This window comes from Parachlamydia sp. AcF125 (assembly GCF_018342475.1).
GTDB lineage: Bacteria > Chlamydiota > Chlamydiia > Chlamydiales > Parachlamydiaceae > Parachlamydia.
This window is the reverse complement of sequence record NZ_JAEMUD010000004.1, coordinates 57,672-115,342: the sequence shown is the minus strand read 5'-3', so window position 1 is coordinate 115,342 and position 57,671 is coordinate 57,672. Positions and strand designations below refer to the sequence as shown.

General features: G+C 41.1%; 34 protein-coding genes (2 of these 34 cut by a window edge). 18 read left to right on the top strand and 16 right to left on the bottom strand.

Features of this window, described 5'->3' with window-relative positions; genetic code table 11:
* The 4 genes in view from PARA125_RS08530 to sctU are tightly spaced (at most 43 nt apart) and all read right to left on the bottom strand, a layout consistent with a single transcriptional unit that may run on beyond the window.
* A protein-coding gene (locus tag PARA125_RS08530) for a CesT family type III secretion system chaperone (RefSeq protein ID WP_213158467.1) crosses the window boundary here: on the bottom strand, positions 1–143 show its 5' portion. The gene continues 328 nt to the left of window position 1, outside the view; only the first 143 of its 471 coding nucleotides appear in the window; its start codon is at positions 141–143; its stop codon lies off the left edge, out of view.
* 28 nt (positions 144–171) lie between these two features.
* The gene (locus tag PARA125_RS08525) at positions 172–1,356 is read right to left on the bottom strand and encodes an HrpJ domain-containing protein (protein ID WP_213158466.1); all 1,185 of its coding nucleotides are present in this window, start codon (positions 1,354–1,356) and stop codon (positions 172–174) included.
* 43 nt (positions 1,357–1,399) lie between these two features.
* On the bottom strand, positions 1,400–3,559 hold the full coding sequence (gene sctV / locus PARA125_RS08520; protein WP_213158518.1) for a type III secretion system export apparatus subunit SctV: 2,160 nt from the start codon (positions 3,557–3,559) through the stop codon (positions 1,400–1,402).
* A gap of 32 nt (positions 3,560–3,591) precedes the next feature.
* Positions 3,592–4,662, bottom strand: coding sequence for a type III secretion system export apparatus subunit SctU (gene sctU / locus PARA125_RS08515; protein ID WP_213158465.1), 1,071 nt, complete (start codon positions 4,660–4,662; stop codon positions 3,592–3,594).
* A gap of 275 nt (positions 4,663–4,937) precedes the next feature.
* Between sctU and ychF the strand changes: the two genes are divergently transcribed.
* The 5 genes from ychF to PARA125_RS08490 all read left to right on the top strand — a co-directional run bounded on the left by ychF (position 4,938) and on the right by PARA125_RS08490 (position 13,472).
* Positions 4,938–6,032: a redox-regulated ATPase YchF gene (gene ychF / locus PARA125_RS08510; protein WP_213158464.1), complete on the top strand. Its 1,095-nt coding sequence runs from the start codon at positions 4,938–4,940 to the stop codon at positions 6,030–6,032.
* 18 nt (positions 6,033–6,050) lie between these two features.
* Positions 6,051–7,202 (top strand): THUMP domain-containing class I SAM-dependent RNA methyltransferase, encoded by a 1,152-nt coding sequence (locus PARA125_RS08505; RefSeq protein ID WP_213158463.1) that lies wholly within the window; start codon positions 6,051–6,053, stop codon positions 7,200–7,202.
* A gap of 512 nt (positions 7,203–7,714) precedes the next feature.
* Positions 7,715–9,472, top strand: coding sequence for an ABC transporter ATP-binding protein (locus PARA125_RS08500; protein ID WP_213158462.1), 1,758 nt, complete (start codon positions 7,715–7,717; stop codon positions 9,470–9,472).
* Between the two features lie 450 nt (positions 9,473–9,922).
* Positions 9,923–11,398 carry an alpha/beta hydrolase gene (locus PARA125_RS08495; RefSeq protein WP_213158461.1) on the top strand — a complete coding sequence of 492 codons (1,476 nt, stop codon included), beginning with the start codon at positions 9,923–9,925 and terminating at the stop codon, positions 11,396–11,398.
* A 586-nt stretch (positions 11,399–11,984) separates the two neighbouring features.
* Positions 11,985–13,472, top strand: a complete 1,488-nt coding sequence (locus tag PARA125_RS08490) for a leucine-rich repeat domain-containing protein (protein ID WP_213158460.1) — start codon at positions 11,985–11,987, stop codon at positions 13,470–13,472.
* A gap of 73 nt (positions 13,473–13,545) precedes the next feature.
* Here PARA125_RS08490 and PARA125_RS08485 read toward each other — a convergent pair whose 3' ends face one another.
* Both PARA125_RS08485 and PARA125_RS08480 read right to left on the bottom strand, forming a co-directional pair.
* Positions 13,546–13,734, bottom strand: a complete 189-nt coding sequence (locus PARA125_RS08485; protein WP_213158459.1) for a hypothetical protein — start codon at positions 13,732–13,734, stop codon at positions 13,546–13,548.
* Between the two features lie 367 nt (positions 13,735–14,101).
* Positions 14,102–14,869, bottom strand: a complete 768-nt coding sequence (locus tag PARA125_RS08480) for a hypothetical protein (RefSeq protein ID WP_213158458.1) — start codon at positions 14,867–14,869, stop codon at positions 14,102–14,104.
* A 171-nt stretch (positions 14,870–15,040) separates the two neighbouring features.
* Here PARA125_RS08480 and PARA125_RS08475 point away from each other — a divergent pair, with 171 nt between their 5' ends.
* The 7 genes from PARA125_RS08475 to PARA125_RS08445 all read left to right on the top strand — a co-directional run bounded on the left by PARA125_RS08475 (position 15,041) and on the right by PARA125_RS08445 (position 23,756).
* On the top strand, positions 15,041–15,892 hold the full coding sequence (locus PARA125_RS08475; protein ID WP_213158457.1) for a ParB/RepB/Spo0J family partition protein: 852 nt from the start codon (positions 15,041–15,043) through the stop codon (positions 15,890–15,892).
* A gap of 89 nt (positions 15,893–15,981) precedes the next feature.
* Complete coding sequence (locus PARA125_RS08470) at positions 15,982–17,103, top strand: vWA domain-containing protein (RefSeq protein WP_213158456.1); 1,122 nt, start codon at positions 15,982–15,984, stop codon at positions 17,101–17,103.
* On the top strand, positions 17,100–18,188 hold the full coding sequence (locus tag PARA125_RS08465) for a VWA domain-containing protein (protein WP_213158455.1): 1,089 nt from the start codon (positions 17,100–17,102) through the stop codon (positions 18,186–18,188). The genes PARA125_RS08470 and PARA125_RS08465 overlap by 4 nt, the downstream gene beginning before the upstream one ends.
* The gene (locus PARA125_RS08460) at positions 18,185–19,909 is read left to right on the top strand and encodes a hypothetical protein (protein ID WP_213158454.1); all 1,725 of its coding nucleotides are present in this window, start codon (positions 18,185–18,187) and stop codon (positions 19,907–19,909) included. Before PARA125_RS08465 ends, PARA125_RS08460 begins: the two co-directional genes overlap by 4 nt.
* Positions 19,903–21,693: a hypothetical protein gene (locus PARA125_RS08455; protein WP_249274301.1), complete on the top strand. Its 1,791-nt coding sequence runs from the start codon at positions 19,903–19,905 to the stop codon at positions 21,691–21,693. Before PARA125_RS08460 ends, PARA125_RS08455 begins: the two co-directional genes overlap by 7 nt.
* Position 21,694: 1 nt before the next feature.
* Positions 21,695–22,513: a hypothetical protein gene (locus PARA125_RS08450; protein WP_249274300.1), complete on the top strand. Its 819-nt coding sequence runs from the start codon at positions 21,695–21,697 to the stop codon at positions 22,511–22,513.
* Positions 22,514–22,775: 262 nt separating this feature from the next.
* Positions 22,776–23,756, top strand: a complete 981-nt coding sequence (locus PARA125_RS08445) for a hypothetical protein (protein WP_213158453.1) — start codon at positions 22,776–22,778, stop codon at positions 23,754–23,756.
* A 255-nt stretch (positions 23,757–24,011) separates the two neighbouring features.
* Here the strand turns inward: PARA125_RS08445 and PARA125_RS08440 are convergent, their stop codons facing one another.
* The 3 genes from PARA125_RS08440 to miaB all read right to left on the bottom strand — a co-directional run bounded on the left by PARA125_RS08440 (position 24,012) and on the right by miaB (position 28,825).
* Positions 24,012–24,674, bottom strand: a complete 663-nt coding sequence (locus PARA125_RS08440; RefSeq protein WP_213158452.1) for a hypothetical protein — start codon at positions 24,672–24,674, stop codon at positions 24,012–24,014.
* Positions 24,675–25,319: 645 nt separating this feature from the next.
* Positions 25,320–27,332, bottom strand: a complete 2,013-nt coding sequence (nrdJ, locus tag PARA125_RS08435) for a ribonucleoside-triphosphate reductase, adenosylcobalamin-dependent (protein ID WP_213158451.1) — start codon at positions 27,330–27,332, stop codon at positions 25,320–25,322.
* Positions 27,333–27,511: 179 nt separating this feature from the next.
* The gene (gene miaB / locus PARA125_RS08430) at positions 27,512–28,825 is read right to left on the bottom strand and encodes a tRNA (N6-isopentenyl adenosine(37)-C2)-methylthiotransferase MiaB (protein WP_213158450.1); all 1,314 of its coding nucleotides are present in this window, start codon (positions 28,823–28,825) and stop codon (positions 27,512–27,514) included.
* 259 nt (positions 28,826–29,084) lie between these two features.
* Here miaB and rplM point away from each other — a divergent pair, with 259 nt between their 5' ends.
* From rplM to PARA125_RS08405, 5 genes are all read left to right on the top strand, one after another.
* Positions 29,085–29,528, top strand: a complete 444-nt coding sequence (gene rplM, locus PARA125_RS08425) for a 50S ribosomal protein L13 (RefSeq protein WP_213158449.1) — start codon at positions 29,085–29,087, stop codon at positions 29,526–29,528.
* 18 nt (positions 29,529–29,546) lie between these two features.
* Positions 29,547–29,933: a 30S ribosomal protein S9 gene (gene rpsI / locus PARA125_RS08420; protein ID WP_213158448.1), complete on the top strand. Its 387-nt coding sequence runs from the start codon at positions 29,547–29,549 to the stop codon at positions 29,931–29,933.
* Positions 29,934–30,102: 169 nt separating this feature from the next.
* Complete coding sequence (locus PARA125_RS08415) at positions 30,103–33,720, top strand: hypothetical protein (RefSeq protein ID WP_213158447.1); 3,618 nt, start codon at positions 30,103–30,105, stop codon at positions 33,718–33,720.
* 629 nt (positions 33,721–34,349) lie between these two features.
* Complete coding sequence (locus PARA125_RS08410; RefSeq protein ID WP_213158446.1) at positions 34,350–41,741, top strand: hypothetical protein; 7,392 nt, start codon at positions 34,350–34,352, stop codon at positions 41,739–41,741.
* A 72-nt stretch (positions 41,742–41,813) separates the two neighbouring features.
* Entirely contained in the window at positions 41,814–43,235 is a 1,422-nt protein-coding gene (locus tag PARA125_RS08405) for a phytoene desaturase family protein (RefSeq protein ID WP_213158445.1), read from the top strand.
* A gap of 343 nt (positions 43,236–43,578) precedes the next feature.
* Here the strand turns inward: PARA125_RS08405 and PARA125_RS08400 are convergent, their stop codons facing one another.
* Positions 43,579–43,767 (bottom strand): helix-turn-helix domain-containing protein, encoded by a 189-nt coding sequence (locus PARA125_RS08400; RefSeq protein ID WP_213158444.1) that lies wholly within the window; start codon positions 43,765–43,767, stop codon positions 43,579–43,581.
* 339 nt (positions 43,768–44,106) lie between these two features.
* Between PARA125_RS08400 and PARA125_RS08395 the strand changes: the two genes are divergently transcribed.
* Positions 44,107–49,779, top strand: coding sequence for an ankyrin repeat domain-containing protein (locus PARA125_RS08395; RefSeq protein WP_213158443.1), 5,673 nt, complete (start codon positions 44,107–44,109; stop codon positions 49,777–49,779).
* A 172-nt stretch (positions 49,780–49,951) separates the two neighbouring features.
* Here PARA125_RS08395 and PARA125_RS08390 read toward each other — a convergent pair whose 3' ends face one another.
* The 6 genes from PARA125_RS08390 to PARA125_RS08365 form a co-directional block, all read right to left on the bottom strand.
* Positions 49,952–50,521, bottom strand: coding sequence for a YqgE/AlgH family protein (locus PARA125_RS08390; protein WP_213158442.1), 570 nt, complete (start codon positions 50,519–50,521; stop codon positions 49,952–49,954).
* A 35-nt stretch (positions 50,522–50,556) separates the two neighbouring features.
* Positions 50,557–51,768: an MlaD family protein gene (locus PARA125_RS08385; protein WP_213158441.1), complete on the bottom strand. Its 1,212-nt coding sequence runs from the start codon at positions 51,766–51,768 to the stop codon at positions 50,557–50,559.
* 3 nt (positions 51,769–51,771) lie between these two features.
* Positions 51,772–52,542: an ABC transporter ATP-binding protein gene (locus PARA125_RS08380; protein ID WP_213158440.1), complete on the bottom strand. Its 771-nt coding sequence runs from the start codon at positions 52,540–52,542 to the stop codon at positions 51,772–51,774.
* Complete coding sequence (locus tag PARA125_RS08375; protein ID WP_249274299.1) at positions 52,543–53,334, bottom strand: MlaE family ABC transporter permease; 792 nt, start codon at positions 53,332–53,334, stop codon at positions 52,543–52,545.
* 108 nt (positions 53,335–53,442) lie between these two features.
* Positions 53,443–56,952 carry a translocation/assembly module TamB domain-containing protein gene (locus PARA125_RS08370; RefSeq protein ID WP_213158439.1) on the bottom strand — a complete coding sequence of 1,170 codons (3,510 nt, stop codon included), beginning with the start codon at positions 56,950–56,952 and terminating at the stop codon, positions 53,443–53,445.
* Positions 56,952–57,671, bottom strand: the end of a protein-coding gene (locus PARA125_RS08365) for an autotransporter assembly complex protein TamA (protein ID WP_213158438.1). It continues 1,080 nt past the right edge of the window; 720 of the gene's 1,800 nt are visible here — the last part of the coding sequence; its start codon lies beyond the right edge, outside the window; its stop codon occupies positions 56,952–56,954. Before PARA125_RS08365 ends, PARA125_RS08370 begins: the two co-directional genes overlap by 1 nt.

Genomic DNA, 57,671 nt, shown 5'->3' with positions numbered 1-57,671 from the left:
CCAGGTGCATCTCTTTCAATTTGGATAGAGACACCTTCTTTAAATTTAATCAGGCAAGAGTGGTTGCGATCGGCGTATAGATCGCCTATGTGCAGTTCTTTCCCCACTTCGGCAAGTAAAGCATCAAAAAGATCGGATACCATAACACACCTCAATAACCGTTGGAGTTTTTTATTGCTTATCCTCTTCTTCTTCTTTTTCTTCTTCCTCTTCTAACTCGTCTTCTAAGTCTTCTAAAGCCTCAATAATAGCTAAGAGGAGTTCATCGCGGTGTTGAAGCGATTTATAAATTTGGTGCATGGCAACTTCCCGAACTGCATCCCGAAATTGGCTGAAAGCAATAATTTTTGCTAAAATCCAATCTTCAATCCCCAATTTAACGGCCCTTTGTAAAACTTTATCCGCTGAGGGGTAACGTTCAGCAGCTAGCGACATGAATTGTTTGGCCATCATCTCGAAAGTCAACTGTTCGGGGAAGTCTAATCCCTCTTTGCTAAATAAACTATGCATAAGATGCATGCGGCCTTTGAAGAAGCGATAAACGCCTAAAATGGCTTGAAGAGAGCGGGTTTCCGTGATAAGTCGATGCAATTGCCCACGAGCAATTGAGGGGCCTTTAGATTTTAAATCACTTCCCAGGGAGTGTAATAAAAAAGAAACCACCTTTTTAAGTTCGTTGAAAGGATAACGTTGGGAGAGTTCTTGAAATAGGGTAGTAGAGTCTCGAGGCGTACCCGTAATATCTCGGTACATATCTCTTAAGGTTGTAGGGGTTCCTAAGCCTGCGTCTGCAGCTTGACGCGCTTGTGCGCTAATATTTCGTCCAGCAGCAATTTCACGCTCATTATCCTTATTAAACTGTTCTTTAAGCTCTTTGATTTTTTGGTAGAGCTCTCCGTCGGTTGTTTCAAGGAGGAATTCAAGCGCTTCGTCTGCCAAGGAAACGTCGGGATAAAATTCCAAAATCTTGCGTAAAATATCTTCTTTAGAATCATCCGGTTTAATTTGTTCTCTTAAGAGAACGAGGATCTGAGCTTTAAGCTCTGGATTTCTTCCCTGGAATTGCCCGGCGGTGTCTTTGATCGCTTGAAGGGGAAGCAACTTCTCTGCTTTTTCCCCCATTTTTCCCGACTTTTGTATACGGCCGCGTTGAGCGGCAAGAGGTTTCTCTTTTTTAGATAGGCGGGCGGCGAAAGGATTGGTAATTTCCTTTTGTGCTTCCTGAAACGCTAGGTTACTATCTGCCCGCTCTGCAGCAAGCTCTTGTTGCGTTTCTTGCTTGACATTTTCCATTGCCTTTAGCGTCACATTGATCCGGCTTTCAGAGAGTCCTTGCTGAATATTCCAATCGGCCATGCGAATCTCCAAGGTTCAAAAATAAGGGCTTAAAGCTGTCTCTTTATGTCAGTTGGATGCGTCCTAGGGGTTGAATACGGATTTCGGGTACAATTTCTTGATAGGAAACTACAGAAATATCGGTAAATTCCATTTCTATCAATTTTCTAACAAAGCGTCTAACGTCAATCGCTGTTAATAAAACAGGGGGTTGTCCTCCTGGAGGAGGAGGAGCAACTGTGGTGCGCACACCTTGCAAAATCAGCTGAACGGAGTCTGGATCTAGAGCAAGGTAAGACCCCGCGGAAGTTTGTTTAATTGCCCCCCGCACCATATCTTCAATTTCTGGATCTAAAATATAAACCGAAAGTACAGACTGCCCCTGGGAATATTTATAGCTAATATACCGCTTCAATGAGGAGCGCACATATTCAGTTAAAAGCACTGTATCCTTTTCTGTTTGGGCCCATTCACTTAAGGATTCGAGGATCGTTCTTAAGTCTTTGATGGAGACCTGTTCCTGAATGAGACGTTTGAAAATATCGGTCATTTTTTGCAAAGGGATTAAACGCGTAACTTCTTTAACAAGATCGGGGAACGATTTTTCCACAAACTCTAACATCGACTTGACTTCCTGAATTCCTACAAATTCATTGGCGTAATTGCGGAAAAAATAAGAAATATGCAGGATCATCACTTCTAAGGAATTCCAGTATTTAACACCCGCCTTATTCAACAATTCCATATGCTTATTTTCTACCCATAGGGAGGGAAGACCTAATGCACTTTTGTAGGCTGTGTAAGGAAGATTGTAGCGTTTGAGGTTCTCTTCGCTTTCGTTGGTTAAGACAAAACCTTCTAAAACTTTTCCTTTAACGATCGGGACTTCATTTAAATGGATAGAGTACTCATCTTTTTCTAAAATAGGGGAATCTGTTCTGACGTGCACCCCGGGAAATCTAACCCCTAGATCAGCGTACAAAGCTTGGCGCATTTTCGGGATCATTCGATCGATAAAGCTTTGCCCTTTTTGGGCTTTTTGGATTTCCAGACTTAGGCCAGCTCCGCATTCTAATACGACGGGTAAAGTTAAAGCATAGCTATCTATGCCTCCTCCGGAAATGACTTTATGTCCTTGCACTCCCACATCGACCGTCGAAGTGTTTGCTGCAGAAGAGATCGTAGCTCCACCGGCTCCTCCGCCCGATTCGATTTTTTGCTTCTCCGAAACCCACAAGGAATAACCTAAAAGCCCTAAGGCTGCCGCAAAAAACATAAAGGGGGGCTTGGGAAATCCAGGAATAGCAGCCATACCCATCAAGAAGGCAGCTGAGATGAGGAGGGCTTTGGGCTGTTTTAAGATCTGCCCAGTGATTTCACTACCCAGATTGCTTTCAGTTTTATCACTGGATACGCGCGTGGTGACAATACCCGCTGTAATGGAGATTAATAAGGCGGGAATTTGAGAAACGAGACCATCCCCAATCGAAAGGAGTGAATAAGTGGTAACAGCGTCCATAGCGGGCATCCCATTCAGGGTCATCCCAATGATCATACCGCCGATAATGTTAATGAGTGTGATCACGATACCCGCAATCGCATCTCCTTTAACGAACTTCATGGCGCCGTCCATCGCACCATACAATTGGCTTTCTTTCTGGATGGCTAAACGTTTTTCGCGGGCTTGATTTGAATCTAAGATACCTGCGCGCATATCGGCATCGATACTCATTTGTTTACCAGGCATCGCATCCAAGGTAAAGCGCGCAGCTACTTCGGCCACTCGCTCGGCACCCTTGGTGATCACGATAAATTGCACAAGGGTAATAATAAGAAAGATCACTCCACCGACCACAAAATTACCGCCCACGACGAACTGGCCGAACTGGAAAATAATATCCCCCGCGTTTGCATGCAGCAAGATCTGACGAGTGGAGGCAATATTTACCCCCAAGCGGTACAACGTTGTAATCAGCAGCAAAGAGGGGAAAATAGAGAGGTGGACGGCGCTGGGAATGTACAACGCCACCATCAAAAGAGCAACTGAAGCAGTTAAGTTTAAAGCGATTAAGAAGTCAATAATATGCGGATTAACGGGAATGATGATCATTGCCATAATAGAAATGATCAAAAGAGCTAAAGCAATGTCACTCGAGCGGGAAATGGTGTCTAGCGATCTTTCGCCTCCCAATCTGCTCGTTATACCGTCGAGAATTCTACGTATTAAATCCATTTTTTTTTGTATCTCCAGTATGGCTACTTTTCTGTATATTCGTACTGAGTATCTGTATTAAGAGCCGCAACCCAGCGTAAAATTTCAGCTATCAATTCATAGGTTTCTTCCGGGACAAACTCATTAACATCTGCCTCTTCCCACAAAGTACGGGCAAGTTTAATATTGCGAACTACAGGCACATTAAATTCCTTTGCATATTTGACAATTCGCTCTGCCATTATATCTTCCCCTTTAGCCATCACAAAAGGCGCAGCATCGAACTCTTTTTTATAACCAATTGCGATAGCTAAGTGTGTCGGATTAGTGACAACAGCTTGGGCACGCTTTACGGCTCCCCCAGGCCCTTCTTGATAGGCAATTTCTTGTGCAATTTGCCTTCGCTTACTTTTAATGTGAGGATCACCTTCAGAGTTTTTATACTCTTGTTTAACCTCAAATTTTTCCATTTTCATTTCGTTGGCGAAACTTTTCCTTTGGTAGATGAAGTCAGCGACGGCAATGATAATGAAAAATAACCCCACTTTAATGACCACTTCCATCAAAAAGGTGTAAAACACCATTAAAGAGGCGTCAATAGGCAATGACACGGCTCTTATCAAAACAGGCAAACTTTTCCACATCACATCGTACACAATGTAGCATGCGATTGAGATCTTGATGATAGACTTGAGAAGTTCAATCAGGGTTTTGAGTTTAAATTTCGCCTTTAAGTTGGAAATAGGGTCAAATTTCTTAATGTCAAATTTAAAAACTTCTAATGCAAACATCGGGCCAATTATCAAAAAATTGATTAAAACACCGATCACACTGACTATCCCGAGCACGGGAATAGAAGTGATAAAAATTTCTGTTAAGCCTTGGAAATAGAGATCGGGAATTGCTGTATCTAAGCTGCCTTTTGCAATTTGCTGAAACGCCATAACTGTAAAGCTGCCTAAATGATCAAATAGAAATTTACCGGCAGCTAAAGTGACCCAAATGGATACAATAAAAGTAAAAGCTGAAGGCAAATCCTGCGACTTTGCCACTTGCCCTTTATTGCGCGCATCGCGTAACTTTTTAGGCGTCGCCTTTTCGGTTTTTTCGCCCATAGTATGGCTCCCATTCTCAAAAAAATTAAGGATTATATATTTTTTTTGCAAATGTATGCAAAACTATCCATTCATAAGCAGGATTAAACTCTAATATAGTTTACTTTCAGAGGGGCGTCAAGGAAAAATTATAGGGATTACTATTAGATTGAATTATTATAATTCTTTGAGTATTATTAGCAAACTATTAACAACGGAAGAAGGAAAAAGTGCTTCTTGCGCCTCTGTCTGAATCCGGCTAGCTGTTAAATAAACTCCTTTAACTTGAGCGACTTATGGCTAATCTTTCCTGTGGAATTGTCGGTTTACCCAATGTAGGGAAATCCACCCTTTTTAACGCGTTAACTGCAAATAAAGCTGCAGCCTCTAATTATCCCTTTTGCACCATTGATCCAAACATTGGAATTGTGGAGGTTCATGATCCTCGTCTAAAAGTATTGGCTGAGCTCTCCCATAGTAAAAAGATCGTTCCAGCAAGCATGCAATTTGTGGACATTGCAGGTTTAGTGGCAGGCGCTTCTAAAGGGGAAGGTCTGGGCAATAAGTTTTTAGCAAACATTCGGGAAACTGATGCGATTGTGCATGTTGTGCGTTGTTTTGAATCGACCGACATTGTGCATGTTTCAGGAAGCGTAGATCCCATTCGAGATATTGAAGTGATTAATGTAGAATTAAGCCTAGCCGATTTGCAAATGGTTGAAAATGTGATAGGAAAAGTTGAAAAACAGGCTAAAAGCAATAAAGATTTTGTGCCTGTTTTGGCTTGCCTGAATCGTGTGAAAGAGCACTTAGATCAAGGGAAGTCTGTCAGAACGTTGGATTTAACCCAAGAAGAAGTTGAATGGTTGAAACCCTATCCTTTTTTAACGGCAAAAAAAGTTCTTTATGCAGCAAATATTGCCGAATCTGATTTAGAAACGATGAGCAATGCGTTTGTAGAAAGCGTTAAAAAATACGCAGAAGCGGAAGGAAATCGGGTCATTACCATCTGCGCGAATTTAGAAGAAGAAATTGCCCAGCTTCCTCCTTCAGAACAAGCGGAATTCCTTGAAAGCTTGGGTTTAAAGCAATCGGGATTGCAGCGCCTTGTAAAAGAGTCTTTTAGCATGTTGGGGCTGATTACCTTCTTAACGACAGGGGAGATGGAGACGCGCGCGTGGCCAATTGTGAAAGGGACTTTAGCGCCTGAAGCAGCCGGTAAAATTCACACCGATTTGCAAAAAGGATTTATACGGACGGAAGTTGTTACCTATGGCGACATGACCCATTACCAAGGGCGGGCAGGAGCTCGCGAAGCGGGCAAGGTTCGGGCAGAAGGAAAAGATTATATAATAGCGGATGGGGATGTTGTCATCTTCATGCATAATTAATGAGGAGAATGAGCAGCGATGGGTTATCAAAACCTTGACCCCACAGAATTGTTTGTCACATGTGCACAAGGCCTTGAAGCCCTTTTAATGGAAGAATTGCAAGAGCTTGGCTATGAACACACCCATCCTGGTTTTCGAGGAGTTTTTGTTAAAATCAGCGCCTTAAGTGATGTTTACCGGATTAATTACAATTCGCGCATAGCTAGCCGAGTATTATTTCCCATTGCCATCTTTAAATGTTATGACCAAAAAGCTCTTTATCGAGGAGCCTCGCAGTTTGATTGGACTTCTTTTTTTAGGAGAGGAAAAACTTTTGCCATTGATTCTAATGTGAATCATCGGTTGATTAGAAATAGTTTATTTGCCGCGCAGGTTGTTAAAGATGCAATTTGTGATCAGCTGCGAGAAAAATTGGGTGAGCGGCCAAATGTGGATGTCAAAAATCCCGACATTCAGCTCAATTTATTTATTCAAGGCAATGTGGCCACTTTAAGCTTAGATACTTCTGGAGTGCCTCTTCACAAAAGAGGTTACCGTTTAGATAGCGTAGAAGCGCCTATGCAGGAAAATTTAGCAGCGGCTATCTTGCGATTAGCCAAATATCGGAAAGAGGACATTTTATGCGATCCTTGCTGCGGATCCGGAACTTTGCTTATTGAGGCTGCTCTCATTGCCTCGCAAATCCCCCCTGGCTTTTTGCGTAAAGAGTGGGGTTTCATGCGATTTCCTGAATTTTCTGCTTCAGACTGGCTTAAAGTTAAAATGGAGGCCGATCAAAAACGGCAGCCTTTAGCAAAGGGGCATTTTTGGGGGAGGGAAATCAATAAAAATGCCTTACGTGTTTGCAAAACAAATATGCGTGCAGCAGGCTTTTTAAGTGAAATCGACATTTCTCAAGGAGATTTTAGAGAATGGACACCTCCTATTCTACCCAATTTGCTTATTACCAATCCCCCTCACGGAAAAAGGCTTGATTCTGCAGAAGTGCTGCGCCCGCTCTACCGTTCGATTGGTGATTTTATGAAACAAAAAATGGCTAAACCTGCTAGAGGTTTTGTTTTCACCGGAAATTTAGAATTAACTAAAGAGGTGGGCCTGGCGCCGAAACGGCGCCACGTCCTGCATAGTGGAGGGGTAGAGTCCCGGCTATTGGAATTTGATGTGTATTAAAGGCAGTAGAACAAGGATTCTTCCTATTAATCAACTCGTTCCGTAGTTTATAGAAAAAGGAAGGCAAACCTATACAGCTCTAATGGAACTTATCAGGCATTGCCCTTTAATCTCGCTCTCTCCTAACCTTTTTTACAAAGCTGCTTTGCTGCGAGGCCTGAGCCACCTCGCTTAATTCTAGCATCGTTGCTGTCCCAATGCTTCAGAAGCAAACTGTCCAAAGGCGGTCCCCTTAGATTTTAAAGGAATAGGGGCGTTTTGCTGCCAGAAGGAATGGTGAGCCTCTTAAAATTTTTCTAAAGGTTTGAATAGCTTGTATGGATATTGCCTTTAAACTTCTCCCTTGAAGTTAATGAAAAAATCCTGAAAATATTAAACCAATCGCTTTTTGCAAGTGGTTAGCGCGATAAATCAACGTGCTTACTACCGCCCACAAACTGGAAGCTAAATTCGCGCCTAAACCTCTCAAAAATTCAGAAAATAACAAAAAAAAGAAACCACAAAGAAAAAAAATGTCGTCGATCCCTAACACATTGCCCAAATTTTTATGGTATTTTGCTAGGAGGTATAAGCTTTGTCTCTCGGGTTTTGTCCTGGTGGCGATCTATTGGGCAAGTAGCCTTTCTCTCAAGCCCTATGCGATGAAATTAATTATTGATCGGGTTTCAAATTGCCAGAATCCAGAATCCTTATTTTCGGCTGTTATCTTTCCTGCTCTCCTCTATGTTGGCTTAAATCTCCTCATGGGATTGATTTTTCGTTTTTATGATTGGCTAGTCCTTAGCACATTTCCAGAAATGGAAATGAGGATTTCTGAAGAAATGTTTGGATACGTTGAAAAACACTCTTATAGCTATTTTCAGCAAAATTTCGCTGGAAGTCTTGGGAACAAAATCAATGATATTTCTAAGGGGACAGGAAAAGTGATTACCCATCTAATCGATCATTTCTTGGCTTGCACTTTAGGATTGATTATCGGGATGATTACCATGTTTCTTATACACCCCTATTTTGCCTATTTAATGTTTGCCTGGAGCGTTATCTTTATCTCCGTATCCCTCCTCCTCTCCAAAAAAGCCCAAAGCTATTCAAAAATGTTATCCGAAGCGCGCAGCACCGTGGTGGGAAAAATTGTCGATAGCATAGGAAATATATTGAATGTCAAGTTGTTTGCTCGGGAAGGATACGAAAATCAGTATTTGCATAACTATTTAGAAAAAACAGCGAAAATAGATCGTCAGGGACAATGGTACCTATTGAAAGTAAAGTTTTTTTATATCCTTTCTATTGCCTTTTTAACTGCTGCTATGGTGGGAATTTTAATTTACGAACGCTCCAAAAATAGCATTACGGTCGGTGACTTTGCCCTAATTTTAACCCTGAACATGTTTCTGATTGAACTAGTATTTTTTATCGCCAATCAGCTCGTCCCGTTTTCCGAGGTAGTAGGAACTTGCCAACAAGCCCTGTCCATTATCTCCACTAAACATGAAATCGTTGACATGCCTGGCGCGCGGCCTCTCCAAATCTCAAAAGGACAAATCGTTTTTGAGAAGGTGCATTTCCAGTACAGAAAGGGGCAAAGGATTTTTTCGGATAAGTCGATCATCATTCATCCAAGAGAAAGAGTTGGCTTAGTAGGATTTTCAGGGAGTGGAAAGAGCACTTTTGTAAACCTTATTCTCCGCTTTTTTGAAGTAGATTCTGGGAAAATATGGATTGATGGCCAAGATATCAAGAGTGTCACCCAAGAGTCCTTACGAAGCCAGATTGCCCTGATTCCTCAAGATCCCTTGCTTTTCCATCGTTCTCTTGCCGAAAATATCGGCTATGGTCGCCTTGGCGCAAGCATGGAAGAAATCGTGGAGGCTGCTAAAAAAGCGCATTGCCATCAATTTATTGAAGAACTCCAGGATGGATATCAAACGTTAGTTGGCGAGCGTGGAATCAAATTATCCGGAGGGCAAAGGCAAAGGATTGCTATTGCTCGAGCCATTCTAAAAAACGCCCCTATTCTGATCTTAGATGAGGCTACCTCCTCCTTAGATTCTATTACGGAGAATGACATCCAAGAAAGTCTCGCCCTTCTGATGCGAGAGAGGACGACCCTGGTCATTGCTCATCGCCTTTCTACGTTGTTTCATATGGATCGCATCCTGGTATTTAGCGAGGGAAAAGTGATAGAGGATGGGACGCATGCCGAATTACTAGGCTTAAATGGCCCTTACGCTAAGCTGTGGAGCATGCAGGCTTATAGCGGGACAATATAGCAGAGAAATGGGGGATAGAAAAAAGCCTCCATTGCCATTACAATCTGATAAGTTCACCTCAGTCGGGGTTCATTCCTTTAAAAAATTAAAAGCGGCTTGCCTGCAAGCTTCAAAGTCGTTATTATCTTTGGCCAATTCGGCTACTATTTAAGTGACATAGGTAAAGAATGGGCGATCTTAAGATCCATTAGGTTGAATTGTTTACCGCTCTGCTATTCAAGCTTAAATCCTACTGAGCGGCTATGAAAGAGCTTGCATTGAGTAGCGGGGGAATCAACGTTTTTTAAATTTGCTAAAGGATTTAAAGATAAAACTAAAATTATTTGTTGAATTTATTTAAAATTTTCACTATAATATTTTTGTATTAATAATAATTTTAATCCCATCAACTTAGCATCCTTCAAGTTGATTGGATATAGAGCGCTTATAACAACATATCAGGGGGCCTCCATGGAATGTTCTTCTTCTTTTTCTTATTCTTCTTCATATTCGGATACGGGAAATCCTCTTTTTCATAAAAACGAAGTAGAAGTGACTAATCCTATGTTTTCTGCGGTACCTTTTTGCCCTTCGGATCCAGATACGGGAAATGCTCTTTTTCATAAAAACGAAATAATGTGTACGGATTTTTGGAGGCTTCACAATCAGTTAGGTATGGGCTTTGCACAACCTTCTCTTCTAGATACACCTGATTCTGAAGTACCTCCTTCAGATACTGACTCCTCTTCCGATACTGATACAGATCCCGAACGAGAACTTTCTTCTGCAAGTGCTGAAGAGTCTCTTTCCGATACCGATACAGATCCCGAACGAGAACTTTCTTCAACAAGTGCTGAAGAGCCTCCTTCCGATACTGATACAGATCCCGAACAAGAGCTTTCTTCAACAAGCCAAAAGGAATTTCGTTATCCTTTAGATTATACTCTTGAGGATGATTCAAATTTCGCGCCCCAACTTTGGATGCTGAATGATCGTCGGGAGTCAACTAGCCCTACCCACTTTTCGGCTGGGACTCAAATAGCAAGAGTTAGCTTTTCTTTCTCTGTTGGCTTTAAACAAGGCTGCTTTGCTTTTTCTAGGAAAGCTAAGCCCATTATGAAAAAGTACAAGGAGTTTAGCAATTTTAAAATTGAAAAACTTTCTGATCGCAGAGTTTTAATTCTCATTCATGGTTTCACTGTACAGCATACGGGCGCGTTAAAAATGCTATGCAAAGTTGCTGATAAAGTTAAGCATAGTTATGACGTTGTCATTGGCTATTCCTATCCTGCCTATGCCAAATTTTATGAATACCTCCCAGCGGAAAGGAATGCGTTGCAAGCGGCTAAAGAGCGCTTACCAGCGATATTGGGCTCCATACAAAAGGTAGCTCGAGAGGTACACATTATTGCCCATAGCATGGGTACCATAGCCGCCATGCATGCATTAAATCAAGAATCCAGCCCAAAAATTAATAAATTATTCCTCTTAGGAGGGGCGGTTGAAGAAGCAAGCATTTTTGACTGTGAAGGGCAAGGGTGCACTACTATGAAGCGAGCATTAGAGAATGTCGAAAATATCTATGCACTTTATTCGTGCCACGATAAAGTTTTGCCATGGCGTAGTCTCTTTAATCCTTCTCGCACACTTGGGCTTCCTGATCAGGCCATACAGCAAAGGCCTATTGCTGAAAGAGTTCGCTTGATTGATACGACCCCCAGTGTAAAAGGTCATAGCGACTATTTCGCAAGCCCAGCAATTTTTAAATTTTTTAGACTCGCTAATGACGAAGAAGTTTCCATACAAGGGCGTTATTTTTCTCTTACTTCTACTCACTTATCTACTACAGTGAAACCCTTTGCGTGTTCCAAAGGGAAGGAGAAAGAGAGTGAGAAGGATATCAAGCCAAAATCACTTAAAAAAAGGGCTATCTTTAAATTCTCCTAGGATAATAGAGGAGGTTGCGAAGCAATCAGGAGGGGGTCTTTAGGACGTGCAAATTTTGTAGAAGATAGGCTTGCTCCCTGCAACATGCAGAATAGCCATCCGATGCGTCGAGCAAAGAGGCTTTTCTGCATATTGTGCAAGTATTCGGCTGGCCTTCGGCTATGGTACAATCTCGCCATTTCCATCCCTGTATATTGGGGGTGTTAGCCACTTAATTTTTTAGATCTAAGCAACTTAATCCTCAATTCTAGCATTCAAGGGTTGTGCTTCCTAGAAAAGCTACCCTAATCGCTTTACTGCTTGCTTTTCAAAAATTTGAGACTTTTCTTTGATTGATACCAACTGCAAAAGGTTTATAGACTCCTTTATGGCTCATTCCCTGCCGATATATTCAAATTTGGATTTAAACCCTTAGCAGCTAACAATAGAGTTTTTTTATTTGGCAAAATCCTGGGAAAGATGGGCTTTTCACCGATTGCTGTTTTATTTATAAGCTCTGACAAAAACGAATTTTTCTTAAAAACTATATTTGAATAAAAAATTCAGATGTCGCAAGCTGGCTTTTTTTGACAGCTTGTAGGTTTTTATGTTAATGCCGGCTTTTTTGCCTTCAGAACTGATGTACTTATCTTCCTTTGAAGAAGATGAACCTCTTTTTCAAAAAGTTAAAGAAAATTCTTACCTTTTTAATGCTTTTTTTATGGCTGCCATTGAAGACGAGGGATGGATCATTAGACATGAGGAGTTTATCCATTTAGCTTTAGAATGGGTGACAGAACAGTTTGCAGCAGACCGTCTCCCTTTTCAGCTCTCAAAAAACATCGGAGAAAAAATTCGGCAACATTTTTCCAGCTTAGAATTAAATATCCCTCTCGATTTGAGTTGCCAGGTAGGAGAGAGCCGCCTTGAGTTCAATAGCTTGTTGTTTGGGACAGCGAGCGATTTTTTGCATGACTTTTTTTTAAAAAAATGCCTAGGAAAGAAGCGTCCTTTAGAAATTGTCTTGCGGGGGATTGAGTGGGATATTTTGATCACCCTTTCGGAATGGATGAAATTTGGAGATATTCCTTCCCTTTGGAAAAAAGAGGAGAAATTTTTATGGAGTGTTTTAAAACAAGCCTCTACTTGGGAAATGACCGCTGTGGTAGAAATAACGCAAGAAATTTTAAAACGCTATCTAAATCGCGCGAACGTTTTTGATCACTTGGTTTTGACGCATGAGCAAAAATGGCATTTTTTGAAATATGCGTGCTGTAAGGTCATTAATGAACTAGGCGGGGGGATGACCGTTTTTGAACAGGGAGAGAATGGGCTTGGTTTCGAATTTTTAGAATTTAATGCCCATTCGCTAGGCGTGTTCGATCGTTTGCAAAAATGGATTACCCATTTAGCTTTCAGCTTGTCGTTAACTGAAGAGATGGCTTTTAGCGAGACGATGCAAAAATGCCCAAAGCTAATCGGTTTAGACATTAGTCGCACCCGTATTTTCACAGAAAGGCTTTATGATATACCCTCTCATCTTCAAGAGTTAGATATCTCCATGTGTGTTTGGCTAACGCCTGCTAATCTGCGCAAGATCATCGAGATTTGTCCTCGCTTGGTTCGGTTAAATTTAAGTAGTAACGGGCAAATCACGGCGGCGGGATGGGCAGAGCTGCATCGCTTACAATTTTTAGAATTTTTGGGAATTTCACGCTGTCATCAAATTTCAGATGATGATTTAAAGTTAATTTTAAAAGCCTGTTTGAATCTCACAGAGCTCCGCTTAGAAGAGTGCGAAAAGTTGACAGACAGGGGCTTTTTTAACCTTGCGCTGAATATTCCCAAAATCGTGGGATTGAGCCTTGCAAGATGTGGGATAGGAGATACCTCACTCATTGAGATTGGGACGCGCTGTATCTTTTTGCAAAGGCTCGATTTAACACGCTGTGAAAATATTACCGACAAAGGGGTAATAGAAATGGTTTGTCAAACCAAAACTCTTCGAGAATTGGTACTTACGCATTGCTCTATTAGTCCTGAAGCGATTATTGAAATTCGCAAACTAAAGCCTTTATTAAAGGTGAAGGAGTAACCCAGAGAGAAAAGGCGGCTTATAGGCCGCCTTCTACCTAAAAATCTAAGTACATAGGTTATTTCCTTCTATGCTAGAAAGAAACTGTGAGTCGTCCTTCGATTTTAGCAATTTTTTCTTTTTCCACTGCCAATTCAACCGAATTCGAACTTTTCTGAGATTGTGGATTGACGATTAGATTAAGCGTGGTTTCAAAGCCGACTTCTTCTAGATCTTGTTTTTTTAGATCGTCAAATGCCAGTGAGTAGCTATTTGAACTCACAAATTATTCTCCACTTACCCAAAACTGGGGAGTTTCCGGAAGACGTTTTTTATTGTTTTTGTTATATGACAAAAAGCAGTTCAATTTTGTACGTATTCCAATTGATTTGTTGCTAATCTTACCTGTTTCACATTTTAAAACGGTAAGCTTTATTTTTATTTCGTTTAAAAAAACCAAAGGGTGTGGCTTCGAGCAAATAAAGACTTGTGTCACCTCCTTGGTGCTCTATTCTTCCACAATTCTGGGGACAAAGACGAAACTCTTCTGCCAAGCATATTGAGGGATTACCCCCTAATTTATCCATTTAAACATCGAGTGCTTATTTCAGATTTATCATCTAAAAACAATACCTGCAAGCTAATGATGCTTACTTTTTTAAAATCTTTTCCCGGGCTTCAATATAGTTGGCTAAGAGAATTTTTTCGTTTTCAAATGCTTGAGTTAACTTTTCGTACACCGCGGGAGATTTTTTTCTAAATAATTTCCAAGCTTCCCATGCTTTTTGCTCTTCTTGTAAGGCTCCCGTTTGCTGATATAACATAGCAAGCCGCAAAAGATTAAAAGCGACTAAAGTTTCGCCCAATCTCGATTTATCAGCCTGTTCTTCCATTTGTTTGGAAAGAGCTTGAGTTTCATTTAAAGCTTGCTCATATTTTTTATTGCAGAGGGAGAGAGTCGTTTGAGCAAACTGGGCATAAAGCGACAAATCTGTTTTTTTTGTGCGCAAAAGAGCGGATTCAGCAAAAGGTTGCGCGTCTTGAATAAAGCCTCGATTAATTAAAGTTTGAGCGATCATGCCATCGTAAGCAGCGTGCAATTCGGGTCGTTTTGTTAACAAAGTTTTCAACGTCTCCAAAGCTTCCATTTGTCCTTTTGTGTTCGCTTCGGTAGGGGGCAATTCAAAGGTATGAAAAGCATTAGCGGCTTTAAAATAATCGGCTTCCGCCTTTTTTTCATCGTTAAAAATAAATCGGGAGAGAAGAATCAGGAAAAAAAACAAAATGGCGGCCATGCCAATCAGATACTTTCCGTAAAACTCTAACCAATGAGTGACAGAATCCCAATCAATTAGGGAAGAAGGGGGTGTCTCAGAAGTTTCGAGAGGAGAAGATGGATGTTTATTCTGTTTTTTCATTGTAGTTTAACCACACTCAGTCAAAAATAAGTTCTAGATTTTAAGAATAAAGATAAAACAGCTTGAAAATTAATGTCTATTTTCCTTAATCATTTACCCTTTTCTTGCCGTAACACACTAATCATAAACAAATAGTTTTTATTGTAAAGCGAAAATCTTGAAGGTCACATAATGAATCAAGCTGTAGGAAAAAATTCCCAGGAAGAAACATTTTATCAAGAAGAGTTAGTGGAAGTCCCACTCTCTCAAATCCAACAAAATCCTTTTCAGCCGCGCCGCAGTTTTTCTCAAGAGGAATTAAAGGATTTAGCAGCCTCGATTAAAGCTGTGGGGATTTTACATCCCCCCCTCGTGCGTTTAGTGGAAGTCAATAATGAGAAAAAATATGAAATTATTTCGGGGGAAAGGCGTTGCCGAGCTGCACAGATAGCCGGATTAACTTCTTTAAAAGTGCTAGTTCGAAAGAGTTGTGAAAGAGTGTCTGCCCAAGCAGCCTTGATTGAAAACGTGCAAAGGGTCGATTTAAACCCGATTGAAGTTGCAAAAGCTTTAAAGAGTTTAATGGGGGAATTTGGTTTTAGCCAGGAAGATTTAGCGATTCGCATAGGAAAAAAACGTTCAACGGTTTCTAATTATTTACGTTTATTAACCCTTCCAACGTATATCCAAGAAGACGTCTCAAATCATGTGATCACGATGGGGCATGCCAAGGCGATTCTTTCTCAACCCGATTTGGAAAAACAAAATTTACTCTACGAATTGATTTTACGCGACGAATTAACTGTAAGAGAGGCAGAAAAAGCGAGCCTAAGAATCCAAGAAAAAGCTAAAAAAAATGCGTTGGTGTATGCAAACCGCGATTTTTTTCTCGAACAATTATCAGAAAAGCTGCAGCGTAAATTAGGGACTAAGGTTCATATTATGGGAAAAGGCAAAAAGGGGAGAATCACTATTGATTACTATAGCTTAGATGATTTAGATAGAGTATTAAGTTTTTTTGAATGTGGAGAAACAGGTCTCTAAATCTTGGGGGAAAGAGAGGGACAAAAACATCTCAAATTAATTTTTATAGTTTGAATTTTTGTCTGTGGCAAAAAGTGGAGAGTCCAGGTATGGAAGACACTTCCTTTGAATTCAGCTATTTAGCTAGTTTACTTGCTATTGTGGCATGGGGCATTTTGTTAAGTTTATGGAAGAATGGAAAGCTTCCTCAAAAACCTCGTTTCTTTTTTTCCCAAGTAGCTGCTATAAAGCCTTTGTCTTCTGGGTGGCGAGTCAAATATGCAGAGGTGCCTTTTTGGTTAAAGGCCATCTCATTAGCTTTTTTAACCTTGGCATGGATTGATCCTCACTTCTATACCTTAAAACCAGATCTGAAAGCCCACCGGCTTGACCGGACCCCGCGGGAAGGAATCGCCATTTATCTGGTTTTGGATCAGTCGGGTTCTATGGCTCAGAAAATAACCATAGACACCGAGGAAAAAGGGAGAATGTCAGTTTCTAAAATCGATTTTATCAGAGAAATCACGCGCGATTTTGTGAAAGGAAATCCAGCTAAAGGGCTTGCCGGACTTTCACACGATCTTATAGGCTTGATTGGTTTTGCTAGGGCAGCCCAAGTTCTTTCTCCTTTAACCCTGGATCATCAAGCAATCCTCAACCAACTCGATCAATTCTCGACTGTCAAACATTCTGATGAAGATGGAACCTCTATTGGGTATGCCATTTTCAAAACAGCCAATCTAATTGCTTCTACAAAGCATTTCGCGCAAAAGCTTAAAGAAGCCTCCCCTTATACCATTAAAAATGCAATCATGCTAATCGTAACAGATGGATTTCAAGACCCCCATCCACTCGATCGAGAAGACCGGTATCGCAGCATTGAATTAGAGGATGCCGCAAAGTATGCTGAAGAGCAAGGGGTCAGAGTCTATATCATCAATGTAGAGCCTCGAATTGGTTCAGAAGAATGTGGTTCTGAAAGAAGGGTGATGCAGAAAGTGGCAGAGAGGACGGGAGGCAAGTTTTATTTGCTCGATCATATGGAAGACCTTAAAAACGTTTATGCGGATATAGATAAATTAGAAAAAAGCGTGTTGCCAGGTTGGAGCAAAAATGACCAACCGATGTACTACCAAAGGTTTTCTCTCTACCCTCATCTAATTGCCGCGGGGCTGGCTTGTCTCTTTCTCGCCGTTCTGTTAGAGGCCTCTTTACTGAGATCTGCCCCATGATAAAAGATATTTTATTTGATTTTCCTGAGGCTGTTTTCTTACTTCCTGGCGTCTTTATCTTCATCTTAGCTTCAATAGCATTGCAACGTCACCGCCTATCGGTGATGAAACGGTATTCAAAAGTCCTCCAAAAAGTGATGTTGCCAAGAGATCTTTTAAGCGTATGGGTTAAAGGAACTTTAGTGTGCCTAGCGTGGGTTGCTGCTGTTTTAGCTCTCATGCAACCAAAAGGTAATAGCCATTATGCTCCCCATACAGCCCTTTCAACAGCCTCAGAAGGTCTTCCCCTTCACCAAATGCAATTTATTCTAGATTCTTCTGCTTCTATGCAAGTAAAAGATATGCGCAATCAAAGCCGCTTTGAATATGGAAAAGAAATTATAGATGAATTAGCGCGAGAGCTTGAGGGGAAAAGTGGGTCTTTGTGGGCCTTTGCAGGGCAAGCAACAAGGCTATCGCCGGCTACAATGGACGTCTTATTTTTGCGGTTGATGGTGCGCGCTATGCAAATGAATGAGGGAAATACAGTAGGAACGAATCTTTTGAATGCCGTAAAAGCTATTCAACAAGAAATGGAGGGGCTTTCTCAAGATCAAAAGCTGATAGCCATTTTGTTAAGCGATGGTGAAGACACAGAAGATAGAGGAGAAGAAGAAAAAACAAAAGATCTTAAAACCCTTTTAGGGGAACTAAAAGCTCAATTTAAAGAAAGATTGCGCATTTATACTATTGGAATAGGAACTAAAGAAGGGGGAGAAATTCCAGACCTGTTGATACAGGGGAATAAAATTCATTCAAAAAGGGAAGATAGGTGGTTAAAGCAGATTGGAGAGGCTGTGGGAGAAACTCTCCTAGCAGAACAGCAATCTTCTATAGCAATAGCGCAAGAAATCCTCAAAAAAATAAAAAAGGAGGACCTTAAAGAATGGATAAAAAAGCCCTCCCAAAATACCATACAAGAAGCTTCTCAAACATTAGTTTACACCTTGTATTTTCAATATCCACTCTCATTTGCCCTTCTTTTTCTCGCAATTGAAATCTGCTTTCCTATGGTACGCCAGCAAAGAAAAGGGGGACCTCAATGAAAAAATGGGCGATTTGGATGATCCTCTGTTTTGGAGGCCCTCTCTTGTATGCCAAAACAGAGGCAGAAATTAAGACAGAGACTGCCAATCAATTTTTTATGGCAGGAGATTATCAAAAGGCCGATCAAGAATATGGAAAGATTTTACAATTACCCCTCTTGCCTTGGCAAAAAGAGATTGCATTATATAACAAAGGGAATGCTTTATTAGCGCAAAAAAAATGGAATGAGGCCCTATCTCAATTTCAACAAATTGTTCCTTCAGAAACTTCTTTCCCCTTACTCGCGAGTTCCCTGAAAACCAATCTAGCCGTCACACGCTTATTTCAGGGGGGGCAGCTTTTAGAAAATGAAGCTGGGACAAAAGAAGCTTTTACTCCAATCTATGTTCTAAGGAATGCCCTTATGGGTCTTCAAGACGCTCAAAAAGCAGATTGTGACTTACAACGGATAGAGGGAAGCTCAGTTTGCGAGATGTCAGAAAACCTTCGCTTGATTATGCGAGAAGCTCGCATTTATCTCGCTTTGGCAATTGAAAATAACCAGCAAAGACAGCTTTTTTCTTCTTCGGTAGAAAAGGGGGTGCCCCTTCTATTAGTGGGCATAAAAGCTATTAGCCAAGACCTCTATTTTTTAGAAGAAAAGGCGTTTTCACCTGCTCAGAGGGAAGCTTACAAAACATGGTTTTCGGCAAATGCGCAATCTTGGCTGCCCTTATGGGAATCTATGCGGGCATTTTTTGAAAAAGCCTCTTCCCCTCTCTTCGATCAGTCTTATCAGAATTTTATGCAGGGGCTTGCTTTTATGCAAAAAGAGGAGTGGAAAAAAAGCCTGGAATCTATGCGCCTTGCCGAAAAAAGCTTGCAAGACCTTTGGCAACAAATTTGGAAGAAGCAGCCCTTTATGGCGCTATTGCAAAGGCTCAAGCATGCCTACCAAAGTTTAGAATGGCAAGACCCTTTATCCACTTGGGAAGCGGCAAGCTTACTGGAAGAGCAAAAGCAAGTGCAAGGGCAGGGGAGAGAAGATAGGGGGGAAGCTTTACAAAAATCTACCGAAGACTTAGCAAAAAGTGTGTCCTTTCTGAAGGAAAAGCATTCCCTTCTAGGGCGATTTTTCTTTGAAGAAGCAGGAGAGGAATTAAAAGATTTGATTGTTAGGATGAATTCGCCTCCACAGGTAGAGGATCCGATTGAAATTTTAAAAAAAGCCATTGAAAAACAGCGTTTTGCTCTTAAACTCAATCAGCTCCAACAAAAAATGCAAGGCTCATTAGAAGACGTTCAAAAAAATGTACGCAATAGGCAAGCAGACACAGTTGCGGTCATTTCCCTTTTTTTAGAGGCTGTGACTAAAATGCAGCAAAAAGAAACTTCTAATCCATTTTCCGAAAAAGAGTGGAAAGATATCCTGTCTTTCGTGGGTAAGGGTTATCAAAAAGCTCTTGCGGCAGCAAAAATTCTACAAGAGGAGAGCCCTCTTTCTGCAAGAGCCAGCTCTTTACAGGAACAGGCTGCAAAAGATTGGTTTATCGCATTAGAAAAGCTAAAAAACTTGGAGCAGGTCCAAAAACAGAAGCAAGAAAAAAACTTTTCCATGCAGCCTGCAGAGCAGAAGATTAAACAGGTATTCAAAATGGCCCAAGAAATGGAAAAAAGCGATCGCGCCTTAAGACAAGCCTACACTCCAACGCCTCTTAACCAAGGAGAAAAACCATGGTAAGAGTGGACTTCTTTCAAAAATTGTTTGCCTTTAAACAACTAGCGTTAAAGATGACAAACAACACCCTTTTAGTGTGCAGGCGAGGTTTCGGAATACACCTGTCTAGGTTAAGGGGATTGCTCTTCCTCTTTTTTTTAGGAATTTGCTCCCTTAACCCTGGAGAAGAGGTGAAAGTGTCTGCAGAGATTGAAAGAGATAGAGCTTTTGCAGGACAGTCATTGCCCGGGACTGTGATGATCACCCATAACTCTCAGTCAGCTGTAGATACCGAAAGCTTTATGTTAGATGGGAGAATCCCTCTAAAGGTTCAATTTCAGCGCACTGTTAAAATTTCTCAAGAAAGCCCTCTTGTGATTTCTGTTTATTATTTTACTTTAGATCCCCAGGAAAAAGGCCTTTACGTTCTTCCTCGTATTCAAGTGGTGATTGGGGGGAAAAAGTATCAATCCACTCTTTCTTCTTACGAAGTTCATAGCGCGGATGCTTCAAAACCTTTATCGTCACCTCTCCCTTCCGTGTCTTCTGGAACTGTACAGCCTGAAACTGGCCCCCCTATTTTAAGGTTGGAGGCTTTTGTGCAAGGAAAATCGACTTTGTTTCCGGGAGAGCGTACTTATTTAGTTTATCGCTATATTTTTAATACAGATATCGAGCTAACCAAGGAAGTTGTTCCCATGCTAGAGGCAAGCGGGATGCGCAAGGTAGGGAGTAAGCAAATTCATGATCACACGGAAGGCAATTTTAGCATTAGGGAAATTTTGCAGGAGGTTGAAGCTGTCAAACCGGGAAAATATGTGTATGGGCCCTCTTTGATCGAAGGCTATGCAGGGCGGCAAAAACAGCTTTTAAAAGCTCAGGCCCCTCTTGTATCAGTAGTGGTGAATGCATTGCCCCAAGAAACGGCCCCAAAGTCTTTTAACGGGGCAATTGGCGATTTCACCTACACAGTAAAAATGTTAACTCCCTCAAAGGTTCGAGTAGGAGATAAAATTCAATTATCGATCCAAGTTGCAGGTAAAGGGGATTTATCCACTGTCAAATTACCCGACCTATGTTGCCAACCAGGTTTTGAGGGGCTATTTAGTCAAAGTGATTTAATAGATACAGGAAAAGTCCAAGGAGGCACGCTTGTGTTTATGGCCGAAATGCGACCTTTATCTGGGCTTGTGCATGAAATTCCCAGTATTGAATTTTCTTCGTTTAATCCTACGACCCAGACCTATCAGATTAAGCGTTCTAGCCCTATTCCCTTAAGTGTCATAGACGCTCCTCTAGAGGATCAAGAAAAAAAACTGGTCAACTCAAAAGAGGCTTGGAACCCGTTGAATGCTAAACCTATGGAAATTGAAATTCAGGGAAATGAGCGATTATCAAGATCTGACCTAGATAACAGATTTTTAGCAACCTGGTGGTCACTTCTTTTAATTCCAGTAGGAATCGGCTTAGTGTTATTTCAACTTCACTTGAAGAAACATTTAGCGGAATCAGAACGGCAACCATCCCTTGACCCCAGCGAGGAAATTTTGAAAGAGGCCTTAGGAAGCAGAAGTCAGAGCGACCTTTGTTTTTCGTTATTAACCCGCGCCTTGTTAACACGTTTAGTAGAAAAGGAAAAAATTTCTAAAGAAGCCATGAATTGTAGCTCACTTCCTCAAGAAGGTATTATAGGAGAGGTAAAAGAGTTTTTGATGCAAATTGAAAAAATGCGTTTTTCCAATCATCCAAAAGTTTCTGTGGAAGAAAATCTGATGAAAGGGAAAGCCCTATTTCTCAGGATAAAATAAAATGTTGCCAAAAAATTTAAAAAGGATAGGAATCGCAGCTTTGCTTCTCGTCGCAGTGTTGGCGAATGGGCTTTTTTTGATTCGAGAAAATTTGCAAAAAGACTTAAGTAAAGTTGAAAATGCGTATCAGGCAGGTGAACGGGCAACGACTTTAAGTGAAAGAAAAAAAGCGTTTAACCAAGCTTTGGAAGGGTATTTACAATTAGAAGTAACTTATCATCCCCTTTATGGAAATGGGAAGCTTTACTATAATCTGGGAAATACCTATTTTCAACTGAGCGAATACCCCTTAGCTATCTTATACTATGAAAAAGCGTTAAATTTACTTTCCGATCCAGTTAAAGCGGAAGAAAATTTAAGAATAAGCCGGCAAAAGTTAGAGATTGAAAGCACCCCGCACCGAGTCAATGTTTTTCAATCTCTCGTTTTTTTTCATAAATGGCCTTTACCTACTAGGCTACAGGGGTTATCCCTGTCTCTTATTTTGATCACCGGTTGTCTCTCCTTATTCATATGGTACCCTTATCCTGGGATCCATTCCCTTTGTGGGTGCCTAGCAACAGTGGCTTTAATCTTACTTGGAAGTGCTCTTTACTCCCGTTTTTTCTCTTCGGTCGATGCGATTGTTACCCACCCCACTTTTCTTTTTCGAGAGGCGGGAGCGCAATATGCAAAAGTGCGGGAAGATCCCTTAATAGCAGGGTCAAAAGTGGAAGTACTTGACTTCAGCAAAAAGGGTTGGATCAAAATCGCCACTTCCCAGGGAGAAGTTGGATATACCCAGGCTATAGATATGCAACTTATCGAGCCATACCGTTAGATAGGTATAAAAGAACTTAAATAATTTAAAAATTTTTGATTTCGAGATTTAAGATATTGCTCAAATGCATTGAGTGGGCTATACTTATAAACCTGAGCTTGGTGTTTTTGCTTCTGGTAGCTTAGAGGGATTTTGACAGGCATAAAGGGTTTTTTACAGAAAATAGCCTGAAAGTTAAGTTAAAAGCAAATGAAGCTGGGGAAGAAAACTTCACATCTCAGTTTATAAGCAAGTTGATGAATATTTACGTAGAGTCGTTTAGATGCAAGTAGAGCGGAAAGCTTTATATAATTTATTGCGGATGAATTGGTTGCTTGAGCCAAATTTAAAAGTTATGGCTTGGCAAGTGGAAGATTACCGTGCCCTTCCGATGGTTGAAATTTTTAAGCGATTGCAAGCCAAGCAAGTGGAGCTAGATAAAGTGAGCTTTATCGCCTTAGCTGAGCATTGCGACACTCCGGAAGATTTAACGGATGAGCTTCTGGGAGAAGCGGAGATTTCTCATGAAGATGAAGATCAAATTTACTTATTGCTTTTTGAGTTATGGCGTAGACTTATCCCGGAAAAACCCTGTCTTTCCACTTTTTGCGACGAATTAGATCATCAAATTTATCTTTACGATCAGGGCCACCTTGATCAAGAAGAAGGCATGCAAGATGTTTTAGCAAATCTGCAAGTCATCCTAGATGAAAACGTGGATAGGGGAGGAAAGCCTCTAGAGGTTTTCGAATTAGTGACGAATACCTGTGCGAATGATATCGAAAGTTTCTTATATGACTTTATCGCTGAGCAAATTGATCATCACAATTATGCTTATGCCTCTGAGTTGATAGAAGGGTTTCAAAAATACATTAAAGATGATAAGTGGTTTGAGTTTTTAACAACGCGCATTTTAGCCGTGACTGATAGCCATACTGCCAATTTACAAGTGCGGCAGCTCATTAAAAAAATCATGACAAAGCCAGATTTGGAGTTTATTTTTGAAATTTTGACCTTCTTGGTGCAAGATGGAGAGAAAGAAGCTTTTGTAAAGTTGGCCAAAAAAGGGGCTTCTATTCTTCAAACAGAAGAAGACTTTCGCGATATGCTTTTAATTAGCGCTGACTTTTTTCATCATTTAGATTTAGATAGGCAAGAAGCAGAGATAAAAAAAGTCTTACAAGCGCGAAATCGAAAGTCCCCTACAGAGCGGATTTCAGCGCAAGATCTAGCTATTCAGCAATTCGTAAAAATTTTGGAGTAACGTTCCCAGCTAATGAGAACGTTACATTTTGTTTAAGTCCTAGGCCGGAGAGGCTTCTGGTTTTCTTGATCTTCATTATCTTTAAAATTTAAAATATATCTAATGTCTGATTTGTTAGACGTGCCCCTTGCTGTTGCTTTCTGGGGCTTTTCAAACGATTTGGGATCGACACGGATAAACTGGAAATTTTCCGAATTTGCATAAGTTCTTTTGAATGGCTTTGAGGATGGAGAAGGAAGGAAGGTTCTTCTTCTTTTAGCTTGAGGGGGGAGAGTCTGAGCATGGTGGGAGGCTATAGCCTGACTTTGCTGGCCAATTTGGAAATGCCGCGCGCTCGCCATTGGATTGTCTTTCTTCTTCCCTGCTAAAAGCTAAACCTTTGCTTTCCTGGTGGGAGTTTGCGCGTTTGAGAACCTCATTTTCTTTTTCCCCCGATTTTTTTTGCTCCACTGTGTATGTCTTGAGAGTTGCAGACAAAAAATCGCGGCAGGTTAAAGTTTTCCCTAGGACCTCCGGTAATTGAGAAAGGGGGTGATAATGAATCGCTGAAGTGGGTGTGGAGGAGGGCAATGGACTAGCAGATAGAACGTGAGGAGATGTAGATAGATTTGAGACATCTCGCATTGTTTCGAAAAATAGCCTGTTGACCTGTTCCCTTAGGGCATTCAAAGAGGGGCTTTGAAGCTTAGCTTGTTCAAACACTGCTTCAAATAGTTGATAATCGTTTTTAAAAGAGTCTATTAAAATTGTTTGAAGCTTTGGGGAAAAAGAGATTTGACTCGATCGGATTTGAGAACTGAAAAACTCTAAGCAGGTTTGTATTACTTTTAGTTCTCTTCTAAGCCGCTGCTCGCTTGCTTGTGCGAGAAGATGTTGGACGAGATGCTCTTTAGAAAAATGACAATGATAATGAATCATTTCTTTCTGCCGGATGCCTAGCTCTGGAGAGTCACACATATAGATGTGTGTAGGATTGATTTCGTTTATCTACATACTTCACCTTGTGATAAAATTTGTTTATGAGTATTTTAATTAGTCTTTTAAATCGATTTTCTTTATCCGATTGCGGTGTAAATGAGGTTTTGTTTACGGTTAAAATTAAAAAAAAGTCCTAAATTAAAGCCTTGAGTGACTGTTGGTTACAAAAGAAAAGCACTCTAAAGGGTTCTAAAATTTTTCGCAATTAAATAAGAGGATTAAAATTAAGGGCAGGTTTGGGGAAAGAAAAATTTAGTTAAAAGCGCTACTTGCTATTTAAGAATAATTTTAATGATTCACCAGAAATATGGGTTTATTTTTTGAAGGCGAACAGGATGGGTGTACATCCGTTTACGCCAAGGTTTAAGGGGGCGTAAATTATTGAAAAGGGATGAATAGGTTAGAACTTCCTTTTTTCTTTTGGATCGATGCTTTCCTTCATATACTTCGCCTGTAGGATTTACGGGTCTTAATAGGCGTCTTAGCGAAATGGCATGCGTTCTCAGCCATCTTACCTGTTTTTTTTAAGCATCTATGAAAGAGCAGCTGAAGTTTTAGCGGCTCTTTTAGCCCGCGTATTCTTTTTTAATTGGCAGGACAAGTTCCCAACAAACAGCTATCCTCAAATGTATTTCCTTGTTGCGAGCGAAGCCCCTCGTATGAAATGGGCTTTAATGTCTTGACATATCCGTCGTAAGTTGTTTTAGAGACGACTTCTTGAGGAAGATAGGCGTAACCTAAATCTTGAGCATTTTTGGTGGGATCGTTTCGAAGTAAAAAAGATACTCCCACATAAGCATCCCAATGGGCGAGAAGCCAATCAATAATCTCAGGGATTTCAGACGGATCGTAAGAAATTGTGGTCGAGACATTTTGTTCTGACCAAGATTCTTGCAAAAGGCGATACCATTCTAGCTGGACAACTGCAGAATCTGTATTGATGTCAATTTCTTCTAAGGTTCCGTTTTTATGAGTAATGCATGTATGGGTAAAGGGAATTTTTTCATACCTGATTGGAAATTTTACGAGAACAGATTCTGATTCAAAGGGTTTTTCCATGACATGGTAGCCTGCTTCTTTCAAGCGAGCCACAAGGGGATCATGCTTTGAAAAAGTGATGAAATTAAAAATGTATTTTCCTAGAGGAAGATGAATACCTTCGGGAACTTCTCCCCATTCTTCTGTGCCCATGATTTTGCTGAGCGTTCCGCTTGGCTTGACACAGGTGACATTTTTAGGCAAGGGGCTATTTAACTCATTTGCCATACTGTAAGCCGCGCTGACAGCTATATTTTTCATTCTTTTGTAATCATAAGGGGAGAAAGGGCATGCCCGAATACCTGTGAGTCCTACCCCACATAAATGTAAAAACTGGTTATTTAAATGCCAGGCCTCTTGAAGAATTTCATCGCGCAGGTTGACCATGGTCTGGCGGTAATTCATGCGCGCCGTAATGTATAGCGCGCGTTCAAGCCCAATTTTATCTCCTTGAAAAGCTAGAAGGTTAATTTCAGAGAGGTTGCAAAAACTTTTATTTCCTAGCAAAACTTCTACGCACGGATTGCACCCTTTGAACCAGGGAGCTCGACGTTCAGCTGCTTCGGCATTAATTAATCCCGGCTCAGAGCCACCTGAATCGATCATGAGTTTAAAAATGTACTCTAATTCCTCCTTAGAAGGCTTTTTTCTAAACAGCAAGCTATTGTTTGATTGCTGGCGGTGTGCATTATCCCTTAGCCACCACTCCTTTTTGAAAGTGGCAAATTCTTCCCATTCGGGCTGGCCATACTCAAAAAGGGCAATTTGAGCTGACCGTCGAGTGGATAATAGAGTTCCGAGCCAGTTAACAATATCCAAGATATCAATACGGGTCAATAATTGATCGGCACGATTGGATAAGATAGTCGCAATGGCTTTAAAGGCCTTACTCATCGGAACATCCCCTGCAGAGATCCAACCATAACCTTTGACTCTTTCTCCCGCTGGCCTGATTTCTGAAAAATCTAAAATGAGTGTTTTAGCAGGAAATTTACCCGCCATCAGCTTTCCAACCGCTTTGGCCCATGCCGTGGCAGAATCTCCAATTTTTATAGTCCATATTTGGGAGCGAGAATCATAATGCTCGACATTATGTTCAAGCCCTCCTTTCTTGGTCCGTTTGGAAGGGATAATTTGAATCTCTTCTAATGGCTTCCTTAAGCCGTTTAAGGTGCCGATGATAGGCTTAAAACCCACTCCGCAACCTTGCAAAAGCAGCCATAAAACGTCTACGATATCATAAACAGTTTCTACATGCGTGTAAGCACAATTAAACATGCATGATTCCCTGGTTTGGCTAAGTTCAGCTCCTCCTAACCACAGGGTGCGTCCCGCAGGAGCAATGCGCCTTTCCTGGATAAGTAAACGCATTTCTTCCAGCTCTTTCATTTCGCGAGAATTTAACTGCCGGCCTAGAGCCCTTTCCCATAACCATTGCTGATGCCGGGTAACTCTACTAACCACCTGATCCCAACTTTCCAGTAAATTTGTTTCGTCGCCTAGAGGGCGATGGTAGGTCCTGAGGGATGCCATCATAGCGCGTGCTGTGGGTGTGATCATAACTGTTCCTTTTTGATGCACATTTTAGGCTCTTTTTGGAAAAGTGTATTACGTGACAGCATAGCCTCCTATAAATGCATGCTTGCTGTGAAGAGAGGCCTTTTCTTAGTATCTAAATTTTATATAAGGGAAAAGCGAGATTAAGAGAAGGGGTTTTGAAATTCCCCTTTGCGATTCATTTAGAGAGTCCCTAGCAAGGTTTGATTCGTATAACTATGAATTTTGACATTTTGTAGAGTTCCAATTAATTCCTTTCCCCCTTCAAAGATCACATTCTTCCAGCAGCGTGTGCGCCCCTTGAGCAAACGAGGGTCTTTTGTGCTAGGCCGTTCCACCAAAACTTCAACGGTTTCATCCAGCATTTTTTGACGATGTTTTGCATAAATATCTTCTTGTAGCTGCATTAAAGCGTGCAATCTTTGGTTTTTAACTTCCTCAGGGATATCATCTTTCCAGCGCATGGCAGGAGTGCCTTTACGAGCACTATAGGCAAAGATAAAGGCCACGGCATATTCAATTTCTTTTAAAAGGCGATAAGTTTCTTGAAATTCTTCCTCTGTTTCCGTGGGAAAGCCTACGATAATGTCAGTTCCTAGAGCCACATGAGGGACAAGCTCTTTGAGCATAGCCACTTTTTCCAAGTACTCCTCCACAGTGTACATGCGATGCATTTTTTTAAGAATACGGTTAGAGCCGGCTTGAAGAGGAAAGTGCACAAATTCGCATAAGCTTTTTAAATCGCGGATGGCATACATGAGTTCGCGAGAAATATCAACAGGGTGGCTTGTCATAAAACGGATCCGTTCCAATCCCGGAATAGCGTCCAATTTTTCTAGCAAATCGTGAAACAAACATCCCCATTGAGGCGCATCTTTGCCGTAGCTGTTGACATTTTGCCCTAAAAGGGTCACTTCTCTATACCCTTGAGAAACGAGATGGCGGCATTCTTCTACAATATGTTCAGGCGGACGAGAAACTTCTTCTCCTCGGGTGTAAGGAACCACGCAATAGGTACAATACTTACTGCAACCGCGGATAATAGAAACGTGAGCGCACACCTTATTATCTCGTTTGGCACCCATATAATCTAATTCAGTTTCAAATTTGTTGTCTGTAAGAGAAGTTTGTTTGCCGGTGGAAATCACATCGTCTAATACGCGATTAAGATCGTGGATATTGTTGGTTCCTAAAACAAAATCAATATGGGGCACTTTGTGGAAAAGGGATTCTTTTTTAGCATTAGCCATGCAGCCTGTGATGCCAATAATCACATCGTGATTGCGATTGCGCCCTAGCTTTCCTAATTTTCCCATCACTTTTCGTTCGGCAAGGTCTCGAATAGAACAGGTATTAAAAATGAGTAAGTCCGCAGATTCTTCTTCCAAAGATCGAACTAACCCTCGATTTTCAAGAATTCCGACCATTACTTCGGAGTCAAGTTCGTTCATTTGGCAGCCATAGGTGCGCACATAAAAGGTTTTTGGATTTCGCATGAATGTTCTCAATTAGATTGTAATGATAAAGCCTTGCAATGAGCAGGCCTCACGCTTTTGGTGATTTAAATTCTCTCATTGCGCTATATATGTGTTTTAATTGCCTCCCATTTTAAGGAATAAAGGGATCTTTTTCAAGGCTTCATGCAAAAAACGGCAAGAAATGAAAGAATTAAAGCAAAAAAAGTTGGCAAAAAACGACATAAAGCGTATGCTTTCTATTTGATTTATCACTAAAACTTTGTATAAAAGGTCAATTATGACGCAAAAACGACAAAAAACATTTGTGCTCAAAAAGCAAGATATTAAGCATCAATGGTTCTTGCTGGATGCAGCAGGGAAAACGCTTGGGCGCTTTGCTTCTGAAGTCGCAAAAATTTTACGAGGCAAACATAAGCCGACTTTTACTCCGCATGAAGATGGGGGAGATGGCGTAATCATTATTAATGCCGATAAAATTCGGGTAACAGGTGCTAAAGAAGGGCAAAAAGTCTACCATTACTATACCGGTTATATGGGTGGTATGAGAAAAATCCCTTATCGCACAATGCTAGCGCGTAAGCCTGGCTATATTCTTGAGCATGCAATTAAAGGAATGATGCCTTCCAATCGTTTGACTGATGGCCAATTGACAAGGTTGCGCATTTTTGCTGGTGAAGAGCATAACTTGGAAGCTCAAAAACCCATTAAAGCTAACATATAGTAATTAAAGAGGTATCACTTGGAAGAAACAGTTACAACAGGTAGACGCAAAACCGCAGTCGCCTCAGTGCGCCTCCGTTCGGGCACTGGAAAAATTGATATTAATGGAAGAGCTCTCCATGAGTATTTTCCGCTAGAAATTCAGCGGCAAGTTGTATTAGCTCCTTTTGAAAAATTAGGCGGCGTTCACAAACACGACGTGATTATTCGCGTGAACGGCGGCGGAGTTGAAGGGCAAGCTATTGCAATTCGTTTAGGCCTTGCGCGTGCATTAGTCGAAAATCAAGAAGAGCTTCGCCCCGATTTTAAATCGGCAGGCTTCTTAACACGAGATTCACGTAAGAAAGAACGTAAAAAATATGGACGAGCAGGAGCTCGTAAGCGCTTCCAGTTTTCTAAACGTTAATTCCGTTTGGGCGCTTTTATTCTCTTTTCAAGCCACTGGGTTTTCAGTGGCTTTTTTTATTCCCTTTTTATTTTTTTCAAATAAAAACTTCACTTTGTTTAATAAATTTCTTATAATAACGGTAAGGATCTTAATAGTTTTTTCTACTCTTTAATAGGAGGAGCTTAAAATGTCGAGTCCAAGCCCCGAAATCCCCCCTTCTTTACCGACAAGTCAATTATCTTCTCTTAACTCAGCAGGTGGACACCCAGAGGTGGAAGAATCCCATGTTGGTTATATTCAAGGGTGGGAGCAAGTGACTCTTATTGCCCAATCAGGTTCTTCTAACGTCAAAGATATTTCCAATACCATACAAAATTTAGCGAAAGATATTTTTCAAGCCCAACAACAACTAACTTCTCATTCTACCTTAATAGCGAGTGGAGATAAAATCAGTGAGAAGGACGAGGAGAGCTTGAAAGCAGCTCTCAATCATTCTAAACAAGGCATCCAAGATGTGGAATTGCAGCTTGCCCATGTTAAATCAGGGGATAAAAGGGCACAATTGGAAGGAAAACTGCATGTCTTAAAAGCTCGATTAGAAGCTTTAAATAGCCAGTATGAGGCGATGGTTAGCAAGCAAGACGCCAGAAGAGCGGCAGGGACTATACGAAGGGAAATCAATCATCTTTTGTTCGAAGGCTCGAAAAATCCCCTCCAAGCAGCGCAAAACTTTGAAAAAGCAAAAGCTCAATTAGCTAAAAACGATCCCAGTGGAACGCTTTTTCCAGAGTTAAATCAAAAATTACAAGGATATGCGGGCAAGTATTTAAAATTGTCCTCCGAGGAAAAAAGCATAGAGAAGAAATTAAAACAGGGAAAATTTGAAAGCGGAAAAGTTTCAAAAGAAGAAGCTAAATTCATCGAATCTATTATCCGGAAAAAGATCCAAGTCCTCTCATTAGAGACTGACACGGCTGTCAAACACGAAAAATTTGCAGAAATTAAAAAATTAACCAGAGGATTATCCACAAATATAAGTTTTTTAAGCCATTTTGAAGAAATGAGGGATTTAAAAGAAACCTCTCTTGGACAAGTAGGTAATCAATCTTATTCTGGCATTTCTCTCTCGGAAATGCGGATTCTTATTTACGATATAGGGACAAAAAAAGCGGACGAGTTTACCGCTCAGCTCCCTCAAACCGTGTCTAAAACAGAAGGATCTCAACCTCGTGCTAAGGTTCCTGAAGCTGAGATTTCTTCCAGTGAAAAAAAAGAGGCTCAATTTAAAGTAGGATTGCTAACCTATTTGTTTAACCGACCAGTTGGTAAAATTGCAAATAGGCTTAATACTTTAGCAATCAATAACTTAAAAATCGAAAAAGCGATTGAAGCGCAACTTTCAGAAGTGGCAGGAAAAACGGCGGAACAATGGAAGCATGCTGATGGGAAGCAAATTCACACGCTGAATGGCTTGATTCAACAAGAAAAAGAAGCTCTCGCGAAGTTAAAAACAGAACTAGGAGAGAAAGGGCCCAGCCGGTTAGCTTCTGAAGTGGAAAAAGCGATTTTAAAGCAAGAAGCTGTCATTGCACGTTTAGAAGCTAAGCGAGATGTTTTAAAATCCCAGTTTGGCGATGATTATAAACAAGGTAAAGAAATCCAAAAGAGGCTGGAAGAATCTATCCAAAAGGCTCTTGCAAACAAAAATGGTCATAGTGGAGAAGCGTTGTTTGAGGCTTTCAATGCCCAACTCGAGCTCGCGGCACTGGCAAAGCACAGTCCGCAGCTGCAACAGATGAGCCAAACGGCGATCGCCCGATTAACATCTCCCGAGGTACAAACCTTAGCTAAATTAACCAAGAGCGAAGAGAAATTAAAAGGCCACTTACTAGAAGCAAGCTCGCAGAAAGATCTCCAAAGGTTAATGGATAAAGCAGGAGGAGCAGAAATTAGAGATATTTTAGCTAAAGAAACGTTAAATAGCTTAGTTTCTCAAAAAACTTCTGAAGAAAGTGTCAATGCAATCAGCCTTTTAAAAGCGCAGGTAGCATTAGGCAATCCCTTGGTTTTATCATCAGCTAGCGACTCCTTTCATGCTTTATCAGCAGCTTATGAAAAATTTGTAGGCGCAGATGCTGAAAGAAACCGAACAGATTTTTATGCCCAAAGAGCTGAAATACTGAACGCAATCGCCACAAAAGGATTCATAGGAGATTTGACAAAACAGATGGAGCAATTGAGAGAAAAGGGAACTTCTCAGGGAGCCCAAATTTCCAAAGAATTGGGGAGCGTTGAAGAAAATTTTAGCAGCTATGTTGAGAGCAGGACAGGTAAAACACGAGCAGAAAGAGGGGTGAGTGAACGGCTTCAAGAAGGTAAAAGCCTGACAGCTTCGGATAAAGAAGCGGTGCAAAGTTTGCTGAATAAAAATGCAGAGAGAGCCTTATCAGTTCGTGGAGAGGGGACAGCAGAAGCTGCCGAATTAGCCGCAGAATTAACGAAGCTGAAAGGGGTTAAAGTGGGGAAAACGTGGGGACAGCGTTTCACCCGGGCTATGAAATTTAAAAAAGCCTCTGAAGAAGTTCCAAATTCACAAGCTATTTGGAGTGCTGTATTGGCAGATCCAGCCTTGGCAAAAAATCTTGCTATTCTTCGGGATCAATCAGAAAGACGTTTAAAAAATATTTTAGAGGATTTGGGGACTATTTGGGGGACCTCACCTATAGACGACACCCAACTGCGCGTCCAAATTGATAAATTGACGAAAGAAACGGAAATATATGCGGCTTTTAGCTTGCAAGCAGGGCAGGAAAGTCCAGCCGTTCAATTGATTAGGACGAAATTAGAAGCAGAAATCACAAAGCAAGTTGAGCATTTGCTCAGCCAACCAACTGGTGACTTTGAGGCTAATTTGCAAGCCCTTAAGAGTGCAAGCGATATTGTCATTAAAGCTCTTATGGTTTTACCAAGTCCGATCCAACTGGGGGTAAAAGAGCAAATGGTTCGTTCTGAAGCATTTAAAGAGAAAATTGAGCAAATCTTGCCCCGCTTTGCTACCTTATTCGAGGTTAATTCTGATGAAACGGCAAAGATTTCATCGAGCTCGCATCAGGTAAAAACGTTAGCAAATTTAGTCAAAGTTGATAACTCTAAGCTGACTTTTTTACAGCAAGCTGACCTCCAAAATAATTTTGTATCGGCTTATAAAGAATTGATAAATGTGGCAGGGGGGGAATTGGCTCAAGGGCAAGCAGGCTATGATCAGCTTTTATCTCAAAAAGAAGAATTGAAAAAAATTCTAACTGCACAAGAAAGCGCCTCTTTGGAAAAGTTCTTAGAAAAATTTGCTCATTATTTAACTAAGCTAAAGCCGGTGGCGGATCGTTTCCGCGAAATAGAGGAAAAACGCGCAATAGACAAAAAAACTGTATCAGCGGAGGTTTGCTCAGAAGCGGCTGAGGTGCTGGAATCCGAAGCTTTCAAGGAATTAGCAGCAGCTGTTCAGGAAACACTTGGAGCTCAAAGAGGGATGGAACAGGTCAATGCCACAGCTGCTCGCCTTATCGCGCAGCAAGGTTCAGAAGCAAAAATTTTTGATGATGCTGGTTTGGGGGTACATTTTACGCTTATTAAGCATCCTATTGATCGGTTCTTAAAGTGGCCAGGGCTGCTAGAAAGTGTGAGAGATAAAATCGCTAAAAAATCTCCCCCCGAAGGAAGCGAACTTGCGCAAGTACAAAACCAGTTTGCTCGCTTGCAACATCAAGTGCAAGAGCAAGCGAACATCATGAACAGAAGTTCTTAAAGACCGATCGATAGTTAGGTCAGCCATCAGACGTCTATGTTAAAGGGGAAGGGTGGGTCGGCTTTTGCAGCCTCTATGGCATACAAAAGCACTGCCATTCCTTTTCCCACGTAAAGAGGATTTAAAATGGCCTAGGGTGCTTAAGCCAAGAAAACGGTCGCGATGCCCTTTTTTCAGTTCCGTTGTCACTATTTGTTTAGGTCGGCCAAATCCTTAGGTAATCTAGGAAAGGGAGACTTTGCGCGCGGATACGAGCAGGCGATGGGGATAATCTCAGACAAAATAATGGTGGGAAACAATTGGGCTAAAAGCAACCTATGCATTAACCATTGTAAAGCGTTCTTCTTTTTTGCCTTAAAGAAATAATAAGATTGAAGCCTCCTTTATAAAAAAAGAAATAGAAAGAGAGCTCATTTCAGAGCCCCATTTTGCCAAACATTTTCTCAATTCATTTCCCTCCAGCTTATTTTTGTTAATGCGCTTAAGGCGTAACAATTTCTCCTTAGGATTGATGTTTTATGGATATCTTGCTATTTTTTTTTGAACAAATAGGAAAACAACATTTCCTCTTCTTTTCTGAATTTATTTAGACTTTCTTTAACTCTCATTTTACCTAGCTAGAAAACCTTATGCATCCAGATAACCTTATTAGCCAGCCATTTTTTAATGCCCTAACACCACTTTCTCTCATTCAGCCCTTGGTAAATAGGGAAGAATGTATAGAAATGCTTTCAGAGGAAGTTTTGTCACCCCCACCTGGTTTTAAAAATTTTGATCCTCAGGAAGAGGAAACTGGACAAATTATAGCCCTTTTAAAAGGATTGAAGCGCATTGATCAGAACGGATGGGTGACAGAAAATTACCGCAGGCAATTTGACTTTAAATATTTGGCAATTGAACAAAAACAATTTGATCTTCTTTTTTGGCGGCTGTGGCGAGCGAATCGACTAACTGAATTAGACTCTCGTGATTTTAATATGTATGCTTTATTCAGAGACCTTCTGCACCGTATGCAAGATCTTCTTCTTACCTATGCAGGTAGTGGGCTCAAAAAAAAGGTGCTAGGAGAATCTTACTTTACAAAGACTTTGTGGGTATTAACAAATGGTCAAAAAACGGAGCTTGATTGGGATACACGCCTGGAGCTCAACCAAAAAGATTGCGAGGATGATTATCAGTTTCTTTTCCTAAATCCTCATACACAACCCGACATGCTTAGCGAAGGCACAGGGCATATTGTGCAGTTTTTAGAAAGTTTGGTGAAAAAAAATGTTCAGCTGGTTAGAGACAAATATTTAAATAACTTTGTTGTTAAAGCTCCTTTTTTTTCCTTGGTTTCGTGGGCAAACCAATCTATCAAACCTGGTTCTGACATTTGGGAGAGCATAAATTGTGATATTGCTTTTTTATTTCATCCCAACGATTGCTTTTTTGAATCGAAACTTAGCCTATCTCTCAATTCTCTTTTAGAAGACAACAACCGTGGAAAACCTCTCATTCCTAACGGTGGCTTTTATAGGCACAAAGGAGAGTTACTAGCCGAGGATAGCTTGCAGGGGATTGTGGATTTTCACACCAAGATCTTGCATGCGCGTTGCTTAGATGATATGAACAGTCTCATTTTTTCTAAGCTCATCGCTTTAATTTCTTTAGGGCGCCGGGATGATGGTCATGGATTTTACTATCCACAACCAGGGGAGAAGGGTACCAAAAGTTTACCCTGGCAAATTACAGATCGATTTATCAAAGGGGCTTCCGATGCATTGACTATCCAAAATGCTTTGCAAATCTCCTCTTATCTGCAAAGACATTACCCTCACGATCGAAGAATGTCCCTGGTTATGACTTATAATGCGTGTTTATGCATAAGTCAGCATGTATCTTCAGAGGTTGTAGATGAAATCTATAAGAAAATATTACCCTCTGTTGCTGATTCTGACGATCAGGCTTTTTCCATTTTTGAGTTGATCGATCAAGGGGTACGCTTAGGGCTTTCCTTTATAGATGTTATGCAGGTTCATCAATGTATAGCTTTGCTAGCTCTGGGAGTGAAAAAGCCCAAGTTTAAAACGGAAGAAGTAAAAATTTTCTTAAGCAAGCATGAGGGGCATCCCGCGGTAAAGATACAAGAGGGAATCCACTCTGTTTTTATCCGTTTCGAACCATCCATAGGTTATAGGACATGCTTATCCCTCTTAAAAAAGGACAAAAAAATAGCTCGCTATCTAACAGCTGTGATGGATGCCTATTTCCCGCAAAAGGGGTTTTTGGCTTCAGAAGGATCCCAGCTTTCTCCTTATTCCCCCTATATAAAAATTTTGTTGCAACCCTTGCAAGAGGAAATTCGCAAGCAGCCTTTTGTAGAAGGCTCTTTTATCAGCTATTTGAACTATCACTTATTATTTGCTTGTCAAACATGTAATCTTTTTATTTTGGATTTAGAAAACATCATTCAACAATTTCCTTTTATTTATGCAAAAAGCGGGCAAAACAAAAAAATTCTCTTAGCGAGCCAGCTCGAAAACTTGCTGGTTTTTGCGAGAATTGAACCCTGGTTCAATGTGGTGGGGAACGTATTTGATAAATTTTACCAAACGTTTTCCTGGATGGAAGCCTTAGCCGCGATTAATGACCCGAGATTACAGGGATTGGCTGTCAAAATTTTGAAGAAATCTTTCGAAGGGAAAAGAGGAAAGATCGATTCCATTCATACTCTTACTCATCTTTTATTACCGACTAATCTTGAGCTTGCTTTGGAAGTCTTTAAATGGGTGAAAAAAGGGGGTAACGCGGAAACTTGCTTGCGTTTATTTTTAGAATTTTCTCCCTATATAAAAGATTCTAGAGCCCAATTGGTCTACGAATTTTTGAAAGAAGCTCTACCTATCTTTGAAAAGGGGACTGGGCAGGAATTTCTGCTGAGTTTTAAGGAACAAGTTGAAGAAGTCTTTAGTCTGCTTTTAAGTAAGCTTTTCCACTCAGGGTATGCATCGTATGCTTATACCTTATTAAGGTTTTTAACCGAGCAAAAGATTTTCAACACTTCGGGAAATGTTGTCTGGCGGAGTATTTTAAGGGAATTATTAGACAATTCACAAACGGTCGAAAGCCTTTCTTTGTGGAAGGTAGGGAAAAATTTTAAAGTATGGCGCCAAGAGGATGCTTTAAATTTGGCTGAATACTTATTTAAAAATACGCCGGAAACTGAAACTGATTTGCGTCTTAAAACAAAAGCTTTAAAGGACCTTTGCCAATTTTCCTGTTCAGATACTTTATACGAGCGTGTGAGAAACTTGGTGTTAAAAATCCTTACAAATCGGCAAGGGAAAATTTATGTCAGCCAATTGCCTCTAGCTTATGTCCCTTACTTGTCTAAAGAAGAACTGGGGATTATTCAGCTAAATGCCGTGATGGATGAAATTGAGGAGGCCCAGTTTCTGCGCGCCGGAGAAAGTCTCTTAGCAATTATGTCTCGCATGAAAAGGGGAAGCCAGCTAAAGGACACCATCCATTTTTATTTTTCCCGATTAATGCTATATCCTAACCCTTTTCAAGATATCAAGTTACTGGATATCACTTTAAAAATTTTAAAGAGCCAGCATGGTCGTGAGTTGATAGAAAAAACACAGAAAATTGAATGGGTTTTTAGCTTTATTCAAAAAATGTCTCACAGTAAAAAATCGTTCCAATTTGCGACTTTATTGCATCTTTTTTTCTCCCTGGTTTGGCAGGAAGAACCGAAACCCTCCTTTTCTTCACAAATAGAGGATTGTTTAGAGCATATTTTGCAAGATAAGCCGCTCTCTAAATTTTTAAAAGAGGTTGTGCAAGAGTTTCATCTAAATCTTCTCACTTATAGCTTAACTTTGTCACAAAAGCAGACATTTTTCAATCTTGTGCAACTTTTGCTGAGTATCAAATGTTTCAAGTTACTAAGAAAAAGAAAAGAGCTGAGGCAGCTCGAAGAATACACATTGATATCTTTAGAAAAGCCTTCTCTTCCTAAGGAAGAAGTTTTAGGATTTCACCATTTATGGAAAGAGGTAGTGGCCCACGGAGCTAAGCAAAAAATCAATCTCGCCATCGCTGAACGTCTGATCTCCCATTTATTAAACCTCTCCCAAACCTTCTTGGCGATTTATTGGAGCACCCAGTTATTGCTCAATCCTCTAACCCCTTCTCAAATTGCTGTTTTGTGGCGGTTGAGTGGCAATCTACTGCCGGCTCATGAAGGGCATTTTCAAAAACTGCTCGACACCTTTTATGAGAAGCAGTGGGTAGATGAAAAAGGAAAGCCCCTCTGGAAATCTTTGGTAAAGGAATGCCTTTCTCAATCGCAACCTCAAATTGTCTACCGTTTCATTCATCAAAAAGGAGAAGGAGTGGTGAAAGAGCTGGGGCATGAGGCAGAGAAGCTACTCAAATTTCTTTATCAATCTGCTCAACCTCAACTGAGCCCTTTAAAAGCTTACATCCATTTGATCGCCCATGCCGGTTCAAATCCTGTCTTGTGGGAAGATTTAACAGACAAAGTGTTCCGATTTGGTTCTGCGGAAATTCGGGAACAGTTTTTAGGAGTATTTAAAGAAAAAATCATCCAAGAAGATATTTTGAGGGGTTTTCCCAAAGAAAAATTTAAATGTTTAATGCTTTGCTTGCCTTTCTTTGAAAAACAAAAAAAGTTTTCAGCAGGGAAGTGGGTGCAAGATCCCTGCCTTGCTCATTTTTTTGAGGATCCTCTCCTACAAGAGGAAAAGGCGCAATTTTATTCCCATTTGTTAAATTCGATCCAAAAAAAAGACCCTTTAGCTTATGTGGAAATGATGCATGAAAATATGGCTTTTTTGGTGGGTAGGCGTATGTTGGAAGAAGCCTCTTCTGATACTATAAACCTCTTAATTCATCACCCCGATCCTGGCTTAATCAATCAAGGTTGCCAGGCTTTGCTAAACCGGTTTTTGGAAAATCCTACTTACGAAGATGAAGAATGTCTAATGGCCTTATTGCAACGCTCAAAGAGAGAGGATTTTAAAAATCCTAAAATCATCGATGAGATCGTAAAGCTTGTGAAGGCTTATACTCAAAAACTCGCCATTGAATATCTGCTGGAGGTGATGGAGCTTTGCGCTACTCATCTCCATCCTAAAATAAAAGCACAACTCACGAGCTTACAAAGCCATTTTTTCACTACGCATGGTGAGGACTCTTCCACCATTTTGGCAGACTGGATCGAATCAGCCCCTTCCCTTCCATGTTTAGTGGAATTTTTCAACTCCCCTATTTTGGAAAAATTTTTAGAACACTCACAAATTAATCAATTATTTGCAAAAGCGCTTGTAAAGCAACTAGAAAAAAATCCCTGCCAAAATTCTTTAAGAGCATTTTATGATCATTTTCCAAAATTTAGCTCTTTTCCTACGCTTAAAGAAGGCGCTTTAAAAGCTTTTTTTAATATGCTTCTGGATGTAGATTCTTTCATTAACCAAGAAGGCCAATTTTGGCGCTATCTAGACACCTTTTCTCTTTTGTGGATGCGACAATCCACCAGCCCCGAGAACTATTTGCACAAATGGGAGCAATTATCCAATCAAGATAAAGAAAAAAAATTGCTCCTGTCTATCATTCATGCCGATGCAGCCAGCTTGAAAACCCACCTGGAAGAACCTCTTCCCTTAGGGACCGACCCTCTCATATTCGAGCGCATTTTTGATTTTGCTGACATCCTATTTGCTCTTTCCATGCTTCAAAAAGAAAATGTGAAAAAAAATTACACACTTGCATTCGGGCTTTTAAAATTTTTTATAAGAGCGTTGGTGGTGTTAGCTTCTCAAAGTGGCCTTTCTGAGGAAAGAAAATATGAAAAAACTCTGGAGATGTTAGGGGAGCGCTTTGTCTATTTGCATCCATTTATAGGAAAAGAGGCTCAGCTTGACGAAATCTTTTCCCAATTAGAGTTGCCAAAAATAGCTCAGACCACCTTTGTAAGGCTTTACTTCTATTGTCATCACGATTGGCCTCCAGGATTTTCTCTGACTACTCGCGAAAAAATGAAAACGATCAATGAGCTGATCCCTTTGCTTGTCAATCACCCCCTTTATGGCAGTCATCAAAAGGCAGTGAACCTTTTCGAGTGTGTCGCAGAATTTTGTATCCAAAATTTTCCCCTCCTTTTCTTTTCAAATTTTAAATATTTGCTTGAAAAAATTTCTGAAGAGGATTTGTCCCTAGCCCTGGTAAATCAATTTGTCGAGAAATTGATGAAGAGCCCTTTATATACAACGCTGGCTTCTTCTACTCAAGTAAAAATAATTGTGGATAGCATCAACCTTTTAACCGATTATCCTGGAATTCGCTTAAAGAGCCTCGAATTGTTTGGGAAATTTGCAGGCTTATTAGAAAAGGCAGATCGGTTGAAATTTGAGACGTGTTATCAAAAAATGGTTAAAAATTATGAACACCTAAAAGAATTTAAGGGATTTAAAGAATGTTCGCCCTATTCCTTTAACTTTTTACATTTGTATTGCCATAATGAATGGCCTGAAGCGGTTATTTTCAAAGTTTCTGCTGAGGAAAAAATCACGTTGTTTAAAAACATATTCGAATTGCTGATAGAGGGTGGCGATGTTCACAGGGGCGTTGCGTTATTTATTAAGCACGGCCACCTTTTACTCCTTGAAAGCTCTCAAGCTTATGAGGATCGTTTAGGATTTATCTTGCATGTATTAAGAGAAAGAAAGGAGGTGCCTTTAATAGCGGGGCAATTTGAAAAGCTTTCAAGTTGTGCAAAAGAACGTTCTTTAGAAATTTTTGAGAAAATTTTTAACTCTCTTAGAGAAGATTCTCCAGACCAATTTTTGGCCGGGGGAGCAAAACTCTTATCTCAAGCTTTTCATGCCAGAATTTTTACAGGAAACATTGGATTGTTTTATCAAAAAATGCGCCTCTTGGGGGAGGCAATGGTGGCTGCCATGTCAGCCGGAAAGTTGGAGTCTTACCAAGCCGTATTTTTCCCCTTACTATTCCTTGAATTAGGTAAAACGAGAGAAGCTAGCTTGATGGCTGAAGAGCAAGTGATGAGATTGGCAGAAATTAATCACTGGCAGAAAGAAGTTGGAAAAGCACTTACACCAGCAGGAAGAGCAAGAACCGAGAGCAAATTTAAAAAAATAGCTAGCAGTATCCAGAATTTGAAAAAAGAAAAGAACCCGTCTGATTTTGAAAAATTTGCCCATCGCGTAGAGAGCCAACTGTTAAAAAACCTCATTTCCCTTTCCTTATCCGCTAATTCTTCAAAAAAATTGTGGGAAATAAGAAGTGGCTTTCTACAATATATCCAAGAGGTTATCTGTCTACGGACGATGGAAGAGCGTGAGGCTTATGGGTATGAGCTCCTACTCAATTGCTATCGGCAATTTTGGGAAAGATTAGAGAGACACGGCATGAAATTAGCTGATCCTTTGCAACAGCGGCCTATCTTTCGATCGTTTATTTTAGCCTTAATGGCTAAGGAAGATTTTACGCAAGTATGGAAAGAGACGGCAAAAGGAAAAGAATGCTTCGCAAAGATTCATTTAGAACTTTTCCACACGCTGTTAAAAGCAGGGATAAAAATAAAGCCTACTGATCATAAGACCCGCCTTCTTTTTTATGTTGAAATATTTGCTTTTATTATTAAGGCATTGGAGTTAAAAGCCTTTGAAAACCATTTAGAAGAGTTTTATGACACTCTAGCTCAGCTGCAGGATTATCTGTCTAATGAGTTCCTTAATACGGAAAATTCCCTTACTCCTAAAGATGAAAATTTTCTGTTGAGCCAGATTTTCCTAGCTGTCCAAAAGACCTGGAGTAGCAGAGACACTCTTCAGGAAAGGCAAAAAAGTTATGCTTTGCTGCATCGCTGGCTGAAAATATGCATGCATAAAAAAAGATTAGTCGAGGGGATAAAGTGTCTTCAAAGTGAATTGAATGTACAAGTGAGAATTGAAAAAGGGGAAATCACGCAAATTATAGAAATTGTCTAAGCTTGTTTAGAATTTATTTTACACAATTTTTGTGTTTAGCTATGAATAGAGCAGCATAAAATGAAGGGGAGTATGTCTAAAAACTACGATGCGATTGTGATCGGGACAGGGCCCAACGGGTTTGCTGCTGCTATCACTTTGGCCCAAGCGGGCTTATCGGTAGGAATGTTTGAAGCTAAAGATACCATAGGTGGGGGAATGCGGTCTACCGAATTGACCTTACCAGGGTATGTCCATGATGTCTGCTCGGCCATTCATCCTCTCGGGGTTGGGTCTCCTTTTTTTCGCTCTCTACCTCTTGAAAAGCATGGCTTAAAATGGATTTTTCCTTCGGCAGCTCTGGCACATCCCTTTGACGATGGAACGGCGGTCACACTTGAGCCTTCGATTGAAAAGACAAGCAAGAATTTGGGTATAGATGGGGCTGCCTACCGTCGAATTTTAACAGACTGCGTAAAAAGGTGGGATAATCTTATCGACGACCTATTAGGCCCCTTGCATTTTCCGAAGCATCCTCTTCAAATGGCTTGGTTCGCGGGATTTTGCCTACAGCCGGCCACTAAACTTGCGCGTCAACTTTTTCGAGAAGAACGAGCGCGAGGTTTCTTTGCTGGACTAGCAGCGCATTCAATGCTGCCTTTGGAACGCTATTTAACCTCTGCTTTTGCACTTATTCTCAATATATTGGGGCATACGACAGGTTGGCCCATCCCTGAAGGGGGATCGCAAAACATTGCGAATGCTTTAGCTTCATTTTTCCGTTCCCTGGGTGGGGAAATTCATACAAATAGCCCTATTGAATGTCTTGAACAGTTGCCTTCTTCTCAGGTCGTCCTGTGTGACGTATCGCCAAAACAATTGTTAAAAATTGCGTCGAATCAGCTTTCCGATCGTTATAAGAGAATACTGGAGAACTATCGGTATGGTCCAGGTGTTTTCAAAGTTGATTGGGCACTCAGCCAACCCATTCCTTGGAAAGCTAAAGAGTGTTTGAGAGCAGGGGCGGTGCATTTAGGGGGAACGCTTGAGGAAATTGCGCAATCAGAGCGGGAAGTTTGGGAAAATCTCCATCCTCAGAAGCCTTACATTATCCTCGCGCAACAAAGCTTATTCGATTCCACCAGAGCGCCTAAAGGCAAGCATACAGCTTGGGGATATTGCCATGTGCCTAATGGATCCGATATCAATATGACAGAAGTCATCGAAGCGCAGATTGAACGATTTGCACCAGGTTTTAAGGATTGCATTCTTGCCAAAACCACTAAATCAGCCCAACAATTTGAACAGTATAATCCTAATTATGTGGGCGGAGACATTAACGGAGGAGTTCAGGATCTCTCTCAGCTTTTTACTCGTCCCGCCGCGCGATTAGTGCCCTATTCCACCCCTCATAAAGGGCTTTATATTTGCTCCGCCTCAACTCCTCCAGGAGGTGGGGTGCACGGAATGTGTGGTTACCATGCTGCTCAAGCAGCATTAAAGCAGTGTTTTTAAAAGAGTATTATCAATCAGTTTCTTTGAGCAAACGGAGCTAAAAATCTCAAAATAGGGGCAGAGCGAAAGTCACCTTGATTAAACCGCTAAGCTTTGCTTCCTAGGCTGTTTTTGATAAGAGTTTTGATTGATAGCAAATATTAAACGTGATTGGCCTTTGCTCCAAACCCAGTATTTGTAAGCACGTCATCAACGTTTACTTGATTAGCAGCAGCCTGCTTTGCAAGCCGCTTTAAAGGGCTAGGTTTAGCGTTAGAGGATTACCTTTGTTCTTTTTTTGGAAAGAAACTTACCTATTCAGAACACTCTTTTCACTTCTTTGGCGCGTAAAATACGTTAACTATTATCCTGAGGATAAGTCATTTAAGCTTAGACAGACTGTTGTAAGATGTGCTTTTTCCTGCCCTCGCTCTATTGCTTCCTTTAAGACCTCAATTTCAAGAATATTTTTACCGAACATGCGTTCAAGCTGCCTGGTTGTAGAGATTAGTTCTTCTAAACTGCTAATCCCTTGAAAGGCTTCTTGTTCCATGGGCCTTTTCCATGCAAAACATTGGCTTGGGGTAACCTTCTACTTTCTGGCAATTTAGGAAATAGAATGCTCGTTTGGGATGTTCCCTCAATAATTAATTTTTTTCTTCTAAAGACCAAAGCCTTCTTTTTTCTACTGAAGCGATAAGTTTGGTGTGAGTCATAAATCTAGTTGTACTCCTAATTTTAAAGAGCAAGCTAGGTGGTTGTGCGGAAAGGCAGAGCATTATAAGGAAGTCGCGCGTTATAGGGGAAACTGCCCATAAATCTTCCTTTGCGATTGACGTTTAACCTTTTTTAATGTAAAATATTTTTTAAAATTTGAGTTGGGATAACATCAATGAATATACATGTTAGCTTTCTATTAAAAGCAGATCGCATAGCTGACTATGTTCCAGGATTAAGTACAATCACTAACTTGATTGATTTATTCCAAAAGTATGTGATGCTTCCAACGAAGCAAAAAGCAAACATTTCAAACAATCATTACTATTCATATTTAAAGCAAAAAAGCTTTTCTCGCTGTATTGTATTGCTAGTTCCGGTGATAGGAAACATTTCTGTTGCAATCTATGATTTTGCTAAGGGCAAATATAACCATAAGGAAGTCGCGCCTACCGCTGTTCAGCCTGTTCCTCCTTTTACCTCCCCATGCCCTCAAAATTACAATCCTCATAAACCTGTCGCTAAAGGGCTTGCTAAAGACAAAGGTCGCCAACTAGGTAAATATGCAAAAAGCTTGGTGATAGGGGGAAAAGAGGCTAAGGTAAGCAAGGCGGTTCAGCAAGAATACTCTCAAGCCACTTGCGAGCACCGTTTTACAGTGTCGTTTATGGCTCTTTATCCTCATTTGTCAACCCAGCTTGGACCGGTCCATCCCCAGGCTATTGCTAAAAATACTCAGTTAGTAGGGGCAAATTCTCAACTGCATATACAGGCTAGCTCGGTTATTCACTATCATGAGACGCATTCCTCTCGTTTGCCTGAAGCAAAGCTTCATGAAAAGCTAAAGGATTTGCTGCAACTGAATTGTCCTGGCTGCATAAAAGATTTAATGGCGCAAGGGCATAAATTTTTGAAAGAAGTCGAAGAGGAAGCTGCCCTGCGTGGTGTCTTTTATCTAGCTACCGCTTATGAATTATACGTTAGCCTTAAATTACAAGAATATAGTTTTGAGCGACAAGCTTTCGATAAATACCTGGACAAGCTGGAGCGGGGATTAGGAGATGAACAAACCTTACTGCATTACTTTGCTGCGCATGAAAATAGAAGCATTTTTATCTACCTCTTTGCTGAAAGGCAAAATATAGAATCTCATCTTAATGCCTTAGGAGGAAGGATAGTTAAAGAAACTCCTTTGCATGTGGCTAGCAGGGCAGGATCTATGCCTATTGTGCAATTTCTGCTTGAGCAGGGAGCAGATTTAAAAAAACTCGATAGCTTACAGAATAATGTTTTGCACCATGCTTGTTGCTCGCAAAAAGATCGCGTCGATATTGTTAAGCTTTTAATGCAATATGAACCTACCTTTATAAAAGCTAAGAATAGCGATGACCAGACCCCTTTACACCTAGCAGCCTTTAGCGGAAATGCAAAGAGCATGGAACACTTGCTAAATCAAATTGAAGGACCAATTGAGCTGGATCAGCAAGATAAAAAGGGAAACACCCCTTTGCACTTGGCTGTTATCGGCGTGGGGAGATCTTCTAGCCAAGCCGCAGAGGACTATATCAAAATAGTTATAGCCTTAGTAAAAAAAGGGGCCAACCTGAATGCCTTAAATCCTGAGAAAAAAACGGTCTTAGCCCTTATTTTTAAAAATGAGGCCATTACCCAGGCTTTAATTCAGGCAAGCTTAAGTTCACAAATCATGGATAGCTTTCTTCGGAGCTATTACCTTTCTCAAGAAACCCTTTCGATTTTCAGAATCAAAGCGCAAAAAGATTGGGAGTTTAAAGTTCCTTTAGAAGAAATCTATGTGCGTTTAGGTATGATTGAAAATGAGGAAAGAAAAACACGCGACCAAGCCCTAGGCAAGCACTCTGAGTATTTACAAGGTGCTAGCATGCCGGCTTACGAAACCATGTTTGAGTCCAAAGAAGAGATTGAAATCGAACAGCTTTTCGAACACGAAAGCCTTAACAAAGAAAAGGCTAAGAGGATTTATATCCAAGGAGTTGCCGGCATTGGTAAAAGCACCCTCTGTCACTATATCAGATACCGCTGGGCAAAAGGGACGCTTTGGGCGGGCATGTTTACCTGCCTTTTTTGGATTCCTTTAAGAAATTTGACGTTAAGGAAATATCCCGCTGATAAAGAGTATACTCCAGCTGGCCTAATTGCAAAAGAATACGCCGGAAAAATTGAGTCCAAAGTGATCGAAGCTTGTATACAAGATACCGCTTTTCTACAAAACACCCTGCTTGTTTTAGACGGGTATGATGAGCTCCCAGCAGAAGCCCAAGCAAACACAAGTCTAGCTACAGCTTTTAAGCAGCTAAAAGAATTATTCCCCCATATTCTGATTACTTCAAGACCTGGAAGCTGCTCTTTTAAACGCTCTTGCGAGCTAGAGCTTTTAGGTTTTGATAATGAAGGGATCGAAGACTATATCGAGAGGTTTTTCAAACACCTTGAAGCAGAAGAGAAAAAAGAAAAACTCTACCATCTATTAAATTCTTCTCCCCAGGTGCTAAGCCTGGCACAAATTCCAATTAACTTAACTCTGCTGTGTTGTCTCTTTAATGAAGATCCCGAAGTTTTTGATGCTAGACAGCCCATTACGATGACCTATATTTATGAACGGATGGTTAACTGGATGTATAAGTGGTTTCTTTTGAGAAGAATTGACCAAGGACAATCACGCCAAACCAAAGAGGAAATTTTGGCAGAGAAAAATCTGCGCCAAAATCTAGAAGTAGCCAATATAGCTAATGCTTTTGAAAAAATGGCCAGTTTTGCTATGAGAAATGATACCCTTTATTTAAGCAAGCGAGAAATTGAAAATTTTAAAGGTAACAAAATCTTATCCAATGAGCTTACAGATTGTGGGCTTATGCGCATTCCTGGAGCCGTAACTGAAGAAAAAGGGTATTTTATCCACTTAACCTTCCAAGAGTTTTTAACCGCTTCAAAAGTTGCCAATCAATATCTCACAGGAGAAAGGCAAGCATGCCAAGACTTTGTACGTACTTACAAGTTTGAACCGCGCTACGCTCTTGTTTTACGCATGATTGCTGGTTATCTTTCTCTTTCTACCTCAAATAATCGGTTTTATTTAGATCCAAACCCGCTTCAGGCCTTTTTTGATGATCTCTTTGCTGAACCTTACGACTTAGCTGTCGGAAACGAAATTGATTTAATTGCCGAGTGTTTTGAAGAATGCCAAGATCCTACTACAGTGAAGCAATATGAGGCCTTTATTGAGCTTGTGAAAGATTATATAGCGCATCTCTCTTTATTAGATTTAAACTTTGCATATCTGCTTAAGAATAAAAAAATCTTCACTCATTCTAGTATAACAGCTCTTATTGAACGATTATTATCCGCCCCACATACCCGAGCAAGAACGTTAATAAATTTACGAGAAGCCATAAGAGCAGGGCAAAGATTAGCTCCAGGCATTGTACGGGTTATTATTGAAGTGCTTAAGAATCCTCATAACGCTAAAGATGCTACTTCAGAATACGCTTGGTCTGTCTTAGAAGCAGTGATAGAGCAAGGAGATGGGCTCCCTAAAAAAGAGATAGATGCTCTTATCCAAATCCTCAAGGAGGAAGATTATAGGGTCAAAGAGTCTGCTGCTGGCTTTCTAAGAGCGCTGGCAGAGCAGGGAAGTAAGTTTCCTGAAGAAATACTAGATGTTCTTATCCAAATCCTCAAGAAGGGAGGTTCTTATGCCAAATGGTGTGCTGCTGGCGTTCTAGAAGCATTGGCAGAACAGGCAGGTCAGCTTCCTGAGGGAGTATTAGATGCTCTTATCCAAATCCTCAAGGAGGGCGATTTTAATGCCGAATGTTGTGCTGCCTGTTTTCTAAGAGCACCGGCGCACGAGGAAAGCAAGCTTTCTGAGGAGGTATTAGGTGCTCTTATCCAAATCCTCAAGGAGGGTGATTTTGCTGCCAAATGTTCTGCTGCTGGCGTTCTAGAAATACTGGCACAGCAGGGAGGCAAGTTTCCCAAAATGGTACCTAAAGAAGCATTAGATGCTCTTATCCAAATCCTTAAGGAGGGTGATTCTAAAGCCAAACATTGTGCTGTTAGCGTTCTAAGAGCCCTGGCAAAGCAGAGGAATAAGTTTCCTGAGGAGGTATTAAATGCTCTTATCCAAATCCTTAAGGAGGGTGATTCTAAAGCCAAACATTGTGCTGTTAGCGTTCTAAGAGCCCTGGCAAAGCAGAGGAATAAGTTTCCTGAGGAGGTATTAGATGCTCTTATCCAAATCCTCAAGGAGGGCGATTCTACTGCCAAATGTTCTGCTGTTGGCGTTTTAGGAGCACTGGTACAACAGGCAGGCCAGCTTCCTGAGGAGGTATTAGGTGTTCTTATCCAAATCCTCCAGGAGGGTGATTTTACTGCCAAAATTTATGCTGCCAGCTTTCTAGAAGCACTAGCACGAGAGGGGAATAAGTTTCCTGAGGAGGTATTAGATGCTCTTATCCAAATCCTCAAGGAGGGCGATTCTACTGCCAAATGTTCTGCTGTTGGCGTTTTAGGAGCACTGGTACAACAGGCAGGCCAGCTTCCTGAGGAGGTATTAGGTGTTCTTATCCAAGTCCTTCAGAAGGGCGATTTTAATGCCAAAACTTATGCTGCCAGCATTCTAGAAGCACTGGTACAACAGGCAGGCCAGCTTCCTGAGGAGGTATTAGGTGTTCTTATCCAAATCCTTCAGGAGGGTGATTTTACTGCCAAAACTTATGCTGCCAGCATTCTAGGAGCACTAGCACGAGAGGGGAATAAGTTTCCTGAGGAGGTATTAGATGCTCTTATCCAAATCCTCCAAGAGGGAGATTCTGATACCAAATGTTCTGCTGCTGGCGTTCTAGAAGCATTAGTGAAGCAGGGGAATAAGTTTCCTGAGGAGGTATTAGATGCTCTTATCCAAATCCTCAAGGAGGGCGACTCTGCTGCCAAATGTTCTGCTGCTGGCGTTCTAGAAGCATTAGTGAAGCAGGGGAATAAGTTTCCTGAGGAGGTATTAGATGCTTTTATCCAAACCCTCAAGGAGGGCGACTATGCTGCCAAATGTTGTGCTGCCAGCATTCTAAAAGCACTAGCACGAGAGGGGAATAAGTTTTCTGAGGAGGCATTAGGTGCTCTTATCCAAACCCTCAAGGAGGGCGACTCTGCTGCCAAATGTTACGCTGCTGGCGTTCTAGAAGCATTGGCACAACAGGCAGGTCAGCTTCCTGAGGGAGTATTAGATGCTCTTATCCAAATCCTTAAGGAGAAGGAGGGCGACTCTGCTGCCAAATGTTGCGCTGCCGATTTTCTAGGAAAAATAGCGCAGCAGGAAAGTAAGTTGCCTGAGGAAGCTTTAAGCGCTCTTATCCAAGTCCTTCAGAAGGGCGATTTTAATGCCAAACATTCTGCTGCTGGCGTTCTAGAAGCACTAGCTCAGCAGGAAAATAAGTTGCCTGAGGAGGTATTGGGCGCTCTTGTCCAAGTCCTCCAGAAGGGCGATCCTGCTGCCAAACCTTTGGCTATCCGCGTTTTAAAAGGAATCAATAAAAATGCTTTATTAAAGATGAGCCGAGAAGCCCTTTCTTTGATCGTTGAAATTTGTTTCTTTAATAAATATAGCTTTTCAGTGAAAGGCCAGCAATTTCAAATTTCTGACAGAAGAACAACTTGCTTATCTAAACACACCCTCGAGCTTAGCTATGAGGAAATAAGAGAAAAGCTACCTTCAGAAATTGGCGTGTGGAGGGAACGATTAAGCACTCTTAGTTTTGCTAAGGATTCACAAGAATCCATCGATCGAGCTCAGTCTAAAAGACCCCTCGTTTAGCGTAAGTTGGCATTCTATCGTATTTTGAATGAGATGAATAAAAAAAGTCTTAGGACTGCAGTAGCCATTCAATACAATAGCTCAGTGGATTGCGCCAGAGATCCAAAGGGACATTTACAAAACAGGCGCCGTTGTGGCGCTGCTCTAAACTGAGCAGCCATGCCTTGCACCCTTAATTGACAGTCAGATCTTCGGGGATCATGGAAAGAGAAGCGTATTTGCCGCCCATATCTCGCAATAGCACCTGCCAAAGCTTTTCGGGAGGGGTGTCAAACAGGTAATGTGCCGAAGCTGGATGTAAAAACCAGTGGCTATCTAAAAATTCCCTTTCAAGCTGCCCTGCTCCCCAGCCTGCATAACCAAAGCAAAGGTGAATATGGGGACCCTGATCGTCAGAGATGGTTTCTTGCAAAAACTGTAGATCTCCCCCTAAATAAACGTTATCGCAGATTTGCAAGGTTTGCCCTGGAATTCGATTCGAAGTGTGTAAGAGCATCATTTGATTGGTTTGGACAGGCCCGCCAGCTCGAATTCCCACATGAGGATTTGCCAGATTATTTACGTTCATAATCTCTTCCGGCAGTTCCAGGTCTAGGCTTTTGTTCACAATAATGCCAAATGATCCGCTGGGGTTATGTTCGCAGATAAGTACTACTCCCCGAAAGAAAATTCCGCTGTCAATTTCCGGAGTGGCAATCAAGAATGTGCCTTTTTGAATCTGCGAGTAGGGGACATTTTCCATAACAATCCTTATCTTTTTAGCTCTTCCAAGAAAAATTAGGGACGCGCTTCGCCACGCGTAGGAGCCAATTCGGGTTTTTGAGCATCATAACCCATTACTTGCTGATTGTACATTTTTAAAGCTTCTTCTGTAGATTCCATTCTTTTGAGCAATTCGGCAAATACTTTTTTATAGTGAGCATTTTCCATCAAGCGGGGTGGGGAGTTGCTTGTTTCTTCTAATATCATAGAGACTCTTGAAAGAGAAGTTGAGATTTTATCCATTTCGTCGTTGAAGAAGTTACGGAATTCCTCAGGGGAAGAGAGTTTTTGCAATAAATTTAAACGGCGAGCACGCAATCTTTGCCACTGTTTATCCAGATGAAAGAGGACTCCGTAATGGTTGATATCATTCATGAGGATTTCTCCTTTGCTTAGTAGAGAGGAGATTTTTAAATTGAGATCATCTTTCATAAGCAAGGCCCCAAGGCTCCCTTTTCCTTCTTCAAGAGAGGCAAGTATTTCTTTCCCCGCCTTTGTCATAGATTTCGTATTCGAGGCTGCTGAAGCAAGATTGTCTAATAAATGATCGACTTTCTCCCAGCTTTCTCCAAATTTCTCCGACACATCGTGCAAATTATTTAACGTTTCTAGAATGAGATCGGGTTTACTTAAGGCAGCTGCCATATTGCTGAAACTTTGCATGGAGTTACCCAGATTTTTCCAGACATTTTCTGCATCCATCGTTTTAAATGCTTGGCTAATCGAGTCTAAAGCTAAATCTAATTTTCCGGCCACCCCTTTTAGTTCTTTGATGGCGTCTTCCACAGAACCCGATTCAAATGCATAAATCACTTGATCGCTCACATTTTCTAATTTTTGCCCCTCTTTTGGAGGGAGAGGGGTAATTGCCACAGATCTTTCCCCCAAAAGGCCTGAAGTGCGCAAGGAAATTTCGTCTGTGTTGAACACATTCACCGCAGAATCGACCGATAGTTCTAGCTCGTAGATATAGACATATCCGTTTCGTCCAATTCTTCTGTCAATCGCGTCTTGCAATTCGCGAATCTTTGTCACTTCCCCGACCGGTTTTCCACCAAAGTTGACCCGGGTTCCAATAGAAATCTTATCGATATCGGAAAATCTCACTCGAAGCCTTTTCCCCTCATCGCCTACGGATGGATGTAAAAATAAAAGCATCAATATCACAATTGTAAAGGCGACAATCACAAAAATGCCGATGAGTAAATTTTTTGCTTGATCAGCCATGAATTAAGGTCTCCTAGTCTGCTTGCCACTGAGTAAATCGTTAGTTAATATGGCATTTTCAAAAAATGCCTGTAACAAGGGATCGTCGATTTTCATAAATTCTTCTTTGGGAGCAATTTGCGCGATTTTTCCCTCGTGATGAAAGGCTAGTCGGTCGCCCACTTCCAACGCCGAGCGAATATCATGAGTCACGACAATGCTTGTCGCTTTTAGTTCTTTCTTGGCTGTATTGATTAGATCATTGATTTGCATGGCAGTAATTGGATCTAAGCCTGTGGTAGGTTCATCGTAGAGAATAATTTTTGGGTGGTAAACAATTAAACGAGCCAAAGCGGCGCGTTTGCGCATCCCTCCCGATAGATCAGAAGGCATGGCATTTTCAGTTCCGCTGAGACCCACCAGATTTAGAGCATGACTTACTCTTTCTTGTATTTGTTTTTTCGATAAGTTTTTTTCGTGCTGGTTCAAATAAAAGGCGGTATTTTCTCCGATGTTCAAGGAGTCAAATAGGGCGGCTCCTTGAAATAACATGCCGATTCTAAAGGAGGTATTGCTTTTTTCCAAATAAGCAATAGAGACTCCGTCAATTTCGATTGAACCGCGATCGGGTTGCTCAAGCCCAATGATGTGTTTTAATAAAACGCTTTTACCAACTCCCGAGCGTCCTAAAATGACTAGGGTTTCTCCTTCATAGACTTCCAGATCAAGCCCTTTGAGAACCTCTAGTTTCCCGTATTTTTTATATAATTCTTTTATAACAATTTGCTTGCGCATTTAAAACCACTTACTGATAAGATCGGCAATATACGGATAGGACCCATTCAAGCCAATGGTGATGACAAAATTCCCAATCAAAATAACGGAATAACAAATGACAACGCTGTTTGTCGTGGCGCGGCCAACTCCAGCAGCTCCCCCTCGCGTAGATAACCCTCTATAGCATGAAATGGTAATAATGATAATCCCAAAAACAAAGGCTTTAATTAGCCCACTTACCATGTCGAAGGTTTTGATATGGAGAGGTAAAGGATCTAAAAAAGTGGAGGGGGGCATATTGAAGTAATAGACAGACAGAAGATAACCCCCTAAAATGCCCATTAGACAGCTAAAAATGGTTAAAAGTGGGAGCATGGTAATTCCGGCGATAAAACGAGGAGCGATGAGATAACGCAGGGGATTTACAGACATAGAGCACAGAGCGTCAATCTGTTCGGTAACGCGCATGGTCCCTAACTCCGCACACATAGCCGCTCCTACGCGTCCTGTGATCATAAAAGCTGTCAAGATGGGTCCAAGTTCAACCAGCATGGCTTTTGTCACCATTAGGCCGGTGGCGCTTGCTAATCCTTTATCTGCTAGCTGAAAAAACGATTGAGCGGCTAGCACAAGTCCGGTTGAAAATCCTGTGATTGCCACAACAGGAAGAGACATGACTCCGATTTCAAACATTTGATCTCGAATCAAATTAAATGCGGGGGGGCGTTTGAGCGTGACCCCAATCACTTTTAGGATGAGGAGAAAGTAATCGCCGAGAGTCGCGAATAGACGAGCCATTGTATTATTCATGCAGGTAAACTTTCACTAGCGCAGGTAAAATGAGTTTTTGGGGATCTAAGCTGATTGTATGCAATCAAGCGTTTCGGGTCAAAAAGAATATGAGATAAGGGGCTTTCCTTAATAGTCATATTTCCAAATGATGTCAAAATGGCCATTAGCGTCGTCGCTGACCCCTGCTTGAAGCTTAAAGTTTTTAATGATGCTAGTTTCAATATTGACTTCGTTGCTTTCAGATCCCATGTTTTTACTGACAGAAACATACGTGCCGCTAGTAATGTATTTTCCCACTTCAAACGAAACGTCGCCAGAATCGCCCTCCCCACTTCGATTGATATCAATCCGGTCAATGCCTGTTTGATTGCGAATGCGAGTCAGGAGATCGGGGCCTTCTTGCTGCCGACTTAAATCTGTTAAAGAAGCGGTTAGCTGATCTCCTTGGAAAGGAGAAATTTCTGAAAGCCCCTTACCAAAAAGAATCCAGGATAAAATCTCTTGCTGTGATAGGGGAGGGTTCGAGTTTAGCGAAAGGGTGGGATTTTTAATGGCTCCTCGTACAATCACTTCCGCCACAATGCGGTGTAAATCCATTGAACCTACCACATACAAGGTGGTATCATTGGTGAGGTTCCCTGCAAAATTTACCGTCCCATCTTTAATGATAAACTGCTTTCCATTAAAAAGATAAGACCCTTTGACAATTTTGAGTTGTCCATCCAATGAAGGTTCGTCTGCCGTGCCTTCGAGGAGAAGGTCCCCTTGCCATTCAGAAGAAAGACTAGGCGCTGTAAAGGTTGCTTTAGAAGGAAGCTTTAGAAGGATATTTAATTTTAAGGGCCACGCGGATTTTTTGCTTTGAGAAGAAACGGGTGAAGATTCCCCTTCAGGAATATTAATATAGGTGACCTCCACGGCTTCTGTGACTTCTGAAATTTGAGTGGGAAGGGTCATCTGCGTTTTATTAGAGGTAAGGGTGCCCGATAAAACCCCCTCATTTCTGTTTCCTTTAAGAGTAAGGGATCCACTCGCAGTGGACTGAAAAAAATCCATATCGAGGAGTTGAAGTTTATTTAATTTAAATTTAGCTTCAAAAGGAAAAAGGGGATCGTTGAAAGCTAAACTTCCACTGCCCGTGATTGTTCCCTCGATTTCATCCTTGGCAGAAAAATTCTCCAGAGTCAGGCGTTGGCCACTCGCTTTTATCTTTGCATGGATAGAGCGGAGGATTGCTCCTGAATTTATGCTCTCAAAAAAGCCATTCCGCAAATTCACAAATCCTTCTATCTCAGGAGAATTCAGCAAGCCTCTAATCCCAAGCTGAACCTCTATATCGCCATCAATAGCAATCTTATCAATAAATAGGAGTGATAAGAGGGGTGAAAGAGGGCCCTTTCCGCTCAAACTGGCAGAAAAAGGGAGCTCTCGATTTACCTGAGCCATAAAGGGGGAAAGGGAAAAGGTGAGAGGAATTTTTGCTTCGCCTTTTAGCGGGTTCTTTTCAACTTCGATGATCTGCCCTCTGCATTCTAAAAGTTGTTCTACCAGAGAAGCTTGGAAAGAGACATTAAAAGGAGGAAACTTGTTAAAAGCTTCTTCTTCAATTTTGACATTTGACATCTCTAGGTTCAATTGTCCTCTAGGAGTTTCAGGATCCCCAAATAAAAAGATTTGGCCGGAAGCACTGCCTTTTAAGGGGAATTGGGGGGCGAGCAAGTGGGCGGCGGTGAGAGGGAAGTCGTGAATCCTTAAAGTGCTTTGCACAAAGGTAGGAGAGTATTCTGCCGAGGCATACAAATAACCTGAGCCAGTCGATAAAAACAGAGGAGAGATTTCCATTTTTTCGGCTTCTAAGACAATTTCAAAGGGTTCTTTTAGGGAAATAGGAAGGTCTAAAACTTCTCCCCATAAGGATTCTAGAGTAATGGCTATTTCCTTTTGGTATAGCCACTTTCCTTTGGATTGAATGAGGAAAGGCTTTTGGTAGTTGCCTTTTAAATCTAGCGAGAAGGGGGACGCAGATAAAGAGTTCTGATTATAACCACTCACAAAGGTTAAATCCTCGATGGCTATCTCTTCCCACAGACCTTTGGATAAAGCGATTTGCACCTCACCATGCAGGGCATGGAAAAGATCTTTTGCTTGCAATTGGAGATGCCCGTTTTGAGCGGATAGGTTTTGATAAGCCAGGTTTTTTACCCAAACGTTAGCTAAAAGGCTTTCTTTATCAAAAGAAGCTTGTATTTCAGCGGTCCCTTTCCAATCTGAATTAAAATCTTTGAAAGAAATTTTGGAGCTTTTAATTTGCCCTTTAAGGCTAGGCTGGGTGAAAGAGACTAGCAAATCGCCTTCTAGGTTTGAAGAAGCATAGGTGGCAATTGCATCTGAAAAATGGATAGCTTGTTCAGGTTTGAGAGCAATTTTAGTTTTTACCTGAAAAGGAACATTGTCTCTTTTTCCCGAAAAAGAAAGTTCCCCTTCCGAATTTGCTCTAAAAGGAGAGAAACTGACTGAAATTTCCGGATGGGCGATAGTCCATTCTTTTATTTCCATGCTTTCCGAATAAAGGGTCGCTTGTAAGGAGGGAGAGAGGAGAGGCCCTTTCACAGAAAGGCCCATTTCAGTTTCTGAGCCAAGCTTGAAGTTCTTATGGGGAAAGGGAAGATCTGTGAAAGTGGTATGAAGAAAAGTATGATCAAATTCGAGCCCTGAGTCTAAGCTAAGCGTTCCATAGAAATTTGCAAAGGGAGTATTCCCCTCAATTGCCTCAAAGGTTAACAGCTGATCGGGCAAATAAACAAAGTTTCCTTTGGCGTAGCCTGCCGTGAAAGCCTGGTCAACCGTCTCCTGCTCTTGCTCTGAAAGGACTTCTACAACTCCTTGCCACTTCTGTTTATCTCCATGAGCGTCTAATCGGAAACTGAGGGTAGAATGCTCAAAAAATGAAGGTTTTTGCAGAATTCCCTTAGACACTTCACTTAAGGTGATCAGCAGGAAATAGTTGCTATAATTTTTTTTTAGGGTAAAAGCAGCAGCTGTGGTGGCAGCAGGAGCATTGCAAGGGGCAATAAAAAGTTCTCCTTTTACGGAGGGAAACAAAGATTTTGAAGAGAACGAACCGGCCAAAGAAATACCTTTTTCTAGCTCATCAGCTTTGACATAAGTCTCGAGGCCCAGTTTTTTCATCAGGTTTAGAGAAAGATTGAATTGTTTAATTTCAAAGCGCCCCACTTTCATCGCGAAAGGGAGGGGAAAGAAATCCGTTTCTGCCTGGGCAGTTAAAGGGACTTCGGGCAGAGATTGAATCGAGAGTCGTTGGCAGTAAAAATGGTGTAAATTAAGTTTAGAGGAAAGCAGCGCCAAGGGATTTATGCAAGCTTCTATATCTTCTGCTGATAGATAAGGAGCATGGGGTGAAGATGCTTTGGAATAAATTTTGACAGTTTTAGCTTGGATGATACAAGGATAGTTTAAGCGGGGAGATTCGATTTCCACTCGGAAGTTTGTGGAGGCTTCAATATGTTTTATGGCCAATTTTAAGGCTGCATTTTTGATTGTATCTTTTGGCAATAGCACTAAAATGACGCTGCAGAGCAATCCAAGGCATAGAATAAAAAGTAAAAATTTTTTCATTAGAAAGCTTGCCCCACGCTTAAGTAAATTTGATAATCTCCATCTACATGCTTCCGTCGGTTTAAAGGAAAGGCGACGTCAAGTCGCAGAGGACCTACTGGGGTATAGTAGCGTAAGCCTAATCCGACTGCATGTAAAAAGTTTAATTTTAATTCTGGCAAAGGAGATGCATAGACATTTCCGAAATCATAAAAACCAACCCACCCGAAATTTTTAGTAGTATGCATCCGAGCTTCTAGCGCAAATACCATCATAGAGCGTCCACCGGTGGGTTTATGTTGGTCCTTTAAAGGGCTCACGGTGCGATAAGCGTATCCTCGTAAAGTGGTTTCTGAACCTGCATAAAAACGTTCGGAAGGGGGAATTGTGCGTCGTGGAGAGCCTTGAATTGTCCCGAATGATCCTTTCGCGGCAAGAATGATGTTTTTGGTTTGAGTCAAAGAATAATAAGCCGTTCCTGTCAGCGTGCTGATGACGTAAGCAAATTGGGGTTTAAGAACCTGGAGCGTGGGAATGAGGCGAAAATATAGGGAACATCCCTGAGTAGGATCTAAAAGGCTATCGACGGTTGTCCACCGCAATTGCGTAGGAAATTTAACAAGATTATAGCTTCCATTGTGATCGGAGCGGGTATTACTTAGCTGTTTGAACATGGATCCATAGGAAAGCCATAACCGATTGCTCACTTTTTTTTCAATGGTTCCCGATAGGCTAAGGGA

Bases quoted from the DNA above. Each gene is read 5' to 3' on its own strand.
- ychF (WP_213158464.1), top strand. From the start codon at position 4,938: ATGGCTAATCTTTCCTGTGGAATTGTCGGTTTACCCAATGTAGGGAAA.
- PARA125_RS08400 (WP_213158444.1), bottom strand. From the start codon at position 43,767: ATGGAACAAGAAGCCTTTCAAGGGATTAGCAGTTTAGAAGAACTAATC.
- miaB (WP_213158450.1), bottom strand. From the start codon at position 28,825: ATGCGAAATCCAAAAACCTTTTATGTGCGCACCTATGGCTGCCAAATG.
- PARA125_RS08395 (WP_213158443.1), top strand. From the start codon at position 44,107: ATGAATATACATGTTAGCTTTCTATTAAAAGCAGATCGCATAGCTGAC.
- PARA125_RS08385 (WP_213158441.1), bottom strand. From the start codon at position 51,768: ATGGCTGATCAAGCAAAAAATTTACTCATCGGCATTTTTGTGATTGTC.
- PARA125_RS08525 (WP_213158466.1), bottom strand. From the start codon at position 1,356: ATGGCCGATTGGAATATTCAGCAAGGACTCTCTGAAAGCCGGATCAAT.
- nrdJ (WP_213158451.1), bottom strand. From the start codon at position 27,332: ATGATCACACCCACAGCACGCGCTATGATGGCATCCCTCAGGACCTAC.
- PARA125_RS08370 (WP_213158439.1), bottom strand. From the start codon at position 56,952: ATGAAAAAATTTTTACTTTTTATTCTATGCCTTGGATTGCTCTGCAGC.
- PARA125_RS08505 (WP_213158463.1), top strand. From the start codon at position 6,051: ATGGGTTATCAAAACCTTGACCCCACAGAATTGTTTGTCACATGTGCA.
- rplM (WP_213158449.1), top strand. From the start codon at position 29,085: ATGACGCAAAAACGACAAAAAACATTTGTGCTCAAAAAGCAAGATATT.
- PARA125_RS08410 (WP_213158446.1), top strand. From the start codon at position 34,350: ATGCATCCAGATAACCTTATTAGCCAGCCATTTTTTAATGCCCTAACA.
- PARA125_RS08440 (WP_213158452.1), bottom strand. From the start codon at position 24,674: ATGATTCATTATCATTGTCATTTTTCTAAAGAGCATCTCGTCCAACAT.
- PARA125_RS08390 (WP_213158442.1), bottom strand. From the start codon at position 50,521: ATGGAAAATGTCCCCTACTCGCAGATTCAAAAAGGCACATTCTTGATT.
- PARA125_RS08490 (WP_213158460.1), top strand. From the start codon at position 11,985: ATGTTAATGCCGGCTTTTTTGCCTTCAGAACTGATGTACTTATCTTCC.
- PARA125_RS08375 (WP_249274299.1), bottom strand. From the start codon at position 53,334: ATGAATAATACAATGGCTCGTCTATTCGCGACTCTCGGCGATTACTTT.
- PARA125_RS08500 (WP_213158462.1), top strand. From the start codon at position 7,715: ATGTCGTCGATCCCTAACACATTGCCCAAATTTTTATGGTATTTTGCT.
- PARA125_RS08465 (WP_213158455.1), top strand. From the start codon at position 17,100: ATGATAAAAGATATTTTATTTGATTTTCCTGAGGCTGTTTTCTTACTT.
- PARA125_RS08475 (WP_213158457.1), top strand. From the start codon at position 15,041: ATGAATCAAGCTGTAGGAAAAAATTCCCAGGAAGAAACATTTTATCAA.
- PARA125_RS08405 (WP_213158445.1), top strand. From the start codon at position 41,814: ATGTCTAAAAACTACGATGCGATTGTGATCGGGACAGGGCCCAACGGG.
- PARA125_RS08445 (WP_213158453.1), top strand. From the start codon at position 22,776: ATGCAAGTAGAGCGGAAAGCTTTATATAATTTATTGCGGATGAATTGG.
- sctU (WP_213158465.1), bottom strand. From the start codon at position 4,662: ATGGGCGAAAAAACCGAAAAGGCGACGCCTAAAAAGTTACGCGATGCG.
- PARA125_RS08480 (WP_213158458.1), bottom strand. From the start codon at position 14,869: ATGAAAAAACAGAATAAACATCCATCTTCTCCTCTCGAAACTTCTGAG.
- PARA125_RS08455 (WP_249274301.1), top strand. From the start codon at position 19,903: ATGGTAAGAGTGGACTTCTTTCAAAAATTGTTTGCCTTTAAACAACTA.
- PARA125_RS08450 (WP_249274300.1), top strand. From the start codon at position 21,695: ATGTTGCCAAAAAATTTAAAAAGGATAGGAATCGCAGCTTTGCTTCTC.
- PARA125_RS08460 (WP_213158454.1), top strand. From the start codon at position 18,185: ATGAAAAAATGGGCGATTTGGATGATCCTCTGTTTTGGAGGCCCTCTC.
- PARA125_RS08380 (WP_213158440.1), bottom strand. From the start codon at position 52,542: ATGCGCAAGCAAATTGTTATAAAAGAATTATATAAAAAATACGGGAAA.
- PARA125_RS08495 (WP_213158461.1), top strand. From the start codon at position 9,923: ATGGAATGTTCTTCTTCTTTTTCTTATTCTTCTTCATATTCGGATACG.
- PARA125_RS08470 (WP_213158456.1), top strand. From the start codon at position 15,982: ATGGAAGACACTTCCTTTGAATTCAGCTATTTAGCTAGTTTACTTGCT.
- PARA125_RS08415 (WP_213158447.1), top strand. From the start codon at position 30,103: ATGTCGAGTCCAAGCCCCGAAATCCCCCCTTCTTTACCGACAAGTCAA.